Annotated in this window: 53 protein-coding genes (2 of these 53 only partly in view); 22 read left to right on the top strand and 31 right to left on the bottom strand. The window is 72.0% G+C overall.

Going from position 1 to position 56,621, the window contains the following annotated elements; all coding sequences use genetic code 11:
* Positions 1 to 284, top strand: the 3' portion of a protein-coding gene (locus ACYVC6_RS05220) for a hypothetical protein (RefSeq protein ID WP_460711674.1). The gene continues 235 nt to the left of window position 1, outside the view; the window shows 284 of its 519 coding nt (coding positions 236-519); its start codon lies off the left edge, out of view; the stop codon is at positions 282 to 284.
* Between the two features lie 183 nt (positions 285 to 467).
* A complete protein-coding gene (locus tag ACYVC6_RS05215; RefSeq protein WP_460711672.1) occupies positions 468 to 980 on the top strand; it encodes a hypothetical protein in 513 nt (170 codons plus the stop codon).
* A gap of 18 nt (positions 981 to 998) precedes the next feature.
* On the opposite strand, the gene ACYVC6_RS05210 is transcribed toward ACYVC6_RS05215, so the two are convergent.
* Both ACYVC6_RS05210 and ACYVC6_RS05205 read right to left on the bottom strand, forming a co-directional pair.
* The gene (locus tag ACYVC6_RS05210; protein ID WP_460711670.1) at positions 999 to 1,484 is read right to left on the bottom strand and encodes a nitroreductase family deazaflavin-dependent oxidoreductase; all 486 of its coding nucleotides are present in this window, start codon (positions 1,482 to 1,484) and stop codon (positions 999 to 1,001) included.
* A complete protein-coding gene (locus ACYVC6_RS05205; protein WP_460711668.1) occupies positions 1,484 to 1,921 on the bottom strand; it encodes a nuclear transport factor 2 family protein in 438 nt (145 codons plus the stop codon). Before ACYVC6_RS05205 ends, ACYVC6_RS05210 begins: the two co-directional genes overlap by 1 nt.
* Before the next feature lie 90 nt (positions 1,922 to 2,011).
* Here ACYVC6_RS05205 and ACYVC6_RS05200 point away from each other — a divergent pair, with 90 nt between their 5' ends.
* Genes ACYVC6_RS05200 through ACYVC6_RS05185 form a run of 4 tightly spaced genes read left to right on the top strand, consistent with a single transcriptional unit; the run spans position 2,012 to position 6,067 of the window.
* A complete protein-coding gene (locus tag ACYVC6_RS05200; protein WP_460711666.1) occupies positions 2,012 to 2,890 on the top strand; it encodes a TIGR03619 family F420-dependent LLM class oxidoreductase in 879 nt (292 codons plus the stop codon).
* Positions 2,887 to 4,047 carry a hypothetical protein gene (locus tag ACYVC6_RS05195; RefSeq protein ID WP_460711664.1) on the top strand — a complete coding sequence of 387 codons (1,161 nt, stop codon included), beginning with the start codon at positions 2,887 to 2,889 and terminating at the stop codon, positions 4,045 to 4,047. Before ACYVC6_RS05200 ends, ACYVC6_RS05195 begins: the two co-directional genes overlap by 4 nt.
* Positions 4,048 to 4,060: 13 nt before the next feature.
* Positions 4,061 to 4,906 (top strand): SDR family oxidoreductase, encoded by an 846-nt coding sequence (locus ACYVC6_RS05190; protein ID WP_460711662.1) that lies wholly within the window; start codon positions 4,061 to 4,063, stop codon positions 4,904 to 4,906.
* 3 nt (positions 4,907 to 4,909) lie between these two features.
* Positions 4,910 to 6,067, top strand: coding sequence for a sulfotransferase family protein (locus tag ACYVC6_RS05185; protein ID WP_460711660.1), 1,158 nt, complete (start codon positions 4,910 to 4,912; stop codon positions 6,065 to 6,067).
* A gap of 19 nt (positions 6,068 to 6,086) precedes the next feature.
* On the opposite strand, the gene ACYVC6_RS05180 is transcribed toward ACYVC6_RS05185, so the two are convergent.
* On the bottom strand, positions 6,087 to 6,563 hold the full coding sequence (locus ACYVC6_RS05180) for an RrF2 family transcriptional regulator (RefSeq protein ID WP_460711658.1): 477 nt from the start codon (positions 6,561 to 6,563) through the stop codon (positions 6,087 to 6,089).
* 87 nt (positions 6,564 to 6,650) lie between these two features.
* Between ACYVC6_RS05180 and ACYVC6_RS05175 the strand changes: the two genes are divergently transcribed.
* A complete protein-coding gene (locus ACYVC6_RS05175; RefSeq protein WP_460711656.1) occupies positions 6,651 to 7,406 on the top strand; it encodes an SDR family oxidoreductase in 756 nt (251 codons plus the stop codon).
* 9 nt (positions 7,407 to 7,415) lie between these two features.
* Here the strand turns inward: ACYVC6_RS05175 and ACYVC6_RS05170 are convergent, their stop codons facing one another.
* Positions 7,416 to 8,351 (bottom strand): AraC family transcriptional regulator, encoded by a 936-nt coding sequence (locus ACYVC6_RS05170; protein WP_460711654.1) that lies wholly within the window; start codon positions 8,349 to 8,351, stop codon positions 7,416 to 7,418.
* 80 nt (positions 8,352 to 8,431) lie between these two features.
* On the opposite strand from ACYVC6_RS05170, the gene ACYVC6_RS05165 reads away from it, so the two are divergent.
* Entirely contained in the window at positions 8,432 to 8,905 is a 474-nt protein-coding gene (locus tag ACYVC6_RS05165) for an anthrone oxygenase family protein (RefSeq protein ID WP_460711652.1), read from the top strand.
* 113 nt (positions 8,906 to 9,018) lie between these two features.
* Here the strand turns inward: ACYVC6_RS05165 and ACYVC6_RS05160 are convergent, their stop codons facing one another.
* The 6 genes from ACYVC6_RS05160 to ACYVC6_RS05135 form a co-directional block, all read right to left on the bottom strand.
* Positions 9,019 to 10,437, bottom strand: coding sequence for a cytochrome P450 (locus ACYVC6_RS05160; RefSeq protein WP_460711650.1), 1,419 nt, complete (start codon positions 10,435 to 10,437; stop codon positions 9,019 to 9,021).
* A gap of 9 nt (positions 10,438 to 10,446) precedes the next feature.
* The gene (locus ACYVC6_RS05155) at positions 10,447 to 11,385 is read right to left on the bottom strand and encodes an alpha/beta hydrolase (RefSeq protein ID WP_460711648.1); all 939 of its coding nucleotides are present in this window, start codon (positions 11,383 to 11,385) and stop codon (positions 10,447 to 10,449) included.
* A complete protein-coding gene (locus ACYVC6_RS05150) occupies positions 11,385 to 11,996 on the bottom strand; it encodes a TetR/AcrR family transcriptional regulator (RefSeq protein WP_460711646.1) in 612 nt (203 codons plus the stop codon). The genes ACYVC6_RS05155 and ACYVC6_RS05150 overlap by 1 nt, the downstream gene beginning before the upstream one ends.
* Positions 11,993 to 13,333 carry a flavin-containing monooxygenase gene (locus ACYVC6_RS05145; RefSeq protein WP_460711644.1) on the bottom strand — a complete coding sequence of 447 codons (1,341 nt, stop codon included), beginning with the start codon at positions 13,331 to 13,333 and terminating at the stop codon, positions 11,993 to 11,995. The genes ACYVC6_RS05150 and ACYVC6_RS05145 overlap by 4 nt, the downstream gene beginning before the upstream one ends.
* Positions 13,334 to 13,365: 32 nt before the next feature.
* Positions 13,366 to 14,028, bottom strand: a complete 663-nt coding sequence (locus tag ACYVC6_RS05140) for a dihydrofolate reductase family protein (RefSeq protein ID WP_460711642.1) — start codon at positions 14,026 to 14,028, stop codon at positions 13,366 to 13,368.
* An 89-nt stretch (positions 14,029 to 14,117) separates the two neighbouring features.
* Positions 14,118 to 15,140, bottom strand: a complete 1,023-nt coding sequence (locus ACYVC6_RS05135; RefSeq protein ID WP_460711640.1) for an alcohol dehydrogenase catalytic domain-containing protein — start codon at positions 15,138 to 15,140, stop codon at positions 14,118 to 14,120.
* A 55-nt stretch (positions 15,141 to 15,195) separates the two neighbouring features.
* Between ACYVC6_RS05135 and ACYVC6_RS05130 the strand changes: the two genes are divergently transcribed.
* The 3 genes from ACYVC6_RS05130 to ACYVC6_RS05120 are packed head-to-tail and all read left to right on the top strand — an operon-like array spanning position 15,196 to position 18,845.
* A complete protein-coding gene (locus tag ACYVC6_RS05130; RefSeq protein WP_460711638.1) occupies positions 15,196 to 17,115 on the top strand; it encodes a flavin-containing monooxygenase in 1,920 nt (639 codons plus the stop codon).
* A gap of 5 nt (positions 17,116 to 17,120) precedes the next feature.
* Positions 17,121 to 18,077, top strand: coding sequence for an alpha/beta hydrolase (locus ACYVC6_RS05125; protein ID WP_460711636.1), 957 nt, complete (start codon positions 17,121 to 17,123; stop codon positions 18,075 to 18,077).
* 15 nt (positions 18,078 to 18,092) lie between these two features.
* Positions 18,093 to 18,845 (top strand): class I SAM-dependent methyltransferase, encoded by a 753-nt coding sequence (locus ACYVC6_RS05120; RefSeq protein ID WP_460711635.1) that lies wholly within the window; start codon positions 18,093 to 18,095, stop codon positions 18,843 to 18,845.
* Here ACYVC6_RS05120 and idi read toward each other — a convergent pair.
* The 14 genes from idi to ACYVC6_RS05050 all read right to left on the bottom strand — a co-directional run bounded on the left by idi (position 18,842) and on the right by ACYVC6_RS05050 (position 33,497).
* Positions 18,842 to 19,420, bottom strand: coding sequence for an isopentenyl-diphosphate Delta-isomerase (gene idi / locus ACYVC6_RS05115; protein WP_460711633.1), 579 nt, complete (start codon positions 19,418 to 19,420; stop codon positions 18,842 to 18,844). The genes ACYVC6_RS05120 and idi overlap by 4 nt on opposite strands.
* A complete protein-coding gene (locus tag ACYVC6_RS05110; protein WP_460711631.1) occupies positions 19,417 to 20,436 on the bottom strand; it encodes an NAD(P)/FAD-dependent oxidoreductase in 1,020 nt (339 codons plus the stop codon). The genes idi and ACYVC6_RS05110 overlap by 4 nt, the downstream gene beginning before the upstream one ends.
* Positions 20,436 to 20,954, bottom strand: a complete 519-nt coding sequence (locus tag ACYVC6_RS05105) for an isoprenylcysteine carboxyl methyltransferase family protein (RefSeq protein WP_460711629.1) — start codon at positions 20,952 to 20,954, stop codon at positions 20,436 to 20,438. Before ACYVC6_RS05105 ends, ACYVC6_RS05110 begins: the two co-directional genes overlap by 1 nt.
* A complete protein-coding gene (locus ACYVC6_RS05100) occupies positions 20,951 to 22,024 on the bottom strand; it encodes a type III polyketide synthase (protein WP_460711627.1) in 1,074 nt (357 codons plus the stop codon). The genes ACYVC6_RS05105 and ACYVC6_RS05100 overlap by 4 nt, the downstream gene beginning before the upstream one ends.
* Before the next feature lies 1 nt (position 22,025).
* Positions 22,026 to 23,219, bottom strand: coding sequence for an NAD(P)/FAD-dependent oxidoreductase (locus ACYVC6_RS05095; protein ID WP_460711625.1), 1,194 nt, complete (start codon positions 23,217 to 23,219; stop codon positions 22,026 to 22,028).
* A 5-nt stretch (positions 23,220 to 23,224) separates the two neighbouring features.
* Positions 23,225 to 24,022: a UbiA family prenyltransferase gene (locus ACYVC6_RS05090; protein ID WP_460711623.1), complete on the bottom strand. Its 798-nt coding sequence runs from the start codon at positions 24,020 to 24,022 to the stop codon at positions 23,225 to 23,227.
* A complete protein-coding gene (locus ACYVC6_RS05085) occupies positions 24,019 to 24,927 on the bottom strand; it encodes a sucrase ferredoxin (RefSeq protein WP_460711621.1) in 909 nt (302 codons plus the stop codon). Before ACYVC6_RS05085 ends, ACYVC6_RS05090 begins: the two co-directional genes overlap by 4 nt.
* A gap of 10 nt (positions 24,928 to 24,937) precedes the next feature.
* Positions 24,938 to 25,939 carry a cupin domain-containing protein gene (locus tag ACYVC6_RS05080; RefSeq protein WP_460711620.1) on the bottom strand — a complete coding sequence of 334 codons (1,002 nt, stop codon included), beginning with the start codon at positions 25,937 to 25,939 and terminating at the stop codon, positions 24,938 to 24,940.
* Positions 25,940 to 26,121: 182 nt separating this feature from the next.
* Positions 26,122 to 26,352: a hypothetical protein gene (locus ACYVC6_RS05075; protein ID WP_460711619.1), complete on the bottom strand. Its 231-nt coding sequence runs from the start codon at positions 26,350 to 26,352 to the stop codon at positions 26,122 to 26,124.
* Between the two features lie 95 nt (positions 26,353 to 26,447).
* Positions 26,448 to 29,417 (bottom strand): helix-turn-helix transcriptional regulator, encoded by a 2,970-nt coding sequence (locus ACYVC6_RS05070; RefSeq protein WP_460711617.1) that lies wholly within the window; start codon positions 29,415 to 29,417, stop codon positions 26,448 to 26,450.
* Positions 29,418 to 29,515: 98 nt separating this feature from the next.
* The gene (locus ACYVC6_RS05065) at positions 29,516 to 29,659 is read right to left on the bottom strand and encodes a hypothetical protein (RefSeq protein WP_460711614.1); all 144 of its coding nucleotides are present in this window, start codon (positions 29,657 to 29,659) and stop codon (positions 29,516 to 29,518) included.
* A 141-nt stretch (positions 29,660 to 29,800) separates the two neighbouring features.
* Positions 29,801 to 30,964 (bottom strand): imidazolonepropionase, encoded by a 1,164-nt coding sequence (gene hutI / locus ACYVC6_RS05060; RefSeq protein ID WP_460711612.1) that lies wholly within the window; start codon positions 30,962 to 30,964, stop codon positions 29,801 to 29,803.
* Positions 30,961 to 32,283 carry a formimidoylglutamate deiminase gene (locus tag ACYVC6_RS05055; RefSeq protein WP_460711610.1) on the bottom strand — a complete coding sequence of 441 codons (1,323 nt, stop codon included), beginning with the start codon at positions 32,281 to 32,283 and terminating at the stop codon, positions 30,961 to 30,963. The genes hutI and ACYVC6_RS05055 overlap by 4 nt, the downstream gene beginning before the upstream one ends.
* Positions 32,280 to 33,497 carry an allantoate amidohydrolase gene (locus ACYVC6_RS05050; protein ID WP_460711608.1) on the bottom strand — a complete coding sequence of 406 codons (1,218 nt, stop codon included), beginning with the start codon at positions 33,495 to 33,497 and terminating at the stop codon, positions 32,280 to 32,282. The genes ACYVC6_RS05055 and ACYVC6_RS05050 overlap by 4 nt, the downstream gene beginning before the upstream one ends.
* Before the next feature lie 10 nt (positions 33,498 to 33,507).
* Here ACYVC6_RS05050 and ACYVC6_RS05045 point away from each other — a divergent pair, with 10 nt between their 5' ends.
* From ACYVC6_RS05045 to ACYVC6_RS05015, 7 genes are all read left to right on the top strand, one after another.
* A complete protein-coding gene (locus tag ACYVC6_RS05045; RefSeq protein ID WP_460711606.1) occupies positions 33,508 to 34,110 on the top strand; it encodes a nitroreductase family protein in 603 nt (200 codons plus the stop codon).
* Between the two features lie 37 nt (positions 34,111 to 34,147).
* A complete protein-coding gene (locus ACYVC6_RS05040) occupies positions 34,148 to 35,485 on the top strand; it encodes a M20/M25/M40 family metallo-hydrolase (RefSeq protein ID WP_460711604.1) in 1,338 nt (445 codons plus the stop codon).
* Complete coding sequence (locus tag ACYVC6_RS05035; protein WP_460711602.1) at positions 35,478 to 36,950, top strand: MFS transporter; 1,473 nt, start codon at positions 35,478 to 35,480, stop codon at positions 36,948 to 36,950. Before ACYVC6_RS05040 ends, ACYVC6_RS05035 begins: the two co-directional genes overlap by 8 nt.
* A 21-nt stretch (positions 36,951 to 36,971) precedes the next feature.
* Positions 36,972 to 37,301 carry a hypothetical protein gene (locus ACYVC6_RS05030; RefSeq protein WP_460711600.1) on the top strand — a complete coding sequence of 110 codons (330 nt, stop codon included), beginning with the start codon at positions 36,972 to 36,974 and terminating at the stop codon, positions 37,299 to 37,301.
* Positions 37,302 to 37,320: 19 nt separating this feature from the next.
* A complete protein-coding gene (locus tag ACYVC6_RS05025; RefSeq protein WP_460711598.1) occupies positions 37,321 to 37,848 on the top strand; it encodes a DnaJ family domain-containing protein in 528 nt (175 codons plus the stop codon).
* An 85-nt stretch (positions 37,849 to 37,933) separates the two neighbouring features.
* Entirely contained in the window at positions 37,934 to 39,031 is a 1,098-nt protein-coding gene (locus tag ACYVC6_RS05020) for an HpcH/HpaI aldolase/citrate lyase family protein (protein WP_460711596.1), read from the top strand.
* Positions 39,028 to 39,915, top strand: a complete 888-nt coding sequence (locus ACYVC6_RS05015; RefSeq protein ID WP_460711594.1) for an HpcH/HpaI aldolase/citrate lyase family protein — start codon at positions 39,028 to 39,030, stop codon at positions 39,913 to 39,915. The genes ACYVC6_RS05020 and ACYVC6_RS05015 overlap by 4 nt, the downstream gene beginning before the upstream one ends.
* Before the next feature lie 3 nt (positions 39,916 to 39,918).
* Here the strand turns inward: ACYVC6_RS05015 and ACYVC6_RS05010 are convergent, their stop codons facing one another.
* From ACYVC6_RS05010 to hutH, 4 genes are all read right to left on the bottom strand, one after another.
* On the bottom strand, positions 39,919 to 40,947 hold the full coding sequence (locus ACYVC6_RS05010) for a M48 family metallopeptidase (RefSeq protein ID WP_460711592.1): 1,029 nt from the start codon (positions 40,945 to 40,947) through the stop codon (positions 39,919 to 39,921).
* Between the two features lie 42 nt (positions 40,948 to 40,989).
* Positions 40,990 to 41,562 carry a TIGR03086 family metal-binding protein gene (locus tag ACYVC6_RS05005; protein ID WP_460711590.1) on the bottom strand — a complete coding sequence of 191 codons (573 nt, stop codon included), beginning with the start codon at positions 41,560 to 41,562 and terminating at the stop codon, positions 40,990 to 40,992.
* 65 nt (positions 41,563 to 41,627) lie between these two features.
* Complete coding sequence (gene hutU / locus ACYVC6_RS05000) at positions 41,628 to 43,295, bottom strand: urocanate hydratase (protein ID WP_460711588.1); 1,668 nt, start codon at positions 43,293 to 43,295, stop codon at positions 41,628 to 41,630.
* Entirely contained in the window at positions 43,292 to 44,908 is a 1,617-nt protein-coding gene (gene hutH, locus ACYVC6_RS04995) for a histidine ammonia-lyase (RefSeq protein WP_460711586.1), read from the bottom strand. The genes hutU and hutH overlap by 4 nt, the downstream gene beginning before the upstream one ends.
* 163 nt (positions 44,909 to 45,071) lie before the next feature.
* On the opposite strand from hutH, the gene ACYVC6_RS04990 reads away from it, so the two are divergent.
* The 4 genes from ACYVC6_RS04990 (at position 45,072) to ACYVC6_RS04975 (ending at position 51,208) form a co-directional block, all read left to right on the top strand.
* Positions 45,072 to 46,352 (top strand): choice-of-anchor P family protein, encoded by a 1,281-nt coding sequence (locus ACYVC6_RS04990; protein ID WP_460711584.1) that lies wholly within the window; start codon positions 45,072 to 45,074, stop codon positions 46,350 to 46,352.
* 67 nt (positions 46,353 to 46,419) lie between these two features.
* Complete coding sequence (locus ACYVC6_RS04985; protein WP_460711582.1) at positions 46,420 to 47,616, top strand: MFS transporter; 1,197 nt, start codon at positions 46,420 to 46,422, stop codon at positions 47,614 to 47,616.
* A 175-nt stretch (positions 47,617 to 47,791) separates the two neighbouring features.
* Positions 47,792 to 48,712 (top strand): DMT family transporter, encoded by a 921-nt coding sequence (locus tag ACYVC6_RS04980; RefSeq protein WP_460711580.1) that lies wholly within the window; start codon positions 47,792 to 47,794, stop codon positions 48,710 to 48,712.
* A gap of 30 nt (positions 48,713 to 48,742) precedes the next feature.
* Positions 48,743 to 51,208, top strand: coding sequence for a hypothetical protein (locus ACYVC6_RS04975; RefSeq protein ID WP_460711578.1), 2,466 nt, complete (start codon positions 48,743 to 48,745; stop codon positions 51,206 to 51,208).
* 1 nt (position 51,209) lies between these two features.
* Here the strand turns inward: ACYVC6_RS04975 and ACYVC6_RS04970 are convergent, their stop codons facing one another.
* The 3 genes from ACYVC6_RS04970 to ACYVC6_RS04960 all read right to left on the bottom strand — a co-directional run.
* A complete protein-coding gene (locus tag ACYVC6_RS04970; protein WP_460711576.1) occupies positions 51,210 to 53,153 on the bottom strand; it encodes a clostripain-related cysteine peptidase in 1,944 nt (647 codons plus the stop codon).
* Positions 53,154 to 53,182: 29 nt separating this feature from the next.
* Positions 53,183 to 55,258 (bottom strand): PrsW family glutamic-type intramembrane protease, encoded by a 2,076-nt coding sequence (locus tag ACYVC6_RS04965; protein WP_460711574.1) that lies wholly within the window; start codon positions 55,256 to 55,258, stop codon positions 53,183 to 53,185.
* A gap of 63 nt (positions 55,259 to 55,321) precedes the next feature.
* A protein-coding gene (locus tag ACYVC6_RS04960) for a clostripain-related cysteine peptidase (RefSeq protein ID WP_460711572.1) crosses the window boundary here: on the bottom strand, positions 55,322 to 56,621 show its 3' portion. 689 nt of this gene lie beyond the right edge of the window; only the last 1,300 of its 1,989 coding nucleotides appear in the window; the start codon falls outside the window, past its right edge — the gene reads right to left on this strand; it ends in the stop codon at positions 55,322 to 55,324.

Below are 56,621 nucleotides of genomic sequence, written 5' to 3'. Positions count from 1 at the left end.
TGCTCCGCCGCTATCCACCGGGAGGACTCGACGAGGACGACCCCCGTCTCACGCCGATCGCCGGGCTGTCGTTCGCGGCCTACGCCACCGCGGCCAGCGCGCTGGGCTGGGCCTCGGAGGACCCGGCGCTGGTCGCCCGGACCATGACCGCCCTCGGGCACACGCCTGAGGACTGGAAGGCGGCCATGGCGGGCTGGACCGCACGGATCGAGGACGACGTGGTGATCGCCACGATGTACGGCCAGCTGTTCTCCCAGGTGGGCGACCTCCCCCTCAAGGCGTGACCCCGTTAGTGGTCACCACCGGAAGTCCGTCGGGGGTGGCCCGTGCCTCGGGTGCGTGCATCGCAAGGCGCCGGAGCGAAGCCGTACTTGGCCGTCCAGCGAGCGACGGCAACGCCGCGAGGTGCGTGCCCGGGGTGCGGGACACACGGCGGACGTCCGGTGGTGACCACTAGTTTGCGGGCCATGCCACAAGACCCGATGGCCATGGCCCGTGCGATGCAGGCGATCATGGCGCAGGCTCCGCAGTGGGTCGCGTCCTACAAGACCGAGCTGGCCGGGCGCGGCCTTGGCTTCAGCGCCGACGACATCGCCGCGATCGAGGCCTCGGCCACAGCGCACCCGCTACCTGCCGGCGGCACCACTCCGTCCGCTGAGGACATGGAGGCGATCCAGCGGACCCAGGCCAAGGTGGCCGAGACCGTCTTCCCGGAGACCGGCCTTGACCCGAACCACCCGTCGGTGGCGCCCATCAACGGCATCTCGCTCGCGGCGTACGCCGTCGCCGCCAAGGCGATCGGCTGGGCCAACGAGGACCGCGCGCTGGTCGAGCGAGTCACCACAGCGCTCGGGTTCGGTGCGGCCGACTGGGAGGCGGCGCAACAGGGCTGGACCCAGCGCTGCACCGACGACATGGTGGTGGCGACGATGTACGGCCAGCTGTTCACCAACGTCGGCGAGCTGCCGCGCAAGCCCTGACCCGCACGATCCCTACGACTAGCGCGGCTCGAGGACGACGACCGGAATGGTCCGCTCGGTCCACTGCTCGTACTTCCTGAAGTCGGCGTAGAGGTCGACCAACCGTGGCCACAGGGCCTCCCGCTCGTCGGGCGTGGCCGTGCGGGCCCGGACCGGGCGGTGCTTCTCGCCCCTGAGGCTGACCCTGGTGTCCGGGTGCGCGGCCAGGTTGGCGTACCACTGCGGGTTCTTCGGCAGCCCGCCCTGCGAGGCCACGACCACGAGGTCCCGGCCATCTTCCAGGTAAAGCAGTGGCGTCTCGAAGGTCCGGCCCGATCTCCGTCCGACATGCTCGAGCAGGAGCGTCGGCACCGGCTTCTTCCAGCCGGCCCCGATCCGCCACTTCGAGCCGACCCGGCCGTTCGTGGCCTTGAACGCCGCGACCTGGGCCTTGGCCATGTACTTGATGACCTTGACTGTGACCGGCGAGTCGAGGCCGTCGGGGCGCTCGTCCGGCAGGCCCATCAGATGTTGTGCTTCCAAACGACCTCTTCGTGGAGCTTGCGGCTCCGCCAGCCGTCCGGGGTCCGGATCATCGTGTGGTGGTAGTAGCCGCCGATCTCGACGATCTTGGTGCCGCCGTTGCCGTCGTCCATGGGCATCGGGTTGTGGAAGTAGGCCGTCACGTCGGCCTCGTCGCCATGTTCGGAGTAGTGCAGGTCGACATCGATCTGGCCCAGCGTGTGCATCCGCTTCGGGAAGAACGCCGGCAGCACCTCGGCCAGCCAGGGCTTGACCTGCGGGTAGGGCGCCGCGATCCCCTCCGACTCGGTGTAGTCGATCTCGGCGTCCTGGGTGAAGACGGTGTCGAGCTTGTCCCAGTCACCGGTGTCGATGGCCCGGGTGTAGCGGGTCAGCACGTCGGTGATCTCTATCCGGTCACTGATCTCCTGCAGGTCCACGTGCGCACTCTGGCAGAAAACTGGAACACGTTCTAGTATCTCGACACGCTCGCTGCGCTCGCTGCTCGATAACCGGAAAGGCTTTGTCCAGTGAGGTTCTCATACGCCGAAGCGATGACCCAGGCGAAGTACTACGCCCCGCTGGCCCAGGCCGCGGAGGCCGCCGGTTACACGTCGATGACCGTCGCCGACTCCCTGATCTACCCCAAGGAGTCGGACTCGAAGTACCCCTACACCGACACCGGGGACCGCGAGTTCCTCGAGGGCAAGGAGTTCATCGAGACGATGGTGCTCTGCGCACACCTCTTCGCGGTGACCACGACGCTGCGCCTGACGCCGTTCGTGCTCAAGCTGCCCGTGCGGCCGCCGGTGCTGGTCGCCAAGCAGGCGTCGTCGCTGGCGTTCCTCTCCGACAACCGCCTCGGCCTGGGCGTCGGCATCTCCCCCTGGCCCGAGGACTTCGCGAACCTCCAGGTCGACTGGGCCAGGCGCGGCAAGCGCATGGACGAGTGCATGGACATCCTCCGCGGCCTGACGACTGGCGAGTTCTTCGGCTACCACGGTGAGTTCTACGAGATCGACGAGCTCAAGCAGTGCCCGGCGCCCACCAAGCCGATCCCGCTGCTCGTCGGGGGCCACGCCGACGCCGCGCTGCGCCGCGCCGTGCTCAAGGGCGACGGCTGGATGCACGCCGGCGGCGACGGCGAGGAGCTCGACCGCTTGCTCGTGCGGCTCGCCGAGATCCGCAAGGAAGAGGGCGACACCCGTGACGACTTCGAGGTGCACGTCATCTCCTACGACGCCTACACCGTCGACGGGGTCAAGCGCCTGGAGGACAAGGGCGTGACCGACTGCATCGTCGGTTTCCGGGTGCCCTACATCAAGGGCCCTGACACCGAGCCGCTGGAGACGAAGATCAAGAACCTCGAGCAGTACGCCGAGTCGATCATCCACAAGGTCACCGCGTGAGGGCGTCCCTCGACCTGACGGCCCCGCTCCAGGCGGCGATCGCAGAGGCCGAGCAGCTGATCGCCAACGCGCCGTTCATCCGGACCGAACAGGACCTGCTCGAGGGCTACGACTACCTGTCCGGGCGGATCCGGATGGCCATGCAGATGGCCTTCGACTACGACCTCGACCGGCCGCTGTTCGTCAACCCGACCCACCAGTTCTCGAGGCAGGGACTGGACAACCCGGACGCGATCTACTTCAACGCGTTCCTGCGCGAGGGGGTCGAGTACGTCATCCGCGGCCGGCGCGGGACCAGCGCCGACCTCTCGTTCCAGGTCATGGGCGGCGCCTACACCGCCGACTCGGCGGCAACCTCGCTGATGGCCTTCGACGACCGCGGCCTGGACATCAAGGACGACGGCTCGTTCGAGTTCCGCTATACCGCCGAGCCCGGTGCCAAGTCGATGATCGTCCGCGAGGTCTTCAACGACTGGGACACCGAGGAGCGCGGCCTCATCACGATCGAGCGCCCGGACACCATCGACAAGCCGGCCCAGCCGCTGTCCGAGCGGACCCTACGCAAGAAGTACGACGTCGCCGCGCGGTCGCTGGTCGGTTCGATCCACACCTGGTTCGCCTTCCCGCAGTTCTTCGAGCGCAAGGAGCCGGTCAACACCCTGACCGCGCCGAAGTCGACGCCCGGCGGCCTGGAGTCGCAGCGGTCCAGCATCGGCCACTACGAGCTCGAGGACGACGAGGCGCTGGTCATCAGCGTCCCGGAGTGCACGGACTGCAGCTACCAGGGCGCCCAGATCGGCTCCGACTGGTACGTCTCCACCGACTACGAGACCCACCAGACCTCGCTCACCAAGGCCCAGGCCGACACCGACCCCGACGGGGTCATGAGGTTCGTGGTCTCGGAGCGCTCGCCTGCAGGAGAGGGGCAGGCGATCGCGAACTGGCTGGAGTGCACCGGCCACCGGACCGGTTCGATGATGCTGCGCTGGCAACGGCTCGAGCGAGACCTCGGACCCGAGGACGGCCCGACCGTCGAGAAGGTCAAGCTCGCCGACGTCCCGTCGTTGCTGCCGCACTTCACCCCCATCACCACCGAGGAGTACGCCGCGCGGATCGCCGCCCGGCAGCGCTCCGTTGCCCGAAGGATGCTGAGTTGAACAGGAGCATGGGTTGAGCGAGCAGACCCTCGGCTACGCCGAGGCCCACGACACCTCCATCGAAGAGCGATACCAGCCGGTGCCGCTGCTGCAGGGCAAGGTCGTCGTCATCTCCGGCATCGGCCCTGGGCTGGGCCGGTCGCTGGCCTTCGAGGCGGCGAAGATGGGCGCCGACCTGGTGATCGCCAGCCGCACCGAGGACCGGCTGCTCGAGCTCCAGGCCGACCTGGCGCCGTACGGCGTGAAGGTCGTGCCGGTCGTCACCGACGTGCGGGACGAGGAGTCCCGCGTCAACCTGCGCGACCAGGCGCTGGAGGCGTTCGGGCGGGTCGACTGCGTGATCAACAACGCCTTCGCGATCCCGCCGATGGACCCGATCACGCAGATCGACCCGGCCAAGCTGGCCAAGGTCAACGAGACCAACGTCTTCGGGCCGCTGCGGCTCGCGGCGCTGTTCGCCGACGCGCTGTCGGAGAGCAAGGGCTCGATCATCATGCTCAACTCCTGCGTCTCCTTCAGCTCGCAGCCGGAGTACGCCGGCTACAAGCTGTCCAAGGGGGCGCTGGAGCACCTGGCGTCGTCGCTGGCGACCGAGCTCGGCCCGCGCGGCATCCGGGTCAACAGCGTCGCGCCGTCCTACATCTACGAGGACGTCAACCGCGGCTACTTCGACTTCCTCGCGGCGGTCGAGAGCAAGACGCACGAGGAGGTGTACGCCGAGAAGGCCGGCCCGACCGACCTCAAGCGCCTCGCGTCGTCGGAGGAGGTCGCCCGGGCCACCCTCTTCCTCGCCTCGGACCTCGCCTCCGCGGTCACCGGCCAGATGCTCACCGTCGACTGCGGCGAGTTCCACAGCTAGCCCATGAGCGACAACATCATGGCGCGCGAGCGTCCGGACGTCGGGTCCTACGAGGACATCGCGGCCGCGGCGGTGCGCACTACCGGCATGTCGGACTTCGGGGGGACCGCGCACGAGGAGGGCCTGCGGGTCCTGGTCGAGGACCTGGCCTCCCCCGATGCGGGCCTGACCCCGCGCGGCAACTACTTCCAGCGCTCGGAGGTCAAGAGCGCGCTGGTCGGTGTGCTGCTCACGCAGGCCCAGTTCGCCGCGCACCCCGAGCACCGCGACGTGGCGATCGAGCGCCCGGTGTTCCTGATGGGCCTGCCCCGCACCGGCACGACCGCGCTGCATCGCTACCTGCACGCCGACCCCGCCACCCAGGGTCTGGAGATGTGGCTGACGCAGTATCCGCAGCCGCGGCCGCCGCGCGAGACCTGGGAGCAGGACCCGATCTTCAACGCCATGCAGCAGGCGTTCACGGCCCACCACGTGGAGAGCCCGGACTACATGGGCATCCACTACATGGACGCCACCACCGTCGAGGAGTGCTGGCGGCTGCTGCGCCAGACCGGCAAGTCCAACTCCTACGAGTCGCTGGCCAACGTCCCGCGCTACAGCCAGTGGCTGCAGGGCCAGGACTGGACCGACGCCTACGCGCGGCACAAGCAGAACCTCCAGCTGGTCGGACTCAATGACACCGACAAGCGCTGGATCCTGAAGAACCCGTCGCACATGACGGCACTGGACGCGCTGATGGCCGTCTATCCGGACGCCTTGGTCGTCTACACCCACCGCGAACCGGTCACCTGCATCGCCTCCTCGTGCTCACTGTCGGCCGAGACGACGGTCGGCCACTCCGAGACCTTCGTCGGGGGCGTCATCGGGCACACCCAGCTCGACCTGTGGTCGCGGTCGTTCCACGCGTTCTGGGACGCGCGCCCGAAGTACGACCAGGCACAGTTCGCCGACGTCGCCTTCAAGGACCTGCGCGACGACCCGATCGGCGTCACCCGCGGGATCTACGAGCAGTTCGGGCTCGACTGGACCCCCGAGGTCCAGGCGGCGATCGAGGAGGTCGACCGCGAGGCGAAGTCCGGCCACGCGGCGCCGAAGCACTCCTACTCGCTGGAGGACTACGGGCTGACCGAGCGGCAGGTGCTGGCGGCGTTCGACCGCTGACCGGGTGCGCTGACCAGTCCTAGGTCGCGGCCAGCCAGCCACGCAGCCGGACGAACGTCTTGGCGCCGGTGTCGCGCTCGACGCCGGCCGCGAGGTCGGCGACGCTGACGCCGGCCAGCGAGGCGCGCCAGGCGTCCTCGGCGGCGTACATCGCCCGGGCGATCCCGCACGGCTTGCGGCACTGCTCCTTGCTGGCGGGGAGCGGCCCGTTCTGCCGGATCTCCGTGCAGCGGAACGCCGACTCGGGCCCCTCGATGGCCAGGACCACGTCGAGGACGCTGATCTCCTCTGCCGGCCGGGTCAGGACGTAGCCGCCCACCCGGCCCTCGGTCGAGCTCACCAGCCCGGCCCGCGAGAGCTGCTGGAGGTGCTTAGCGAGGTAGGTGCGGGAGACACCGTGGAAGTCGGCGAGCCTGGTCGCCGGCACGGGTCCCTCCGCCTGGCTGAGGACCACACAGCAGTGGATGGCCCACTCCACGCCCGCGGACAGCTTCATGTCCTGAGCATACCCGGATGACATTTGTCCGCGTTCATGCTTCACTATTCGCGGATAGGATCTATCCGCGAATCGAAGGAGAGTGTCATGCGCATCGCCATCGCCGGCGCTACCGGCCTGATCGGGTCCCAGCTCACCGCCCTCGCCCGCAAGGAGGGCCACGAGGTCGTCGAGATCGCCCGCGAGACCGGCTACGACCTGCTCGCACCCCGGGCCGGGCAGCTCGAGGCCGCGCTGGCCGGGGCCGACGCCGCGGTCGACGTGACTTCGACAGGCGGCGTCCTCGACGACCAGCAGACCCTCGACTTCTTCACCGGCGTCGCGCGCAACCTCGGCAGGGCCGCGAGCTCGGCCGGGGTCCCGCGCACGGTGACCCTCTCGATCGTCGGCATCCACAAGAGCCCCGACTACGGCTACTACGTCGCCAAGCTGGCGCAGGAGCGTGCCGCCCGCGAGGCGCACGACGGAGCCCTGGTGCTGCGGGCGACCCAGTTCCACGACTTCGCGCGGCAGATGTTCGAGTGGAACCGCGACGGCGACATCACCCGCGTCATGGACGTCCCGACCCAGCCCGTCGACACCCCCGAGATCGTCCGAGTCCTCCTGGACCAGGCCACGGGGGCGATGGGTCACGACGCCGAGCTGGCCGGTCCGCAGCCGGAGCGGCTGGTCGACCTGGTCGGGCGCTACGCCGCATACGTCGGCTCGGACGTGCGGGTCGTCCCATCCGACGGCCCGGCGAGCGTCATGGCCGGCGCGATGCTGCCCGAGGGCGACGGCGTCCTGCTGCGCGGCATCGACTGGGCCGCCTGGCTGGGTCGGCAGCCCGGACAGGCGTCGTAGCGACTGCCCTCAGGCGGTCCGCCGCCGGTGCTCGCGCGGGCTGATGCCGCGTTCTCGCTTGAAGGCGGCGCTGAGGGCGAACGGCGTCGCGTAGCCCACCCGGCGAGCCACCGACGCGAGCGTGGTGTCGGGCTCGAGCAGCAGGTCGGCCGCCAGCGAGAGCCGCCAGTCAGTGAGGAACGCCATCGGCGGCTCACCGACCAGCTCGGTGAAGCGGCGCGCGAACGCCGCCCGCGAGACGCCGGCGGTGCTCGCGAGCTTCGCGACCGTCCAGGCGTGGTCGGGGTGGTGCTGCATCAGCCGCAGGGCCGGACCGATGACGGCGTCCCCCTGGGCGGCGTACCACGCGGGTGGGTCGGAGTCCGGACGGTCGAACCACGAGCGCAGCAACGTGATCAGCAGCAGGTCGAGCAGGCGGTCGAGCACCACGTCCTGCCCAGGGTCGTCCCGGACCACCTCGGTCCCCAGCAGCTCGACGAGCGGGGTGTCCAGCTCCCCCGCCCGGAACACGATCGTGCGCGGCAGGCTGTGGAGGAGCCGCCGGCTGACCTCGCCCTCGAGCAGGTAGACCCCGGTCAGCAGCACCGTCTCCCCCACCGCGCTGTTGCCCCAGCTGCGCACGCCCTGGTGCATCTCCTCCGCGACGCTCCGGCCGTCGAGGGTCGTGCAGACCTGTCCCGGGCCGATCACCACACTCGGTTGTGTGTCGGGGCCATCGGCGATGGTCCAGTGGTCGGCCCCGGTCCACACGACCACGTCGCCCGCGTCGAGACACAGTGCCTCCTCGTCGTCGGGGCGCACCCAGAGCTGGCCGCGGACGACGGCGGTCACCGACAGCGGCGCCTCGTCTGCGAGCCGGATCGCCCAGGGCGCGTCGAGAAGGCAGCGCAGGAGGAAGGCACCCCGGGCGCGGGGACCATCGAGCAGCCCGGCGAGTCCGTCCACGCACCGATCCTAGACGCTTACGCATGTTTCTGTCCTGATCAGCCATGGATCGTCCAGCCGATCGACGATTCAGTGTCCACATGACCACCGCTGCTGACCTCCCCCTCCTGACCGCTGCGACCCTCACCGGGCTGCAGGCCGGCACCTACTACACCTGGGCCTCCGGAGTGATGCCCGGCCTCGCCCGCACCGACGACCGGACCTTCGTGCACGCGATGCAGGAGATGAACACCGCGATCGTGAACCCGGTGTTCCTGGCCAGCTTCCTCGGTGCGCCCGCACTCGCGGGCCTGGCGGTGGCCGTGAGCTCCGTGTCCGCCCGGCCCTGGGTGATCGCCGGAGCGGCGCTGGCCCTCGGCACCGTCGCCATCACGGCGTTCGGCAACATCCCCCTCAACAACGCACTGGACGCCGCCGGGCCGGTCTCGCAGATCACCGACCTCGCGGCCGTGCGGGCCGATTTCGAGGGGCTGTGGGTCAAGCTCAACGTCGCCCGCACCCTGACCGCGACCGGCGCCCTCGCCTGCCTTGTCATGGGGGCGCTGCGGTCGTAGGCCTGGGGGCGCCCTGGGGGCGTCGAGACACACGAAGTGGCTGCTCCCGGGCCCCAGTGACAGCCATTTGGTGTGTCTCGACGCGCTCAGCCCTCGCCCGCGCGGCGAGCCGATTAGCGGGGCAGGACCTTGATCCGCGCGCCCAGGTCCGGGACCGAGGTGATGTTGCGGACCCGTGGGCTGTCGTCGTGCTCGGTGACGACCGACCACGCCCGGAAGACCTCGCGCAGCACGGCGGCGCCCTCCATCAGCGAGAAGCCGGCGCCGATGCAGCGGCGTACGCCGCCGCCGAAGGGGATCCAGGTGTTGGTCGGCGGGTTCTGGCCGAGGAAGCGGGTCGGGTCGAACTCGTCGGCCCGCTCGTAGTTCGCGTCACCGTGGGCGACCACGATCGACGGCCCGACGGTGGTGCCCGCGGGGATGTCGATGCCGGCGATCGTGGCGGGCTTCTGCAGGGTGCGCAGCACGATGGGGATGACCGGGTGCAGCCGCATCGACTCCTTCATCACGGCGTCGAGCCACGCGTCGCCGTCGATGTCGCTGCCAGAGCCGCCGGCGTCCGCGGCTTCCTGGGTCCGGCGCATGAGCACGGGGTTGCGGCCCAGCTCGTAGAGCGCCCAGGACAGCGCGGTCGCCGTGGTCTCGTGCCCGGCCAGCAGCAGGGTCACGAGCTGGTCGCGGAGCTCCATGTCGCTGAGCCGGTCCGACGGATCCACCGAGTCAGCGCCCTCGCGGATCAGCCGGGACAGCACGTCGGTGCGCGAGTCCAGGTCGGTCGCCACCCGGCGTTCCCGGATCTCGGTGTAGATCAGGCGGTCGAGCTCCTCCTGGTTGGCCAAGACCCGCTGGTAGGCCGGCAGCCGCTGCAGGGACCGGTAGGTGCCGATGAGGAAGACACCGGGGTTGACGTCCACCGTGGCGTTGACGCACGGACGCAGTGCCGCCAGCCGCTGCTCGTCGGTGACACCGAAGACGACGCGGAGGATCACCTCGAGGGTCAGGGTGTTCATCCGCTGCAGCGACTCGAAGGTGCGATTCTCAGGCCAGTGGGCGACCTCGTCGCGGGCGAGGTCGGTGATGAGGTCCTGGTAGGAGCGCAGCGCCTGCCCGTTGAACGCGGGCATGAGCAGCTTGCGGGCTCGCTTGTGCTCGGCACCGTCCTGGAGGAGCAGCGAGTGCTCGCCCATCACCGGGCCGAGGACGGAGTTGCCCTTGCCGGCATGGAAGATCTCGGGGTCGCCGGCGAAGATCTCCTTGATGTCCTCGGGCCGCGTGAAGAGCACGAAGGGCCGGCCGCCCGGCAGCATGCGGATGGTGAACGCCGAGCCGTAGGTCTTGTGCAGCCACGGGTGGAACCAGTGGCGGAAGCGGAACAGCGCGATCGTCTGGACCAGGGCCGGCCACGGCGGTCCGGGCGGGAGACCTGTGGTGTCGACCGGCGGCAGCTTCGAGACACCGTCCAGACTCATCCGGTCGAAGCGCTGTGCGGTCAGCGCCCTGGTGTCGGTCGGCTCCTGCTCGAGAATGGCCACGCTTCGACGCTACTGACCGGTGGTGGTCCCGGCATCCGTCCCTGGTCGGAGATGACGCTCGAGGAACCGCACCTGGTGGGCGAGCGCCGGCTCGAACCAGTCGGCGCCCGGCCAGACGTCGAAGTGGTCGCACGGGTAGTGCCGCACCTCGGCGCGACCGTTGAAGGCCGCCTTCGCCGAGGCCTGCGGAGGGGCGCTGCGGTCGAAGTCGGCGATCTGCACGAGCAGCGGGCAGCGCAGGTGCTTGGCCGCCTTGGCCGGGCGGTGTCCGCCCAGCTCCATGCCGACCGAGGCGTCGATCTCGTTGCGCCACGTCGGCCCGGCGATCGCGAGGTAGGACTCGTAGTGGCCGGGCAGGGACAGCGCGGCCACCTCGCCGGGGCGCCCGACGACCGGCATCATCACCGGACCGCGGCCCGCGGCCGACGCCAACCGGCTGCGGAAGCCGGCCACCGTCGACCTGGCGATGCTCGACGGGGCGTGGTGCTTGAGCGCCAGCCGGGCCGCCGCCATGCCGTCGACCAGCGGGGTCAGGGAGACGACCGCGGCCACGTCGTCGCGGTGTGCGCCGGCCGCCAGCACGTGACCGCCGGCCAGCGACACCCCCCACAGCACCAGGCGACGACGGTCCACGCCGGGGAGCGTCCCGGCGGCGGCCATCGCGGCCCGGTAGTCCTCGAGCTGCCCGGCGAGGCTCACCCGCTGGCGGGGCTCGCCATGGCTGGCACCGAAGCCGCGGTAGTCGAAGGCGAGCACGTCCAGCCCGGCCTTGGCCAGCCCCTCGGCGAACGGCGCGAGCCCGGAGTCCTTGGTGCCGCCGAGGCCGTGGGCCATCACCACGACCGGCCGGCCGCGTCCGGCGTCCAGGGTGTCGCCGGCGCCGGTGAAGTGCCAGCCGTGCAGGTCGACCCCGCCGGAGTCGAACACGACCTCGTCGTAGGCGGCCATCACTCCAGCCTCCCGTAGATCGTGTGCACCCAGACGGCGACGACTGCGTCGACGAGCTCGTCGCGGCCCAGGGGGCCGCCGAGGGCGAGCCGCTCCAGCATCCGGTCGTTGAGCTCGAGCAGGACCGAGGCCAGGTGGGTGGCGTCGATGCCGGCCGGCGCCGCACCCGCCGCGCGCTCGGCCTCGATGACCTCGGCGACGACGGGCACGAACGACTCGCGGTCGTTGTCCCACAGCTCGCGAACCGTGCTGCTGGTCGCGCGGGCGTCGTACATCGCGCGGTAGAGATGCTCGTGCCGCTCCCACGCGGCGAACAGCGCGCGGACCATCGCCCCCACCCGCTCGACGGGCGTGCCGTCGCCGTGGAGGAGGGCGGCGGCGTCGCGGGATTCGTCGTACATCTCCTCCATCAGCGCCGCGACCGCGCTCGCCTTGTTGTCGAAGTAGAAGTAGAACGCCGAGCGGGTGACGCCGGCCCGCCGGGAGATGTCGGCGATGTTGATCGAGTCGAGGCTCCCCTGCGCCGGGTCCTGATGGCGCAGGTGGTGGTCGAGCGCCTCCAGGAGGGCGGTGCGCCGCCGGTCTCCGCGGGCGAGCTGTGCCTCGCTCATGGGGCCGCCGCCCGCGCGAGACCCGCAGGGATCTCCTTGGCCCGCAGGTCGTGCTCGTAGATGAAGTAGTCCAGCTGTTGCGTGTGCCGCGGACGGTCGAGGACGTGGCCCATGTATTTCTCGTTGTCGGCGTCGATGGCGGCCTCCATCTCGGCCGGGGTCGGTAGCCGGTAACGGCCGACGGCGTACGCCGCGAGCAGCCGGGCCTGCGCCTCGACGAACGGGAACAGGGTGGGGACCGCCTGGGCGAAGCCCATGAACACCAGGTCGTCGACGCCCGGCTTGAACATCCGCTTGAACAGCCGGATCTGGTTGTCCGGCGCACTGAGGAAGGTCTCGTCGAAGAAGGGGAACGTGATGTTGTAGCCGGTCGCGTAGACGATCACGTCGAAGTCGCTGCTGGTGCCGTCCTCGAAGTGGACGGTCTCGCCGTCGAGCCGGGTGACGTTGGGCTTCGGCACGACGTCGCCCGACCCGAGTCGCAGCGGCAGCTCGACGGACTGGGTCGGGTGGGCCTCGAAGAACTTGTGGTTGGGCTTGGGCAGCCCGTAGAGCTCCGGGTTGGAGCCGGTCATGAACTGCATCTTCTGGACGACCTTGCGCTGCCAGGCCAGCGGGATGTGTGGCGAGGTGGCGAAGTACTTGTCGGCGGGCAGCCCGTACATGTACTTCGGCACGATCCAGGCGCTCGACCGGGTCGAGAGCGTCACGTCGTTCTGCAGGGCCTTGCTGGACAGCTCGACGGCGATGTCCGCGGCGCTGTTGCCGATGCCGACGATCAGGATCCGCTTGCCGAACAGGTCGAGCGGGGTGCGCGGGTCGATGTAGTGATGGGAGTGGATCGAGTCGCCCCTGAACTCGCCGGGGAACTCGGCCATCCGCGGGTCCCAGTGGTGGCCGTTGGCGACCACGAGGAGGTTGAAGTGCCTCGTGGCGCCGGCTTGGTCCGTGATCTCCCAGCCGCCGGCGGGGTCGGGCTCCGCGTGGGCGACGCCGTTCTCGAACTCGATCGGGTCGAGCAGGTCGAACGCCTCGGCGTAGGCGTCGAGGTAGGCCTTGATCTGGGTGTGGTGCGGAAAGTCGGGGTAGTCCTCCGGCATCGGGAAGTCCTTGAAGGACAGCCGGTGCTTGGAGGTGTCGATGTGCAGCGAGCGATAGGCGCTGCTGTGGCCGTTGGGGTTGCCGAAGGCCCAGTTGCCGCCGATCCGGTCGGAGGACTCGAAGCAGGTGTAGGGCACCCCGTAGTCGCCGAGCATCTTGCCGGCGGTCAGCCCGCTGATCCCGGCCCCGATGACTGCGGTCGACGGCCGCTGCGGCGCACTCGACTGGGGTGGCATGCGGGGGACGCTAGACACTAACTTGACACGCGTCAACTGGGCTGGCGATCGGGACGATGGTGCCGCCGCCGGTGAGGCTCAGGGCTTGCTGACCCGGTAGACGACGTGGGTCGCGAACGGCGACGACAGGACCTCGACCACCTCGGCGTCCAGTCCGGCCAGGTCGCGGAAGGGGGACTCCCCGCTGCCGAGCGCACGAGGGCTGTGCGACACCAGGAGCTCGTCGACCACCCCGGCCTCCAGGCCCTGGCGGACGGCACTGGCCCCCCTGCGATGGTGACGGTCTCGCCGCCGGCCGCGTCGACCGCCCGGGACAGCGCCTCGTCGAAGCCGGCGACGAAGTGGAACGTCGTGCCACCCTCCATCTCGATGGGGGCGTGCGGATGGTGGGTGAGCACGAACACCGGCGCGTGGTAGGGCGGATCGTCGCCCCACCACCCGCGCCAGGTCTCGCCGCCGACTGCGTCCTCCCACGGGCCGCGCACCGGACCGAACATGTTGCGGCCCATGATGTAGGCCCCCCGGGGCGCGAGGATGCGCTCCTTGACCGTGACGTCCGCCGGGTGCGAGGCCTCGTCGAACATCCAGCGGTGCAGGTCCTCACCGCCGACGCCGAGGGGTTCGTCCAGGGTCTGGTCCGGCCCGGCCATGTAGCCGTCGAGCGAGATGGTGAAGTGCGCGGTGACGAGAGGCATGCAGGACGGACCACCTTCCCGCCGAAGACTCATCGGCGAGCGCTCTCCTGGACGCTGGTTGAGGTGCGAGCACCTCAACCGCCGCCGCCCTAGAGGACGAATCGCACCTTCACGCAGTCCGCGCTCCGCTCGGCGACCCGGGCGTACGCCGCCGCCGCGTCGTCGAGGTCGTGCACGTGGGTGAAGATGCCCGAGGTGTCGAGGCGGCCGTGCTGCACCAGCGGCACGAGGTCGCGCCAGGTGCGGTGCACGGGCGCGGTCGTCATCCGCAGGGTGATGCTGCGGAACACGCCCATCAGCACCGGCAGCGGCCACGGCTCCAGGTCGTGCACGCCGATGACCGAGACCGTGCCGCCGGACCGGACCGCGGCGAACGCGTCGGCCAGCGACCCGTCGGTCGCCACGGCGTCGATGACGGCGTCCGCGCCCAGGCCGCCGGTGGCCTCCAGCGCGGCCTCGACGGTCGGGCCGTCGAGCGCGACCGCTCCCGAGGCCACCGCCCGCTCGCGGCGCCCGGCGACCGGGTCGACCGCCAGCACCCGGCCGGCACCCTGGAGCAGCGCCGCGCGCACGGCGCAGAGACCGACCGCCCCCAGCCCCAGCACCACGACCGTCCCGCCGGGCGGGATGTCGGCGCGGGCCGCGCCCGCCCAGCCGGTGCCGAGGTTGTCGGTGAGCAGCAGGGCGGCCTCGTCATCGACGCCTTCGGGCACGGCGAGCAGCTGGAAGTCGGCGGCGGGCACGGCCAGCAGGTCGGCCTGGCCGCCCCCGAGCTCCCCTGAGCCGAAGACCTTGGGCCCCAGGACGCAGGTGACCGGGTCGCCCGTGGCACACCCGGCGCAGCGGCCACAGCCGGCGACCGAGGCGACGAGCACCCGGTCCCCCACTGAGTGACGACGTAGGTCGGGGCCCGCCTCGACGACCGTGCCGACGACCTCGTGCCCGACCGCGACCGGGAAGAACGGCAGGTCGCCGTCGTAGAAGTGCAGGTCGGACCCGCAGATCGCGGCGCTGGCCACCTCGACGACCGCGCCGTCCGGGCCGGGCAGCTCCGGGTCGGGGACCTCGTGCACCGCCACCTGACCGGGTCCCTCGACCACCACTGCGCGCATGACAGCGCAACCTAGGCCTGTAGACACTTCGGCACAACTGTGTACTCTCCCGACCGTGCGCAACCCCCACGCGGGACGGCCGATAGACCCCGATGTCACCGATGCCGAGATCGCGGCCGCGCTGGAGGACACCTCCGTGCCGACGCTGCTGATGGCGTGCGTCCACCTCTGCGAGGACGAGGCCCAGCGGCGGGCGATCCTCGACGGGTCGATCCGGCCGGCCGGCCTTTTCCTCAACGAGTACCAGGGCTACATGTCGCCGGAGGACCAGGCGGCGGGCCGGGCGCTGGCGCTCGACGTGATCCGCGGCTGGCGGCGACGCGGCTGCCCCGAGCCGGAGCCGCTGCCGCAGTCCACGCTGCACGAGATGATGACGTGGCTCGCCTGCGACGTCGTCGGCGACGAATACGTCCCGATGATGCTCGAGGAGCTCGCCCTCGACGGCCGCGACAGCCGCGAGCCGGACCCGGTCGCCGGCGCGGCGGCGTACCCGGTCGTGGTCATCGGCTGTGGCATGTCCGGGCTGCTCGCGGCGATCCGGCTGCAGCAGGCCGGCTTCCCGTTCGTGGTGCTCGAGAAGAACGACGGGCCCGGCGGCACCTGGTGGGAGAACTCCTACCCGGGCGCGCGCGTCGACGTCGGCAGCCACTTCTACTCCTACAGCTTCGAGCCCGGCGACCACTGGACCGAGTTCTTCTCCCGGCAGCCCGAGCTCCGGGCCTACTTCGAGCGGGTGGCCGACGAGCGCGGCATCCGCGAGCACGTGCGGTTCGGCACCGAGGCCACGGCGGCGGCGTACGACGAGACGACCCGCACCTGGACGGTCACCCTGGACGACGGCGACACCCTCACCGCCAGGGCGGTCGTCTGCGCGGTCGGCCAGCTCAACCGGCCGTTCGTGCCCGACGTGCCCGGCGAGTTCGACGGCCCGGCGTTCCACACCGCCCGGTGGCGCCACGACGTCGACCTCGAGGGCAAGGACGTCGTCATGGTGGGCGCCGGCGCCACGGGCTTCCAGGTCGCGCCGGCGATCGCCGACCGGGTCCGGTCGCTGACCGTGCTCCAGCGCACCGCGCAGTGGATGTTCCCCAACCCCGGCTACCACGACGCGGTCGGTCCTGGTGTGGGCTGGGCGATCAGGCACCTCCCCTTCTATGGCCGGTGGTTCCGGTTCCTCACCCTGTGGCCCGGGTGCGACGCCGGGCTCGCGGCCGCCAAGGTCGACCCCTCGTGGGCACCGCAGCAGCAGTCGGTCAGCGAGGTCAACGAGATGGTCCGGGTGATGTTCACCGACTGGATCACCAGCCAGGTCGACGGGGACCCCGAGCTGGTGGCCAAGGTCGTGCCGCCCTACCCGCCGACCGCCAAGCGCACCCTGCAGGACAACGGGTCGTGGCTGCGCACGCTGACCCGCGACAACGTGGAGCTGGTGCGTGCCGGCGTCTCTCGGCTCGAGCCGGACGCGGTGATCGACAGCGACGGCGAACGCCACCCGGCCGACGTGCTGGTCTGGGCGACCGGCTTTCGCGCCAATGAGTTCCTGGTGCCGATGACGGTGCGGGGGCGCGACGGCGTTGACCTGCGCGAGCACTGGGGCGCCCGGCCGCGAGCCCACCTCGGCGTGACCGTGCCCGGGTTCCCCAACTTCTTCATGCTCTACGGGCCGGCGACCAACCTGGCCAGCGGCGGCAGCATCATCCTGGCCTCGGAGTGCGAAGTCGCCTACGTCATGGGCTGCCTGCGGATGCTCGTCGAGGCCGGCGGCGACACGATCGAGCCGACCCCGGCGGCGTACGACGACTACTACTCGCGGACCCAGGCCGAGGTGAAGACCATGGTCTGGTCGTCGCCCTACATCGGGCACGGCTACTACCAGGACGACGCCGGTGAGGTCCACGGGCTGAACCCCTGGCGGCTCGTCGACTACTGGGCCTGGACCCGGGACCCCGACCCGGCCGACTTCGAGGTCAGCTGACCTCCGTGGACGCCTCGCTCTTCCCCAGCCTCGACCCGGACCTCGTCGGCATGGTCCGGCTGCTGCCCGACCTGGGCACGAGCCTCGACGACCTCGACGGCGCCCGGGCCGTGCTCGCCGCGATGGCGCCACCGGCCTCCTCGGTGGACACCACCGGGCTGGAGGTGCGCGACCTGCGCCTCGACGAGCTCGGCAGCCCCGCGTCGGTGCGGGTCTACCGGCCGGCGGACGCCGAGGGTCCGCTCCCCGGGCTGCTGTTCCTGCACGGCGGAGGCTTCGTGCTCGGCAGCGTCGACCTCGAGCACCAGGTGTGCGTCGATCTGGCCCGCGACCTCGGGGTCGTGGTGGCGAGCGTGGACTACCGGCTCGCCCCCGAGCACCCCTACCCGGCCGGCCTCGAGGACTGCTACGCCGCGCTCCGGCTGCTGGCCGGGCTGCCCGGCGTGGACCCGGCCCGGGTCGCGGTGCACGGCCAGAGCGCCGGAGGCTGCCTGTCCGCGGCGCTCGCCCTGCTGACGCGCGACCGCGGCGGCCCGGCGCTGTGCTTCCAGTCGCTCGACGTCCCGGTGATCGACGACCGGCTCGAGACTGCGTCGATGCGCTCCGCCGGGCCGTGGCTGATGTGGAGCCCGAGCCAGGCGGCCGCGTCGTGGCGGCTCTACCTGGCCGGCCGGCCCGCGGACCAGTACGCCGCGCCCGGCCGCGCCGAGGACCTCTCCGGCCTGCCGCCGGCGTACGTCGTGACCTGCGAGCTCGACCCGCTGCGCGACGAGGGGATCGACTACGCCACCCGGCTGATGGCCGCCGGCGTCCCCGTCGAGCTGCACTGCTGGCCCGGCGTGTTCCACGGCGTACAAGTCGTGCCGGACGCGGCGATCGTGAAGCGGATGAACGCGGAGCGGCTCGCGGTCCTGGGGAAGGCACTGGGCGTCGCCGGTCCCGCGTCGTCGCAACTGTGCTGAGAGAGACTCCCCCTCATGAGCACCTCGTTCTACTCGCACGCGAGGCTGTACGACCTGATGTTCCCGGGCGGTGGGCCCGCGGTCGACTTCTACCGCGCCGAGGCCGATCGGCAAGGCGGCCGAGTGCTGGAGCTCGGGTGCGGCACCGGGCACAAGCTGATCCCGATCGCGTCCGACGGGCGTCCGTGCGTGGGACTGGACCTCTCGTCGGACATGCTGGCTGAGGCACGCCGCAAGGCGAGCGAGCGCGGGGTAGCGGTGGACTGGGTGCAGGGCGACATGCGGGCCTTCGATCTGGGTCGCACGTTCGACTTCGTGTTCATCACCGCCAACTCCCTTCTCCATCTGCACGAGGCGGCAGATCTGGTGAGCTGCTTCCGGTCGGTCCGCAGGCACCTGGCACCCGAGGCACGGTTCGTCTTCGACGTGTTCAACCCGAGCGTGCGTCTCCTTGCCGAGGCCGATGGCGTGCGGCGCACGCGGGAGTCGTTGTCGTTCACGGATCCTGACCGTGGCCTCGTGAGCGTTGAGGTCGCTGAGACCTATGATCCGCGGTCGCAAGTGACACGCGGGACGTGGCACCTCTCGACTGACTACGAGACCGACTTCGTCGTCGCGCCGCTCGAGATCCGGAGCATCTTCCCGCAGGAGCTGCCGTTGCTCGTCTCGCTCGGCGGCCTTCGGCTCGTCGAGCGCTTCGGCGACTGGTCCCGCGGACCATTCACCGGGGCTGCGCCGCTCCAGCTCTGCATCTGTGAGTCTGCCTAGCGCGCCGCGGCAGGGAGCGCAGCGCGGTCCGCAGCCGTGGCCGTGCGCGGGTCCTCGGGCAGCGCCGTCACCTGCTCGCGGCACCAGACGCTGACGTCGCGGCTGCCGTCGAGGACGCCGGCCCGGAACGACGGCCAGTCGACCCACTCGTGGTCGTCGACCTCCTCGGGGTCGAGCCGCACGGCGTCGCTGGTGGTCGCCACGAAGACCGGGCACATCTCGTTCTCGGTGACGCCGTTGTCCATCACCGCTCTGTAGCGGAACGCCGGCAGCACCAGCCGGAGGTCGTCGAGGGTCACCCCGATCTCCTGCTCGACCCGGCGGCGTACGGCGTCCTCGATGGCCTCCCCGGGCGCGGGGTGGCCGCAGCACGAGTTGGTCCAGACGCCCCCAAATGTCGGCTTGCTGCGGGCCCGCTGGGTGAGCAGGAAGCGCCCGGCCTCGTCGAAGACGTAGCAGGAGAACGCCAGGTGCAGCGGGGTGTCCGCGTGGTGCACCTCGGTCTTGGGCGCGGTGCCGATCGCGCTGCCGTCCTCGCCGAGCAGGACGACCTCCTCGACCGAGCGGCCCGTCACACCGGCCTCGCGAGCTGGTCGACGGCCGCGTCGAAGGCCCAGGGGAGCCGAGCAGCCGCGGGCACGATTCTGCGGCGCACCGCCTCCACCCGGCTCGAGGCCAGCAGGGCATGGGTGAGCAGCTCGTGCCGCCGACCGAGGCGCCGGTAGGCCGCCTCGTAGTCGTCAGGGCTGCCGGCGACGACCGCGGCCACCGCGGCGCGCGCCTGAGCGAGGCCGAGCGCGATGCCCTCGCCGGTGATCGCGTCGACGTAACCGGCCGCGTCCCCCACCAACAGGGTCCGGCCGACGACCCGTCGAGATGCGCGCTGCCGCAAGGGGCCGGCCCCGCGAACCTTGGACCACTCGACGCCGGCGAACCGGTCCGCCAGCTCCGGGTGCTCGGCAAGCAGCACGGGGAACGTCGCGGACCGGTCGGTGAGCATCGCCAGGCCCACCAGGCCGGGGCCGACCGGTGTCACGTACGCCTCGGAGCCCGCGGCCCAGTGCACCTCGACGTACGGCGTCCACGGCGCGACCTCGGCGTGGGCGCGCAGCCCGTGCCGCCGGTGCCGCAGCTGCGGCCGCTCGGCACCAATCATCCGGCGCACCCGGGAGTGCAGCCCGTCGGCCGCCACGAGGTAGGCGGCCGCGTCGCCGTCGACGAGCACGTGGTCGTGCCGGTTGTCGACCCGCTCGACCGAACGGGCCTCGATCTTCACCCCCGCCGCGACGGCGGCGTCCCGGAGCGCGGAGTGCAGGACCGTACGCCGCACGCCCCGGCCGTCACCCCGGCGGAACGCCGTCTCGACGCGGTGCCGCCCGTCGACGTAGGCGATGCCCGCGATCCGGTGTCCGGGCGGGTCGACCCCCAGGTCGGCGAGGTCCGCGACGGCGCCCGGCATCAGGCCCTCGCCGCAGGCCTTGTCGACCGGCCCCGGCCGCGGCTCGCGGACCACGACTTCGAGCCCCTGCCGGGCGGCGTAGAGCGCGGTGGCCAGGCCGATCGGTCCCCCGCCAGCCACGCACAGGTCCATCACGGCAGCGTGGCCAGTGCGGCGTCCTCCGCCCGGATGCGCACCGTGAGAAGGCCGGCGTTGAGGACCGTGAAGACGACCGCGGTGATCCAGCAGGCGTGCATGGCAGGCAGCGCGATCCCTTCGAGGACCACGGCGACGTAGTTGGGGTGCCGGAGGAACCGGTAGGGCCCGGCGGTGACCGGCGCGAGCCCCGGCACCACGATCACCCGGGTGTTCCAGCGCCGGCCCAGGGTGGCGATGCACCACCAGCGCAGCGCCTGGGTGAGCAGGACGACGACAAGCATCGACCAGGCCAGGACGCCAGGCACGTCCGGGCGCCGCGTCCAGGCCTCGACGAGCACGCCGACCAGCAGGCCGGTGTGCAGCACGACCATGAACGGGTAGTGGCCGAGGCCGGTCTCGACGCCGCCCTGCTGCTTGCTCCATGCCGCGTTGCGGGTGGAGACCACGAGCTCGGCGACGCGTTCGAGCGCGACCAGCGCGACGACGACGGTGAACGCGACCAGGCCGGTCATGCGTCCTCAGCCCCAGGTGCGCGGAGGAGGACGAGCTCGGAGCAGAAGCCCGGACCCATGGCCATCAGGATCCCGTGGCTGCCGGGGGCCGGCGGCCGGTCCCGCAGCGTGTCCTCGAGGACGTGGAGCACCGACGCGGAGGAGAGGTTGCCGATCGTGGCAAGCGAGTCCCAGGTGACCTCGACGGCCTCGCGGGGCAGGTCGAGGGCCGCCTGGAGCGCCTCGATGACCTTCGGCCCGCCGGGGTGGCAGACCCACCAGCCGATGTCGTCGCGGGTGAGGCCGTGCGCCTCGAGGAAGCCGTCGACGTCCTCGCGGACGTAGCGCCCGATCACCTCGGGCACGGCCGCGTCGAGCACGATCCGCAGCCCGGTGCTGCCGACGTCGAAGCCCATGGTGCGCTCGGTGTCGGGGTAGAGGCGGCTGCGCGAGTCGAGCACGTGGGCGCCGGGTGTCGCCCCGGCGTACGACGCGCCCACGGCCACCACCGCGGAGGCACCGTCGCCGAAGAGACCGCTGGCCACCAGGTTGGGCACGGAGACGTCGTCCCGCTGGACGGTCAGCGAGCAGAGCTCGACGGCGACGAGCGCTGCGACCTGGTCGCGGTGCCCGGCGAGGTAGTCGGCGAGCCGGGCGATCCCGGCCGCGCCCGCCACGCAGCCCAGCCCGACCAGGGGCATCCGCTTGACGTCCGGGCGCAGCCCGACCACCGCGGCGATCCGCGCCTCTAGCGATGGGACGGCCAGGCCGGTGACGGTGGCGGAGACGACCAGGTCGATGTCGGTGGGGGTGAGGTCGGCGGCCTTGAGCGCGTCCTGGAGTGCCCGGGCGCCGAGCTCGACGGCGTGCTCGATGAAGAGGTCGTTGGCCTGGGTGAACGACTCGATCCGGCCGTAGTCGGCCAGCGGCAACACGGTGTGGCGGAACTCGACCCCGGCGTTGGCATGGAACCGACGCATCAGCCGCTCGTCGAGGCTGCGCTCGGCGATGAACCCGGCGAACGCGTCGGTGATCTCCGCCTGCGGGTGGCGGTGCGGCGGCAGCGCCCCGCGGACGCTCAGGATCTGCATGTCAGGTCCCTTTCACCAACCGGGCCACAGGACTGCGTTGAACCGTACGCCGGGCCACGCCGCCGACCAGGTGGGCCACCAGGTGCCGGGAGATGCGGCCGTCGCCGAGCCCGAGCTCGACCAGCTCGTCGAAGACCCGGCCGTCGCGCTGCGCCGCCCGGATGCCGCCCTCGACGACGGTCGCGCTCTCCGAGAGCCGGGCCGCGGTCCAGGTGTGCTTGAGGTGCCGGCCCAGGAGGGCCCGCACCGCCCGCCGGTGGAGGGCGCCGGCACCGGCCGGTGACGCGGCCCGGAACGCCTGGGCGGTGGCCCGCCCGGCGGTGATCCCGGTGGCCACGGCGTAGTAGATGCCCTCGCCCGTCATCGGGTTGATGAGCCCCGCCGCGTCGCCGGCCAGCAGCACGGGGCCGTCGGGCTGCTCCCAGGTCCACCCGGACAGCGGCAGGTGGTGCGCCTTCCAGTGGTCGCCGGCCTCGACGGCCCCGGGCAGCAGCCGGTCGAGCTGGTCGAGGAGCAGCGCCCGGGTCGGCGAGTCGGTGCGGTCACCGGGCAGCAGCTCGCCGTAGCCGACGTTGGACAGCCCGTCGCCGCGGTCGAAGGCCCAGGCGTAGGACGGCTGGCGGCGGTCGCCGTAGCGGATCACCTGGCTGCCGCGGCGCTCCGGCGGGGTCGGTGCGTAGCCGCGGATCGCCAGCGCCCGGCGTCCGTCGGGCAGTCCGAGGTGGGCGCGCAGGACGCTGTGGGCACCGTCGGCGCCGACGACGACCGGGGCTCGGTAGCGCCCGTCGAGCACGATCCCGTCCTCGGTCGTCCGCACGTCGACCACCCGGTGCCGGACCAGGGTGGCGCCCTTCGCCACTGCCCGCTCGACGAGCCGGGCGTCGAACACCTCGCGCGGGATGACGTAGACCGGGCGGGCCATCGGCCGGGCCACCGACGACGTGCCGCGGGCCAGCTCGAGCCGGGTCAGCGGCGTCCAGCCGTCCTCGATGCCGGTCACGCCGATCTTGCTGAGCCGGTCGAGGACGTGGGGGGCGATGCCGTCGCCGCAGGACTTGTCCCGCGGGAAGTCGGCCCGGTCGAGCAGGAGCACCCGCAGCCGGGGGCCGGCGTGGATCGCGCTGAGCGCGGTCGCGGTGCCTGCCGGTCCCGCCCCGACGACGATGAGGTCCCAGTCGCTGAGGCTCGCGCTCATCCCGCTCATCCCGCGACCACCAGCATCGCGACGTCGACCAGCGCCATCGCGATCGCGGCCCGGAACGGGGTGCGGCCGTCGGTGACGAGCGCGACCACCGCCAGCGCCACCACCGCCACCAGGGCCGCCGTGGCGAGGACGGGGTCGACGGTCGCACCGAGCACGACCACCACTGTCGCACCCACCAGAACCGTCGCGGCGAGCACCGACGAGCGGCGGGCGCCGAGCCGGTGCGGCAGACCGCGGACGCCGGTCGCGGCGTCCGCGGAGAGGTCGGGCAGCACGTTGACGAAGTGGGCGCCCACCCCGAGCAGCGCGCCGGCCACGACCATCCACCACGGCGGGAGGTCGGAGGGGCTGTCGACCAGGGCGACGAACGCCGGCAACGCGCCGAACGCGACGGCGTACGGCGCCCACGACCACGTCGTCGACTTGAGCCCGAGGTTGTAGGCCCAGCCCGAGGCGACCGTCAGCAGGTGCACCGGCCCGGCGACCAGCCCGCAGAGCAGCGACAGCGGGACGGTGGCGAGCACGGCCAGCGCGCAGGCGGCGCGGACCAGGCGCTCGTCCAGGTCGCCGGTCGCCAGGGGCTTGTCGGTGCGCCCGACCGCCCGGTCCCGGTCGGCGTCCACGAGGTCGTTGGACCAGCCGATCGACAGCTGGCCGGTCAGGACCGCGGCCACGACCAGCGCCAGGTCGGCCGGCCCGAGGCCAACCGCGACACCGAGCAGCCCGGCGAGGAGCGTGACCGCGAAGGCGGGGCCGGGGTGGGCGGCGCCGAGCAGCGCGACGGCGCGCCTCAACCGGCGTCCCTGTCGTCCAGGGGTCGAAGGTCGAGCAGCTCGTGCGTCACGAACGCATTGTGGCGGGTGGCCGAGCAGGTCAGTCGATGCTGCTCGGTGGACGAGGTGGAACGCACCTGCACGGCGTAGGACCGGCCGGCCGCGTCGAGGACGGCGGTGACCACGCCACCCTCGGTCGTGCGCGAGACCAGACGCACCCCGCCCAGCGTCGTCTCCTCGAGGTGGCGCCGCAGGGCGAGCTCGGCGTACTGCAGCGTCATGTTCAGGCCGGAGCGGCCCCGGAGGTGGTCGAGCGACACGCGCCCCGCCAGGTGGGCGGCGGCCACCCCGGTCACCGACTCTGCGTCGAGGCGCCCGTAGTAGAGCCCGTGCGGCAGGACGAGTGCGTTGGCCGCGAACCGGTCACCGCCGATGTGCGAGACCTCCCAGGTCTGCTCCGGGTGGCGGGCCGCGAGCGCCGCCGCCACCGGGCGGCCCCGCTCGGCGCAGCAGGTGTCGTGGCGGCCGTGGGTGCAGACCGCGAAGACCGGGTCCAGGTGCGGCGTGAGCCCCGGCGACCGGCCGGCTCCGAGCGCCTCGACGTCCAGGTCGTGCACCTCGTGGATGTCACCGAGCACCGCGGTCTCCAGCCACGGCTCCGCGTGGTGGGCGAACGCCGCGAAGACCCGCAGCCCGCGTGAGGGCGCCCGGCGTCCGGGCCGCCGGATCAGGAGCACCCGCACCCGGGCCGCGGCCGCCCGGGCGGTCAGCTCGTCGCCCAGGCCGTCGGGGAGCCGCGCGTCGCGCAGGGCGTTCTCGCCCCAGGGGCCGGGGTTCTCGAGCAGCAGGAAGGCGCGGACCGTCGAGGCGGTGCCGGCCATCGGCTCGCCGCGGAGCAGGCTCGCCGCCGAGCAGCGGAAGCTCACCTCGGCGTCCTCAGGTTTCGAGGTCGGGTTCCAGGACCTCGAGCAGCCCTTCGCGCACCAGCCTCCGACACAGGACCAGCCTGCTCTGCTCGTCCAGCGGCAGGTCCGCGGGGGTCAGCTCGGCCCGCGACCGGACCTCGGCCAGGGCCGGCCGGAGCCACGCCGGCACGGTGAGCGACCGGTCGCCCAGCAGCACCTCGACCTGCTCGCCATGGTCCAGCAGGACGCAGGGGTGGCCGGGCCGGCGCCGCAGCCGGGTCGAGTCGGTGAGCGTCCCGAGGCCGATCAGGTCGGTCAGCCCGCCCGGCAGGCGCGGCGGACGCTGGGTGAGGAAGCGACGCACCTCGGCCTCGATCGCGGCCGCCGGGTCGACGCCGCGCAGCTCGTCGGCCACGTCGTGCAGGTGCCGGCCGAGCTGGTGGGCGAGCGCCTGGGGATCCTCGAGGTAGCCCGCGGGCAGGTGCTCGTCGGGCACCTTCGCGGCCAGCGCGCTGATCGCCCGGGACACCAGGCCGCGCCAGGTCAGCTGGTTGACGCCGATGGTGATGTGCAGGGAGACCGCGTCCTGGGTGCGCGCCGCGTGGGGGGTGCCGGTGGGCATGTACATCACGTGCCCGGGCTCGAGGAGGACCGACTCCTCCACCCCGTCGCTCTGCTCATCTCCAGGCTCATCTCCAGGCTCATCTCCAGGTGTGTGCACCTCCCACTGCTTGGCGCCCGCGGTCTGCAGCACGAACACGTCGTGGGTGTCCTGGTGGACGTCGAACCCCTGCGCCCCCACCGGGGTCAGGTAGGCGTTGGCCTGACAGGGGTGGCCGAGGTCGAGCTCGAGCTCGGCGACCAGCCGGGTCAGCGGCGGCCAGTAGCGGTGCAGGCCCTGGAGGACGACGGTCGCGCCCTCCTCGAACAGGGCGAGCGCCTTGCGGGCGTCGACCAGGCCGGTCAGCGAGCGGCCGGCCAGCGTCGCGGGGCGGGTGTAGGCCGACTCGGGCAGCACCGTGCCGTCGCGCACCAGGCGCACCGACGGCGTACGGATCGCCGTCGACGTCAGCAGGTGGTCGACGTCGTCGAGGGAGAGGTAGGCCGCGAGCTGGGCCGGGTCGGCGCGGTGGTGGTGGACCCGCGACGCCCAGACCTTCTCGACGAAGGTCTGGGCGTCACCGGTCAGGAGGTCGAGCGCGGCACTGGAACCGCTCAGGACGCGTCGCCGTCCGTGGTGTCGCTGGCGTCGCCGTCGGTGCCGTCGCCGTCGGTGCCGTCGGCGTCGGTGCCGTCCGCGTCGCCGCCGTCGCTCGCGTCGCCGTCGGTGCTGTCCGTGGCGTCACCGTCGGTGCCGTCGGCGTCTCCGCCGCCGAGGCCGGCGTCACCAGCCGGGGTCGTGGTCATGTCGTCGTCGCCGAGCGGCTCTTCAGGCGTGGTGGTCATGATGCCTCCCTGTTGCAGGATGGGTCGCGAATGGGTTTCGCCTCGCGGGTACCCATGGCGATCATGGCGCACACACCCTCACCTCGGCGCCGGGGCTAGTCCAGCAGCCCCCGCCGGCGGGCGATGGCGGCGGCCTCGGTGCGGCCGGCGGCGCCGAGCTTGCCGAGGATGTTGGAGACGTGCACCGAGACGGTCTTGGTGCTGATGAACAGCTGTTTGCCGATCTCGCCGTTGGACCTGCCCTCGGCCACGAGCGCGAGGATCTCGGCCTCGCGCGCGGTCAGCGAGTCCGACGGCCCGTCGGCGCGGGTGGGCGCCGAGCCGATCGCCCGCAGCTCCTCCAGCAACGGCGCCGCGCCCAGCCGGTGGGCGGCCTCGCGGGCCAGGTCGCCGACCTCGCGGGCGCCGGCCGGGTCACCGGTGGCGCGCAGGATGCCGGCCAGGGTCACCCGGACGGCGGCGAGCTCGTGGACGTGGCCGAAGTCGACGAAGAGCTGCTCGGTGTCGCGCCAGGTGTCGACCAGCACGTCCTGGGGCGGCGCGTCGGTGCCGGCCAGCCAGCGCGCCCGCAGCGTCTCCGCGTCGAGCCGCTTCATCCAGGCCCGGCCCTCGGGTCCCCAGTGACCGGACGGGTCGGCGTACTTCTGCAGGACCACGTGGCCCTCCTCGAAGAGCCGCTCGACCTCCTCGAGGTACGTCGCCCGCTCGACCGCGCTGAGCCTCGGCATCCGGTCCGCGATGGCACCCGCGGTGGTGGCGGCGAGCCGGATGCGGGCGCTGAACCACTCGTGCCAGATCCTGCCCAGGACCCCGACCACGTCGCGGTAGACGGCGACCACCGCGTGCGGGTCGTCGGCGCGCCCGGCCTCAGTGAGCTCGGCGGACGCCGAGTGGATGGCCACGCCGCCCTCCTGCTCCCAGAACCTGCGCAGGCGGCGGGCCCGGTCGGCGACCGGCTCGCCCCGAGCGACGAGCACCAGGATCCGCACGCTCTCCAGCAGGGCGGCCGCGATCGGTGGCGCGTGCTCGCCGGTGACGTCGGTGAGGTCGAGGACCTCGTCCCACTCACCGCTGACGAACTTGACCCAGGACAGCTGCCAGCGCCCCTCGAAGCCGTAGGGCGCCCAGGGGATGCCGGCGTCGACCGCGGTCTGCATGGCGCTGCGGAACCAGCGCTCGGCGTCCGCGAGCTCGGCCCAGTCCTGGTAGGAGCGCCCCATGAAGAACCGGGCCCGCAGCTCCGCGTGCACAGCACCGGTCGCGACCGCTCGCTCGACCGCGTCGGCGAGCGCGCTGCGCAGCCCCTCCTTGGGGCCGGCCTTCTTGAGGCCCGAGAGCGTGGTGATGACGTCGGAGGCGAGCTCGTGGAGGTCGAGCCGCTCGGCGACCGACAGGGCGTCCAGGCCGACCGACTGGGCCTCGTCGTAGCGTCCGTAGCCGGACAGGATCCGGGCATGGATCGCCAGAACCTTGGCCCGCAGTCCGCCGGCGTCGGCGGGGAGCAGGTCCACGGCCTGCTGGGAGACGGTGAGCGGGTCCTCGTCGGGCTCGGTCACGAACAGCGCGTCGGCGCGGGCGGCGAGCAGCCGAACCCGGCACGTGGCTGGTGCGTCCGCGGGGAGGTGGGCGAGCTGCTCGGCCAGGAGCTTGGCGGCCCGCTGGGGCTGTCCGGCGTTGGTGACCGCCGCGGCGGCGGCGACCGCCAGCTTGGAGACGTCGCCGGTGAAGCGCTCGCGCCGGGCGGGGTCGGCGAGCAGCTCGAGTGCCTGCTGGTAGTGCTGGGCGGCCTCGTCAGGGCCGCCCACGGCCGCGGCCTCGTCGCCGGCGCGGATCGCGGCGGCCAGGGCGGCGTCCAGGTCGTTGGCCAGGCGGGCGTGGCGGGCCAGCTCGGCCGCGGTGCCCGACGCGCGGCCGTCGGCCAGCGCGGCGGCGTACTCGGCGTGCAGCCGCACCCGCTCTCCTGGGAGCAGGTCGTCGTAGACCGCCTCACCGAGCAGGGCGTGCCGGAACGAGTAGTGGCCCTCGCCGGCAACCAGGACGTTCATCTCGACCGCCTTGCGCAGGGCCTCCTCGAGGTGACGGGCGTCGAGGCCGGACGTGGCGGCGAGCAGCTCGTGAGTGACCTTGCGGCCGGCGACGCTGGCGACCCGGACTGCCTGCCGGGCGTGGTCGTCGAGGCGGTCGAGGCGGACGAGGAGGAGGTCCGCGAGGTCCACGGGGAGATCCGACATCCCGGTGGCGCCGACGAGCTCCTCGACGAAGAACGCGTTGCCCTCGGCGCGGCCCACGATGGTGTCGAGCTCTCGGTCGGTGAGGCCGGCCGGTGCCAGCAGCTCGACCAGGGTGCGGACGTCGTCGTCGGCCAGCGGGCTGAGCTGGAGGCGCTCCACGCCGCGCAGACGCGTCCACTCCGCGACCTGGCGACGCAGGGGGTGGCGACGGTGCAGGTCGTCGGAACGGTAGGACGCCACGACCGCGACCGGGCCCTCGAAGGGCCGGGAGAACAGGAAGCTGAGCAGGTCGCGGGTCGACTGGTCGGCCCAGTGACAGTCCTCGACCACCACCAGGAGCGGCGCGGTCTCGGCCGCCGTCTCGAGCAGGGCGTGCACGGCGGTGAACAGGTCGGCCCGGTCGACCTGGCCGTCGGACTCACCGGGCTCGGCTCGCCCTGAGTCCTGCGGGTCGGCGCTCATGACCCGGCGGCCAGGGCGGAGCCGGCTGAGCGCGGGGTGCTCGTAGGTCACCTTGGCGACGAGCTCGGGCAGCTCGGCCTCGAGGCGGCCCAGCACCTCGGAGAACGGGAGGTAGGGCAGCGCGCTGTCACCGAAGTCGAGACAGTGGCCGGCGACGACCCGCCACTCGGCGGCGACCGCGAGGTCGCGCAGCTCCATCAGCAGGCGGGTCTTGCCGACCCCCGCGTCCCCGGAGAGGACGACGTGCTGGGAGTCGGCGCGTGACGGCTCCGGGAGGTCCGCCAACGACCGGACGCCGAGCAACGAAGCGATCTCCGTCAGCTCGGCGTCTCGGCCGACCAGGGTCCGGTTGGTCTGTGCCACGCCGGCCATGATCCCCCCTAAGTGTTCAGGGGAGCCTGTTGTCTGGTCCGCTGTCATTTCTGCTGCGACTTCGTCAGCGACAGCCAGGGCCGCCGTCACCGGAGGCCTCAGCGGGCGTCGGTGACGGTGTCCGCCGGGCGGCGGACCGCCGGACGGCGGATCAGCTTGCGGCGCCGGGCGGCGCGCACGCTCTCCTTGGCCCGGTTGCTGCGGTACTCGATCTCCGCTGCGAAGTACTCGGGGCTGTACATGATGTGGTCTCCCTCTGGACGGTCCCACCGGGTCTCGGTGGTGAGACGAGAGTCGTCGTCTGAGGTAGGCCCGCACATCGGGAAGGTGCCTTAGTTTCGTCTGAGGTAGCTCTCAGGTGCCTTAGACCGGCCCTGACAGGCTCAGACCGGCCGGCCGGCGACCCAGGTGCCCGCGACCAGCGGGACACCCGGGCGGTAGGCCAGGTGGACGTGGCTCGGCGCGTCCAGCAGCAGGAAGTCGGCGCGCTTCCCCGGGACCAGGACACCGATGTCGTCGCGGTCGAGCGCCTGGGCACCGACGTACGTCGCGGCGTGCACCGCTTCGGCGGTCGTCATGCCCATCTCGCGCACCGCCAGGGCGATGCAGAGCGGGACCGAGCTGGTGTAGCTCGAGCCGGGGTTGCAGTCGCTGGCCAGGGCGACCCTCACGCCGGCGTCGAGGAGCCGGCGGGCGTCGGGGTATGGCTGCCGGGTCGAGAACTCCACGCCGGGCAGGAGGGTGGCGATGGTCCCGGAGTCGCGCAGCGCGTCGACGTCGGCGTCGTCGAGGTAGGTGCAGTGGTCGACGGCCGCGAGCCCCAGCTCGGCGGCCAGCCGGACGCCCGGGCCGGGGCCGAGCTGGTTGGCGTGCAGCCGGCCCGTCAGTCCCTTCGCCGCTCCGGCGGCCAGCACCGCCCGGGCCTGGTCGGCGTCGAAGGCCCCGGTCTCGCAGAACACGTCGACCCAGCGGGCGTGCGGCGCCGCGGCCTCGAGCATCGGTCCGGTGACCAGGTCGACGTAGCCCCCGGGGTCGTCGGCGTACTCGGTGGGCACGACGTGCGCACCGAGGAAGGTCGTCTCCTCGGTGAACTGCCGGGCCACCGCCAGGCTGCGCGCCTCGTCGAGGACGGTCAGCCCGTAGCCGCTCTTGATCTCGACCGTCGTCGTGCCCTGGCGGCGCATCTCGGCGACGTGCCGGGCGACGTGGGCGGTCAGCTGCTCGTCGGTCGCGGCGCGGGTGGCGGCGACCGTGGTGCGGATGCCGCCGGCGGCGTACGGCGTCCCGGCCATCCGGGCCGCGAACTCCGGTGCCCGGTCGCCGGCGAACACGAGGTGGCTGTGGCTGTCGACGAACCCGGGCAGCACGGCCCGGCCCCCGGCGGCGACGTACTCGTCGGCCGGCGGGGCGTCGGCGGCCGACCCGACCCACGCGACCTTGCCGCCCTCGACGACGAGCGCGGCGTTCTCGACGATCCCGAGCAGGCCGCCCCGCTCGGGGTCGTTGGTGACGAGCTCCCCGATGTCGGCGACTACGAGGCTGGTCATGCCAACAGCTCCGCGATCGCGGCGTCGAGCTCGCGGCCGATCTCGGCCTCGTCACCCTTGGCGAACACGACCCGACCGTCGCACACGACCTGGACGACGTCCGCCGCGGTCGCGGCGTACACGGCGGTGTGCTCGTCGGCGCCGGTGCCGGCGGTGCGCGGCGTGGTGGTGTCGAGGGTGACCAGGTCGGCCGGCTCACCGACCGCGATCCTCGCGTCGCCGGTGCCGATGTCGAGGAGCTCGGCGGCGGTCCAGTGGCCGCGCTGCCGGGTGGCGAGGCGCTCGTCCATCTCGAGTGAGCGCAGCTCCTCGAACGGGTCCACGACCGCGTGGCTGTCGCTGCCGATGCTGAGTCGGCACCCCGCCGCGTGCAGCCGCCTGGCCGGGCCGATGCCGTCGGCGAGGTCGCGCTCGGTGGTGGGGGTGATGCAGACGTTGGTGCGGGTCTCGCCGAGCAGCGCGATGTCGTCGTCGGTGAGGTGGGTGGCGTGCACGACCGTGGTGTCCGGGCCGAGCAGGCCCTCCTCGTGGAGCAGCCGGGCCGGGGTGACGCCGTACGCCGCCAGGCAGGCCTCGTTCTCGGCCACCTGCTCGGAGAGATGGACGTGGAGCGGGGCCCGGCCCCGGAGGACGTGGAGCTGGTCGCGGGGCACCGCGCGCACCGAGTGGATGGCGGCCGGGCCGGGCCCGGCGCGCTCGGCCCAGCGTGCGGCGGTGCCGTCGCTGTAGCGCACCTGCACCCCTTCCGGTGGCGCCCCGAACCCGCTGCTGAGGTAGCACGTGTCGAGCAGCATCAGCCGGATCCCGGCCTCCTGGGCGGCCAGGCGCAGCGCGTCGCCCATCGCGTTGGGCGTGTCGTACGGCGTGCCGTCGGGCCGGTGGTGCAGGTAGTGGAACTCGCTCACGCTCGTGTAGCCGGCGGCCACCATCTCCCGGAAGACCGCCCGCGCGAGGGTGAGGTAGCGGTCCGGGTCGAGCCGCTCCGCGACGGCGTACATCTGCTGCCGCCAGGTCCAGAACGTCCCCGTCTCTCGCTGCGTCCGACCCCGCAGTGCCCGGTGGAACGCGTGGCTGTGGTCGTTGACCAGGCCTGGGAGGGTGAGGCCGGGCCGCCGGGTGGGAGTTTCACCGGCTAGCCGGTGAAGCTCACGCTCCGCCGCTGAAGCTTGAGCGGCCAAGCGTGAGTTCCTGCGGCCCAGGCCCACGTGGGTGAAGCGGCCGCCCTCGATCTCCACCAGGACGTCGTCGTGGACCGCGCCGTCGACCCAGGCGCGCTCGAGGAGGTACGCCGTCGCGGGACCGGTCTCCGCCTCGCTCACCGGGCCAACCGCTCGAGGGTCTCGGCCAGCGCATGCACGCCGGCCAGGCAGTCGGGCACCTCGGCGTGCTCGGCGGGCGAGTGGCTGACGCCGGTCGGGTTGCGGACGAACAGCATGGCGGTCGGGATCCCGGCCGCGGAGAGGATGCCGGCGTCGTGGCCGGCCGCCGTCGGGATGACCGGCCAGTCACCCTCGGCGTGGTCGGCGGCGATCCGTGCGGCGAGGTCCGGGTCGAAGGCCACCGCACCCGACACGGACTCGGCCGTGATGTCGACCGACGTGCCGTCCCGCTCGGCCCGCTCGCGGGCCTGCCGCGAGACGACCTCGACCAGGTCGGTCAGGGCGTGCTCGGTGGCGGCCCGCGCGTCGAGCCACGCGGTCACTCTCGACGGCACGGCGTTGGTGCCGTTGGGCTCGACCTCGACCCGCCCGAACGTCGCCCGGTCCCCCAGCAGCCGGGCCTGCTTGTTGGCGGCCAGCGCCGTCATCGCGTAGGTCAGCATCGGGTCGCGCCGGTCCTCCATCCGGGTCGAGCCCGCGTGGTTGGCCTCCCCTGTCATGTCGAACCGGTAGCGCCCGTGCGGCCAGATCCCGCTGGCCACCCCGACCGCCCGGTTGCGGTCCACCAGGTCCCGGCCCTGTTCGACGTGCAGCTCGACGAACGTGCCGACGTCGGCCAGCAACCCCGGTCCGCCACCCTCGGCGACGTCACCGAGCGCGACCCCGTCCCGGTCCCGGAGCTCGCGAGCCTGTTCCCACGACATCGCGCCGGTCGCCAGCCGCGAGCCCAGGCAGGCCAGCCCGAACCGCGACCCCTCCTCCTCGACGAACACCGCCACACCGATCGGCCGGCCCGGCACGAACCCACGCGACCTCAGCTCGTCGATGGCCGCCAGCCCAGAGACCACCCCCAGCGGCCCGTCGTACGCCCCTCCGTCCAGCACCGAGTCGAGGTGGGAGCCGGTGAGGACGCCGGAACGGGGGGATAGTCCAGCCGGCTGCCACCACCCCACCACGTTGCCGAAGACGTCGGTTTCCACAGCCAGGCCGCGGGCGGCGCACTGCTCGGCGAACCAGGCGGCCAGCTCCCGCTCGGCGGCGAGGAACGGCTGGCGGAAGTAGCCGCCGGACGCCGAGGACCTCCCGATGGGGGCGAGGTCGGACCACATCCGCTCGAAGTCGTCGGGCGACTGGGCTGGGCGAGGGCCTTCCATACTGACCATCATGGAGTTCCAGGAGGTCGTACGTCGCCGCCGGATGGTGCGGAGCTACACCGACGAGCCCGTGGACCCCGCGGCCGTCGGCCGGGCGCTGGCCAACGCGACCCGCGCGCCGAGCGCCGGGTTCAGCCAGGGGTGGGGGTTCTTGGTGCTCGACCAGCCGGACGACGTACGCCGCTTCTGGGCCGCCACCACCGACCTCGACCAAGCCCCCGACCGCTGGCTCCAGGGCATGAGCAGGGCGCCGGTCGTGGTGATCCCCTGCAGCAGCAAGGCGGCCTACCTCGACCGCTACGCCGAGCCCGACAAGGGCTGGACGGACCGCGACGAGACGAGGTGGCCGGTCCCCTACTGGGACATCGACACCGGCATGGCCAGCCTGCTCATCCTCCAGACCGCGGTCGACGAGGGCCTGGGCGCCTGCTTCTTCGGCATCCCGCCGGACCGCCTCGACGCCGTCAGGGCGGAGTTCGCCATCCCCGACCGGTTCGCCCCGATCGGCGCGATCACCCTCGGTCACGCAGCGATCGGAGGTGCCGCGGGGTCGCCGAGCAGTCGACCCCGCAGGCCCGTCGACGACGTCGTCCACCGAGGTCACTGGCGGTAGGCCCGTCGGTAAGCCTGGGCGCGAGTAGCGTGCCGCCATGGACCGGGCGGTGAGCAAGCTCCAGACGCTCGTCCGGATCCCGACCGTGTCCTACCGCGACACCGACCAGATCGACACGGACGCCTTCCACGGGTTCGTCGAGGAGCTGCGCGCCCAGTTCCCGCTCCTGCACGAGCACCTCGAGCTGACTCCCCTCCACACGCCCGCCAGCACCCAGGGCCTGTTGTTCCACTGGCGCGGCACCCACGACGCTCGGCCGGTCGTGCTGATGGCGCACTTCGACGTCGTCCCCGTGGAGGGCGACTGGCAGCACGGCGCCTTCAGCGGCGACATCGCCGATGGCGAGATCTGGGGCCGAGGCACCCTCGATGACAAGGGCGCCCTGGTCGCGGTCTGCGAGGCGGTCGAGCGGCTGCTGGAGCAAGGACACCGACCTGCCCAGGACGTCTGGCTGTCGTTCGGCTGCGACGAGGAGGTCTTCGGCAAGGCCGCGCCGATGGCCGTCGAGGAGCTCCGCAGGCGTGGCGTCAATCCGTGGATCGTCGTCGACGAGGGCGGCGCGATCGCCCATGGTGCCTTCCCCGGGGTGAGCACGCCGGTCGGTGTCATCGGCGTGACCGAGAAGGGCGTCACCTCCCTCGAGCTGACCGTCGAGGGCCGCGGCGGCCACGCCTCCACACCCACGCGCCTCGGCCCGACGGCACGGCTGGCCCGGGCCATCACCCGGCTCGACAACGCCCCGATGCCGGCCCGCGTCCCCGCGCCGACCCTCGAGCTGTTCCGCAGGCTCGCCCCGCACGCACCGCTCCCGATGCGCCCACTGATGGCGAACGCCGCCCGGCTCGGCCCGGTCCTGCCGCGCGCACTGGTCCTCGCCGGGCCGGAGACCGCGGCGATGACCCGGACCACGTTCGCCGTGACCACACTGCAGGGCTCGCCCGCGCTCAACGTGATCGCGCAGAAGGCGACCGCCGGCGTCAACATCCGGATCATGGTCGGCGACACCGTCGAGACGGTGCTCGACCACGTGCGCACCGCGATCGACGACAAGGACGTGCGCATCGACGTGGTCGAGGCCAACGAGGCGTGCCAAGTCTCGCCGATGACGAGCGCCGACAACGGGTTCCGGCTGCTCGAGGAGACGATCACCGAGGTCTTCCCGGACGCCGTGGCGGCGCCCTACGTGATGATGGCCGCGACCGACGCCCGCCACTTCACCCGCATCTGCGACCGGGTCTACCGGTTCGCGCCGTTCCGGATGACCAAGGCCCAGCGCCAGGCCATCCACTCCTACGACGAGCATCTCGGGATCGACGCCTTCATCGAGGGCGTCCGCTGGTACCAGCGCCTGATCGAGAGGATCCCCAGTGACTAGCACGACCCAACCGGTCCGGCCGGTCCACGGCCTGGTCGCGATCGTCGGCTTCCTGGTCTGCGTCGAGCTGGCCAGCGGCGTGCTGCAGGGCTACTACACGCCGATCTTCAGCGACATCGCCGACCATCTCGACATCGCCGACGCGGACGTCAACTGGTTCGAGGCGGCCCAGCTGATCGTCTCCGCCCTCGTGGTCCCGCCCTTGGCGCGGCTCGGCGACCTGGTCGGGCACAAGAAGGTCCTGTTGCTCTCGACGGCGGTCACCGCGCTGGGCTCCTGGATCCTGGTGGCGGCGCCCGGCTTCACGACGTTCCTGATCGGCTGGGCCGTCCAGGGCGCGTACGTCGTGTGGCTCCCGCTCGAGGTCGCGATCATCCACCGGCGGACCAAGGACACCGGCCGGCAGGCGCTCCTCACCCGGCGCGCAGCCGCGATCCTGGTCGGCGCCCTCGAGCTGTCGGTCATCATCGGCGCTCTGACCTCGGGCGCCCTGGTCGAGGCGACCTCGATGGGCACCCTGCTCGCGCTGCCGGCGATCGTCGTGACCGTCGTGTTCTTCGTCATCTGGTTCGGCATCGAGGACGTGCCGGGCGACGCGACCGGTGGCTACGACTGGGGCGGCCTGGCGCTGGTCACCCTCGCGATCGGGCTGGTGATGGGCGGGCTCGTCGCCATCCGCGTCCAGTCCCCCGGCAGCGTGCTGCCCTGGCTGCTGATCCTGGCCGGCGCCGCGGCCTGCGTCCCCTTCGTCCGCTACGAGCAGGGCCACCCCGCGCCGATGATCGACGTGCGGCTGCTGGCCACCCGCGGCCAGTGGCCGGTCCAGCTGACGGCGTTCCTGTTCGGCATGTCCGTGCTCGGCGCCCAGATCCCGTTGTCGACCTTCGCCCGCACCGACCCCGACGTCGCGGGCTACGGGCTCGGCGCGAGCCCCGGCTTCGTGTCGACGCTCATCGGCGTCTACGTCGTCTTCCTGGCGATCGGCGCGTTCACCCTGCCCCTCACCTCACGGCTCCTCACGCCCCGCGGCGCGCTGGTCATGTCGTCGGTGCTGGTGGCGCTCGGCTACGCGCTGTGGCTGCCGTTCCACGACTCCACGACCCAGGCGCTGGTCAACATGGCGGTCGCCGGGCTCGGCTCGGGCGCCCTGGTCGCCGCGCTCCCGGCGGCCGCCGCGGCCGCCGCCCCGCCGGCGCGCACCGGCTTCGCCACCGGCATGACCAACGCGACCAAGACCGTCGGCGGCGCCATCGCCTCCGCGGTCTTCGCGATCGCGCTGACCGCCACCGGGTCGATCGAGGGTCCCGACGAGGGACAGGCGCCGCTGTCGGGCTACCTCACCGTGTGGGCGATCTGTGCCGTCGCCGCCCTGCTCGCGGCGGTGGCGCTGCTGATGATGCCCAAGGGTGCACCCGCAGGCGAGCTCACTCTCGACGACGAGCTCGACGCCCTCGACACGACCTGAGCGGCGGACGAGCATCGCGGTATGGCCCGCGACAAGAGGGACGAGCCGCTCTGGGACCCCGAGGACGCGCACGGCATCGCCCCCAACCCCAACGCCTACCGCTGGTCGCACGGCTGGGCCTTCTACGTCGCCGTGATGTGCGGCCTGCTCGGCGCGATCGCCCTGGTCGGCGCGGTCGCGCCGTTCTCGTTCCAGAGGACGGCCGGCGCGCTCGGCGTGCTCGCCGGGGTCGTCACGATCAGGCGCTGCGACAGCACCTCCCGCACCAGCCTCCGGCTCGCCCTCCTCTGGTTCCTGGTCACGGTCGGCGTGGTCGTCGGCGGTGCCGCGCTGTGGTTGTCCACCGCCTGAGCGGCGTTACCGTAGAAGCGTGAGCGAGGAGCCCACCGACGAGAAGCCCCGGTCCCGGGAGGCGGACCGCGCGGCGGCCCGGGCCCGTATCCAGCAGCAACAGACCTGGGTCGACCTCCAGGTGCGCCAGGCCATGGAGCGGGGCGAGTTCGACGACCTGCCCGGTGCCGGCAAGCCGATCCCCGACCTGGGCGAGCACCACGACCCGGACTGGTGGATCAAGAAGCTCGTCGAGCGCGAGAAGGTCGCCGTGCTCCCGATGAGCGTCCAGCTGCGCAAGGAGGACGCCGAGCTCGACGATCGCCTCGACAAGCTGGCCCGCGAGGACGACGTACGCCGCGAGCTCGAGGACTTCAACAAGCGGGTCGTGGCCGCTCGCTACCGGCTCCCCGAGGGCCCGCCGCTGGTCACCATGCCCCGCGACGTCGACGCGACCGTGCGGGCGTGGGCCGAGCGTCGCGCGGCCCGGTTGCGCCGGGCGCGCGCCGAGGCGGCGGTCGCTCCTACGTCGGGGCGGCGGCGCTGGTGGGGTCGCGGCGCCCGGTGAGATTTACCGGCTAGCCGGTGAAACTCACTCCCGCTGTCAGATCGGTCATACCGGCACGACGCGACCGGCTGTTACGTTCGCGCGCATGTCACGCCCAGCCAAGGACTTCTTCCGACCGCTCGCGGTCGGCGCACCCGAGCCGCTCCGCGAGATCCCCGCGAGGCCGAGTCGCGCGATCCACTTCTTCGACCCGAGCAACGAGAAGATGGCCGCCAAGATCCCCGGCATGGTCGGCACCGTCGACGTGCTGCTCGGCAACCTCGAGGACGCGATCAAGGCCGACAACAAGGTGGCCGCCCGCGAGGGCCTGGTGAAGATCGCCCAGGAGACCGCCGACCTGGGAGGGCAGAGCGGCACCACCCAGCTCTGGACCCGCATCAACTCCCTGGACAGCCCCTGGGTGCTCGACGACCTGACCACGCTGGTCCCGGCCATCGGCGACAAGCTCGACGTGATCATGGTGCCGAAGGTGCAGGGCGCCGAGGACATCCACTACGTCGACCGGCTGCTCGCCCAGCTCGAGGCGGCGGCCGGGCTGACCAGGCCGATCCTCGTCCACGCCATCCTCGAGACCGCCCGCGGCGTGGCCAACGTCGAGGAGATCTGCGGCGCCAGCCCCCGGATGCAGGGCCTCTCCCTGGGCCCAGCGGACCTCGCCGCGGACCGGCGCATGAAGACGACGAGGGTCGGCGGGGGCCACCCCGGTTACCTCGTGCGCCAGGACCCGCCCGTCGACAGCCTCGGCGTCGCGCAGATCGAGGCGAGCCGCACGACCTACCAGCAGGACCTCTGGCACTACACGATCGCCCGGATGGTCGACGCATGCGCGATGCACGGGATCTACCCCTACTACGGGCCGTTCGGGGACATCGCAGACGTCGTGGCGTGCGAGGACCAGTTCCGCAACGCGTTCCTGCTCGGCTGCGTCGGCACGTGGAGCCTGCACCCCAAGCAGATCGCCATCGCCAACAGGGTCTTCAGCCCCAGCGTCGAGGACGTCGCGCACGCCCGCCGCGTCGTCGCCGCCATGGGCGACGGCACGGGCGCCGTGATGCTCGACGGCAAGATGGAGGACGACGCCTCGCTCAAGCAGTGCCTGGTCATGGTCGAGCTCGCCGAGCAGCTCGCGGCCATCGACCCCGACCTCAAGGCGGCGTACGACGCCATCGAGGTGCCCGCATGACCGGCAGTTCGGGGTTCACCCCGCTGCGCAGCGTCCTCTACATGCCCAGCTCCAACGAGCGGGCGCTGGAGAAGGCCAAGTCCATCCCGTGCGACGCGCTGATCCTCGATCTCGAGGACGCCGTCGCCCCCGACGCCAAGCCCGCGGCCCGTGAGGCCGCGTGCTCGGCCGCGGCCAGCGGGGAGTACGGCCGGCGCACCCTGACCATCCGCGCCAACGGGATCGGCACCGAGTGGCACGACGCGGACCTGCGCGCCGCGGCACAGGCCGGGCCGGACGCGGTCGTCGTGCCGAAGGTCAACAGCGCCGACGAGGTCGGTCGCCTGGTCGACGCGCTCGAGAGCGCCGGCGCTCCCGACCACACCACGCTCTGGGCCATGATCGAGACGCCGGTGGCGATCCTCGACGTGCTGAGCATCGCGCGTGCCTCGCAGCGGCTCACCTGCCTGGTCATGGGCACCAACGACCTGGTCAAGGAGCTCTACGCCGAGCACGTGCCCGGTCGCGCCCCGATCCTGCCCAGCCTGCACACCGCGCTGCTCGCCGCGCGCGCGGCCGGCATCGCGATCCTCGACGGCGTCTACAACGACGTGAAGAACGCCGAGGGGTTCCTCGCCGAGTGCGAGCAGGGCCGGCAGATGGGCTTCGACGGCAAGACGCTGATCCACCCGGGGCAGGTCGACGGAGCGAACGCCGCGTTCGCGCCGTCCGCGCTGGCCGTCGAGGATGCCCGCGGCCTCATCGAGGCGTTCGAGGCCGGCTCTGCCACATCCGGTGGGAGCTCGGGAGTGGTGACCTACAACGGCCGGATGGTCGAGGCCCTCCACGTCGAGTCCGCACGGCGGACCCTGGCGATCGCCGACGCGATCGCCGCGCTCGGCTAGGAGCTAGACGGGTTCGTCGTCCCCGCCTCGGCGGAGCTTCTCGTCGAGCCACATCTTCGCGCTGCCCGCGACGCCGGCCAGGTCGTGGAAGAGCTTGCCCAGGGCGTCCTGCGACGAGCGGAACACCTCGGTGTAGGAGTCTGCGGCCTGCTTGGCGGCCTCGGACATCTGCGCGCTCGCGTCGTCCTCGCGGCGTGGGTAGTCACCACCGAGGATGGCGGTGTACTCCCCCGAGTCGACCCAGCGCCGCAGCTCTGCCGCACGCACGACGGCATAGGGGTGCGTGCGTCGTTCGACCAGCAGCAGCTTGAGCACCGAGTCGCGGATGTCGCCGGCCTCGAGGTACTCCTGCCCCTGGGCGAAGAACGCCGTCTGGTCGAGGTCGGACAGGTCGCCCGAGCCGCTGGCGAGCTTCATGTGCACGCGGTAGGCGACGGCCGGGTCCTGGGTCGCGAGGAGCCCGGCCCGGTCCGCCGAGAGCTCGGACTTGCGCGACCACTCGGTCAGCGCGGCGACGATCATCCGGATGCCGAGGTTGCCGCCGGGGATGGAGCGCCAGAAGCCGGTCAGGTCCCCGAGCCAGATCAGCAGAGTGCGATAGACCGCATGGCCGCTCTGCGCGTGGCCGAGCTCGTGGGCGAGGACGAAGCGCATCTCCTCCTCGTCGAGCAGGTCGAGCATCGAGGAGTTGACCGCGATGATCGGCTTGTCCATGCCGATCGTGACTGCGTTGGTGAACGGGTAGTTGACGACGTAGACCTCGGGCAGCTCGTCGACGTCGAGCACCCGGCCCACCTCGGCCATGAGGCGGTGCATCCCGGCGAACTGGCGCTCGTCGACCTTGATCCCGGAGCCGAGGTAGTCCAACCGCACCCGGCGCTCGTTGACGAAACCCGAGAGCGCCTTGAGCACGGTGTCGAAACCCTTGAGCTTGCGCAGGGCGACGAGCGCACCGCGGTCCGCCGGGTGCTCCCAGGCCCGGGAGCTGATGTCGGAGAGGGTCGCGCGCGACCTGGCTGGCTGGGTGGTCACCCCGGAACTCTCGCACGAAGCCACCCGAAGCGGGCGGACTCCTCAGAGTCGCGGGTCGCGCCCGATGAACGCGAGCAGCCGGGTCTGCGGATCGGCGTCGGCCGGCGCGTCGTAGACGACGGGCCCGTACTGGCCGCTGGCCCGCATCATCTCCTCGATGGGCTCCATGCCGGCGAGCATCTCGGCGCAGCGCTCCGGGTCGAGGGTCTCGTCCTGACCGGTCGCCCGGGCCAGGTCCCAGGTGTGCATGAAGACGTCGCCGGTGAAGAACCGCGACACCGCCTGGTCGAGGGGGACGTCACCGATGTGCGGGTTGCTCAGGACCCGGGTCGACGTCGCCGGGTCCTCGAGCAGCGTGCGTACGCCGTCGGCCAGCTCGTGCCAGGCCGCGACCGGGTCGTCGTCGACCGACGTCGGCACCGCGAGCCGCACCCCCGAACCCGACTCGAGGAACGACGGGAACCACTCGACCAGGTGCCGCACCACGTCGCGGGCGGTCCAGCCCTGGACCGGCGCGGGGTTGTCCCACGCATCCGGGCTCGCTCCCTCGACGCGCGCCGTGAAGCCGCCGCCGATCTCGCGCCACTCCTCGGCCGGGCTCTGCTGCTCGCTCATGAGGGAGTCGACCTCCTCACCGGCGGGGACTCATCGTTGGGCACTCGTCGACGGCCTCTCGACCGTCACTCACCCTCACGCATCGGCACCCTGACGCCGCGCTCCTCGGCCACCACGACGGCCCGGTCGTAGCCGGCGTCCACGTGCCGGATGACGCCCATGCCCGGGTCGTTGGTCAGCACCCGCTCGATCTTCTGCGCCGCCAGGTCGGTGCCGTCGGCGACGCAGACCTGGCCGGCGTGGATGGAACGCCCGATCCCGACGCCGCCGCCGTGGTGGATGGAGACCCAGGTCGCCCCGGACGCGGTGTTGACCAGTGCGTTGAGCAGCGGCCAGTCCGCGATCGCGTCGGAGCCGTCGAGCATCGACTCGGTCTCCCGGTAGGGCGACGCCACCGAGCCGCAGTCCAGGTGGTCGCGGCCGATCACGATCGGCGCCTTGAGCTCGCCCGAGGCGACCATCTCGTTGAACTTCAGCCCCGCCAGGTGGCGCTCGCCGTAGCCCAGCCAGCAGATCCGGGCCGGCAGGCCTTGGAAGTGCACCCGCTCCCCCGCCATGGTGATCCACTTCCGAAGCCGCCCGTTGTCCGGGAAGAGCTCGAGGATGGCGCGATCGGTCGCCGCGATGTCTGCCGGGTCGCCGCTCAGCGCCGCCCAGCGGAACGGCCCCTTCCCCTCACAGAACAGCGGCCGGATGTACGCCGGCACGAAGCCCGGGAACTCGAAGGCCCGGTCGTAGCCGCCCTTGCGCGCCTCGTCACGGATCGAGTTGCCGTAGTCGAAGACCTCGGCCCCCTGGTCCTGGAACTCCACCATCGCCCGGACGTGGATGGCCATCGACTCCCTGGCCCGCTTGGTGAACCCGACCGGGTCCTCGGTGCGCTCCCTCTCCCAGTCCTCGAAGGCGGTGCCGACCGGCAGGTAGAACAGCGGGTCGTGGGCCGAGGTCTGGTCGGTGACGATGTCGACCGGGGCCTCGCTCTCCAGCAACCGCGGCAGCATGTCGGCGGCGTTGCCCAGCACGCCGACCGACAGCGGACGACGCGCGTCGCGGGCCTCGATCGCCAGCTCCACGGCCTCCTCCAGCGAGGGTGCCTGGACGTCGAGGTAGCCGTGGTCGATCCGGCGCTGGATGCGGGACTGGTCGCACTCGACACAGATCGCGACGCCGTCGTTCATGGTCACCGCGAGCGGCTGGGCGCCGCCCATGCCGCCCAGCCCGGCGGTGACGGTGATCGTGCCGGCCAAGGTCCCGCCGAACCGTTTGTCAGCCACGGCAGCGAACGTCTCGAACGTGCCCTGAAGGATCCCCTGGGTGCCGATGTAGATCCACGAGCCGGCCGTCATCTGGCCGTACATCGTCAGCCCGAGGTCCTCGAGCCGCCGGAACTCCTCCCAGTTGGCCCAGTCCCCCACCAGGTTGGAGTTGGCGATCAGCACCCGCGGTGCCCACTCGTGGGTCCGCATCACCCCGACCGGACGCCCGGACTGCACCAGCATGGTCTCGTCGTCCTTCAGGTCGCGCAGGGTGCGGACCAGCGCGTCGTACGACGCCCAGTCGCGCGCGGCCTTGCCGGTGCCGCCGTAGACGACGAGGTCCTCGGGCCGCTCGGCGTTGTCCGGGTCGAGGTTGTTCATCAGCATCCGCAGCGGCGCCTCGGTCTGCCACGAGCGGGCCGTCAGCTCGGTGCCGGTCGCGGCATGGATGGGCAGGCGGGGGTTGTCACCGGTCACGACAGATCTCCGATCACTTCTTCGGCGGCGGCCAGGACGGCGCCCGACCGGACGAGCTCGACGGCGACCTCGATCTCGGGGGCGAGGTGCCGATCGGGCCCCGGACCCTCGATGCCCGACGAGCGGAGCAGCCGGACGACAGCCCCGGTCGCGGGGGACGGCTCGAGCGGCGCCCGCAGGTCCAAGGCCCGAGCCGCGGTGAGGACCTCGATGGCGACGACCCGGGTGAGCCCGTCGACCGAACGCCGCAGCTTGCGCGCCGCCGACCAGCCCATCGAGACGTGGTCCTCCTGCATGGCGCTGGAGGGGATCGAGTCCACCGAGGCGGGGACCGCGAGACGCTTCATCTCCGAGACGACGGCGGCCTGGGTGTACTGCGCGATCATGTGGCCGCTGTCCACACCGGGGTCGTCGGCCAGGAACGGCGGGAGCCCGTGGTTGCGCGCCTTGTCGAGGAAACGGTCTGTACGCCGCTCGCTGATCGAGGCGACGTCGGCGGCGACGATGGCGAGGAAGTCGAGGACGTAGGCCACCGGCGCCCCGTGGAAGTTGCCGTTGGACTCCACGCGACCACTCTGCCCATCGCCGGGCCCATCGCCGGGCCCATCGCCGGGCCCATCACTGGCGGCGAGCACGACCGGGTTGTCGACGGCCGAGGCCAGCTCCCGCTCCGCGACCACCGCGGCGTGCTCGACCGTGTCGCGAGCGGCGCCGTGCACCTGCGGCGAGCAGCGCAGCGAGTAGGCGTCCTGGACCCGGTTGCAGTCCGGACCCCGGTGTGAGGCGACCACGCCCGAGTCGGCCAGGAGGGCGGCCAGGTTGGCGGCCGACAGCGCCTGCCCGACCTGGGGCCGGAGCGCCTGCAGCTCGGCGGCGAAGACCCGGTCGGTGGCGAGCTGGCCCTCGACCGACATCGCCGCGGCGATGTCCGCGGTCCGCAGGAGCATCCGCAGGTCGGTGATGGCCAGCGCCAGCATGGCCAGCATCCCGTCGGTGCCGTTGATGAGCGCCAGCCCCTCCTTGGCGGCCAGCTCGACGGGCGCCAGCCCCGCGGCGGACAGCGCGTCGGCCGCGGGCATCAGGACGCCGTCTCGGTCGCGCACCGGACCCTCGCCGATCAGGGCGAGCGCGCAATGTGCCAGGGGGGCCAGGTCGCCCGAGCAGCCGAGCGACCCGAACTCGTGGACGACCGGGGTGATGCCGTGGGTGAGCAGGCCGGCCAGCAGCTCGGCGGTCTCGCGGCGTACGCCGGTGTGACCGGTGGCCAGGGTCGAGAGCCGCAGCAGCATCAGGCCGCGGGTCACCTCACGCTCGACCTCGGGGCCGGACCCGGCCGCGTGCGAACGGACCAGCGAGCGCTGGAGCTGGACCCGCTGCTCCACCGGGATGTGCCGGGTGGCCAGGGCTCCGAACCCGGTCGAGATGCCGTAGGCCGGGGTCGGGGCGGCGGCCAGCTCCTCGACCACCGCGCGGGCGCGGTCGATGGCGGCCAGTGCCTCGGGGGTGAGCCGCACGGGCGCGTCGCGCCGGGCGACCGCCACCACGTCCGAAAGGCTGAGCGGGCCGATGTCGACGACGACGCCGGGCGGGTCGGAGGCTGGCAGCGAGGGCACAGGTGGCACATCAGATGGCACGCCAGCGATCCTCGCACCCCCCGGTGTGACCATGGCAACCCAGCCGAATGGCCCACAGACAAGACACCCCCGCCGTAGAGTGAGTCGTTCAGTCCCCCAAGAGCTGAGCGCTTCGGCATACACGCACGCAAGGAGCTCCCCCATGCGTCATCGTTCCCTGGCCGCAGCTGCGGCCACCTTCGCCCTCCTGGGCACGACCCTGGCCGCGGCTCCCCCCGCGGCCTCGTCCGGTGGCTTCGATCCGTCGGTCTTCGCGAAGAAGGGCGACCGCACCCCCTTCGCCTTCAAGTCCGCGACCTACGGCTCACGGGTCCGGGGCGGCCAGATCCCGGCCTCCTCCGGCACGACCAGCTACCAGGCGATCGGGTGCACCAACGTGGTCGGCGTCGACAAGACCAACGTGGTGGCGTCGGTCGAGATCCCCGGTCTCGGCACCGCCAAGGGCGTCTCGACGCGCAACTGGACCGAGCGCAGCAACGGCGTCCACTCGAGCTTCGCGACCCACGACATCACCAAGATCGTCCTGAGCGAGAGCAGCTTCGGCGAGCTCGCCCTCAAGGGCCTGAGCTCGTTCTCCCGCGCCTACCACGACGCGACCGGCTTCCACGCCACCACGAAGACCCAGATCGCGAGCCTGACCTTCACCCCGACCGACGGCTCGCCGCAGGAGCTGGCACTCCCCACCCCGGGTTCGCCGATCATCATCCCTGGGCTCGTGGAGATCCGGTCCGGCAGCGAGAAGACCCGTGTGGACGGCAACGGCGCCAAGGCCCGGGCCGACGTGCTCGACGTGACCCTGATCCCCACCGACACCAGGGTCCGCGTGGCCCACACGGGCGCGAAGCTCAACCGTGGCGTCAAGCGCGGTCTGTTCGCCGGGTTCTCCGCGGCCACGCAGGTCCGGGCGCTCAACGACCTCGTCCAGAGCGGCCCGCAGCCGCACACCCGGATGCCGTGCCAGGGCACGATGGGCAAGGAGAAGGGCAAGGACATCGCGTCCGTCGACCTGTCCCCGCTCCTGCAGGTGGGCGCCGCGTCGACCCGGCAGATGGGCCAGCAGCGCCCCGGCAAGGCCAACGGCTACGAGCTCGCCCGCGTCGCCAGCGTCGACCTCGGCAACGGCCAGCTGGTGATCACCGGCATCCAGGGCAGGGTCAACGTGGCGCGCACGCGTGACGGCGTCACCTTCGACACCGACGGCACCAAGTTCCTCACGGCGACGGCCAACGGGACCGAATACTCGTTCCCCGAGCTCGACGGACTGACGATCCCTGGCCTGGTGCAGATCGAGACCGGCGTGACCAAGGAGTTCAAGAGCGGTGTCGAGGTCATCGCCGTGCGGCTGACGCTGCTGGACGGTTCGGGCGCGGTGGTCGACCTCGGCCACGCCAAGCTCCTGATCGCCGGTAGCGGACTGAAGTAGACAACCTCACAGGCCACTCCACGAGACCCGCCCGGTTCGACGCCCAGCAAGGCGTTGAATCGGGCGGGTGACGTTGGCGGCCACCTCCCCCCGGGTCGGGACGACGCGGCGCTGGGCGATGCTCGGTGCCGGGACCCTGGCGCAGGCCGCATCCGCGGTCATGAACACCGGGCCGGCGTTCCTCATCCCGTCGCTGGTCGCGCGGGAGCACCTGAGCCTGGCGGAGGCCGGACTGGTCTCTGCTGCGCCGGTGGCGGGCGGCGCCTGCACCCTGGTGGTGTGGGGCCTGCTCTGCGACCGCCGGGGTGAGCGCCTGACCCTGCTCGCCGGGCTCGTGGCGACCGCGGTCCTCGGTGTCGCGGCGGTGAACGCCGGCGGGCCGGTCCTCCTCGGCCTCGCCCTCTTCCTCGCGGGGGCTGCCTCGACGAGCACCAGCGCCGCCAGCGGCCGGGTCGTGATCGGCTGGTTCCCGCCGCGCCGTCGCGGGTTGGCGATGGGGATCAGGCAGACCTCGACGCCGCTGGGCATCGGCATCGCTGCGGCCACGATGGCGGTGACGGCCGACCGGTTCGGGCCGTACGTCGCCCTGTGGGTGCCAGTGGTGGCGTGCACGCTGGCGGCAGGCGCGGTGGCAGCGGTCGTCATCGACCCACCTCGGCCGGCGGGTGGCCCGGCGTCCGCCCCCAACCCCTACCGCGGCGATCGGTTCCTCGCCCGCGTCCACGGCGTCTCCGTGCTCCTGGTCGTACCGCAGTTCGCCGTGTGGACGTTCGTCCTGGTCTGGTTGGTCCAGGACCGCGGCTGGTCACCCGCGGCAGCGGGTGGCCTGGTCGCGTTCGCCCAGCTCGCCGGGGCGCTCGGCCGGATCGCGGCCGGGCAGCTGTCCGACGTCGTCGGCGCACGGATGCGTCCGTTGCGATGGGTGACCTGGGCGGCGGCGGCGACGATGCTCGCCCTGGGCACGTCCGCGGCCGCGGGTCTGGTGATCGCCGTCCCGCTCGTCGTGGTGGCCACCGTCGTCACGGTTGCCGACAACGGGTTGGCGTTCACAGCGGTCGCGGAGCGCGCCGGGCCGTTCTGGTCCGGCCGCGCCCTGGGTCTGCAGAACACCGCGCAGTTCGTGGCCGCGTCCGCCGTTCCACCCCTTGCCGGGCTGGCCGCGACCCACCTGGGCTACGGCGCCATGTTCGCGCTGACCGCCCTGTTCCCGCTGGCGGCCGTGGCCCTCGTGCCGGTCCGCGACGAGCACGCGTTCGGCCACTGAAACCACTCGCCTGAGGTCACCGGGTCACGCCATGATGACCGGGTGACCACACCTGTGCTCGGCACCCCGCTGCCGCCTCCGGTCGTCTGACCGGAGCCCCGCCGCACCAGCGGCGTGCTCCAGACGCGTCCACCGGGCCCTTCGGCCCTATCCGACCCTCATCCGGAGCACAGCCATGCATGTCCACTCCCGCCTGGGACTCGCCCAGGTCAGCCTCGCCGGCGTCCTGTGGGGCACCGGCGGCCTCGGCGTCCAGGTCATCCGCCAGCACGAGCCGATGTCCGTCCTCACCATCAGCGCCTGGCGGATGGGGCTGGCGGCCCTCGTCCTCCTGGCCGCGGTCGTCCTGCTCCGCCAGGCGGGCGACATCGCCCAGCTCCTGCGCGAGCGCCCCGGGCCGGCCGTCCTCGCCGGCGTCGCCACCGGGGCCTACCAGGCGCTCTACTTCGGCTCCGTGGTCTCGGTCGGGGTCACCGTGGCGACGGTGGTCAGCCTCGGGCTCGCGCCGGTGCTGGTGACCGCGGTCGAGTGTCTCCGGCAGCGGCGGCGACCCGGCCGGCACGCCCTGGTCGTCCTCCTGCTGGCGGTCACCGGCCTGGTGCTTGTCAGCTCGACCGCCGGGCTCGGCGAGACCGGCCCGCGGCCGGGGCTCGGTGTCCTCCTCGCCGTCCTGAGCGGCGCGACGTACGCCCTGACCACGATGCTCGCGGAGTCGGTCGCTGCCACCACCACGCCACTCGCGCTGACCAGCGTCGCCACCGGCGCAGGCGCCGTGGCCCTGCTGCCGCTCGGCCTGCTCGGCGCTCGGGGCGACGCGCCGCTGCTGACGACGGACCCCGTCGTGTTGGCCACCCTGGCCTATCTGGGTGTGTTCACCATGGCCCTCGCCTACGGCCTTCTGTACGCCGGGCTGCGGACGACGTCCGGCAGCGCGGCGGTCGTGGCCTCGCTGCTCGAGCCGGTCACGGCGGCCGTGGTCGCCGCGATCGTCCTCGATGAGCGCCTGGGTGTCGTGGGGGTCCTCGGCACCCTGCTCATCCTGGCCGCCGTGGCAGGTCTGGGGCGCCAGGAGACCCCGCCGCTCCCTCCTCCGTGACGTCTCGCGGGCCGCGGCGTTGGTCAGCACATGGTGGATCGCAGCAAGTCCGTCCGTCGGCTGGTCGTGGCCGCGCTGGCCTCGTGTGCCCTGGTCGCGGGTGTCATGGCCATCCCGACGCTGGGCGCGTCCGTGGCCCTCGGCCGCCAGGGCAACCTGCCCGGGATCTACGACAAGAGCAAGCGCCCCGCCCAGGCCGCCGCCGACGTGGACCCCGAGTCCCTGCCTCACGACCACGACGACCCCACCACCAAGAACGCCATCTCCCGTGGCGGTCAGGTCGGCGAGGCCGCGCAGGACCCCACCAACGCCGCGGAGCGGGCGATCGCGTCGGCCTACGTCGCCCAGGCGCGACGCACCCCCGACCCGCCGCTGACCTCGGTGCGACCGATCCAGAAGCGGCTGCTCTTCCCCCAGGACCGCTTCGCGATGGCGGGCGGCTGCTACCGGATGGCGGGCAAGCCGACCTACTTCAAGGCGACCGACCTCGGCTCCTACCTGCTCTACACCAAGCGCGGCAAGTTCCGGACGGCCGACGGCCTGGCGGCCGAGGCGAGCGCCGACACCGTGTGGACCGCGACGGCCACGAAGCCTGGGCCGAGGAACAAGAAGCGGCCGCGGTTCACCTTCACCCGAGGCGGGACGACGCTGAAGCTCAAGGGCATCACCGCCTTCCGCTTGCTCCGCACCACGGGATGCGCCGCGTTCCCCGAGGCGGGCATCGACGTCGGCGGGCGTCCGCATGCCGGCGTCACGTCCTACCAGGAGGTGCGTGGCTACGTCGACGCGCACACCCACGGGATGGCCTTCGAGTTCCTGGGCGGCCGCGCGCACTGCGGCAAGCCGTGGGACCCCTTCGGCATCGCAGTCGCCCTGGTGGACTGCCCCGACCACAGCGCGACGGGCGGCTACGGCGGCATCCTCGAGTCCGCGCTCTCCGGCGAGCCCAGCCACGACCCGGTCGGCTGGCCGACGTTCAAGGACTGGCCGGCGCCCAACTCGCTGACCCACGAGGGCACCTACTACCGCTGGCTGGAGCGCGCCTGGCGCGGCGGGCAGCGCATCTTCGTCAACCTGCTGGTCGAGAACAACCAGCTGTGCATGCTCTACCCGCTGAAGAAGAACTCCTGCGACGACATGGACTCCGTCCGGTTGCAGGCCAAGCGCATGTACGAGATGCAGGACTACATCGACGCGCAGTTCGGCGGGCCGGGCAAGGGCTTCTACCGGATCGTGAAGTCACCCTTCGAGGCCCGCGAGGTCATCAACCAGGGCAAGCTGGCCGTCGTCATGGGCATCGAGACGTCGCTGCCCTTCGGCTGCACGATGAAGGCCGACGTGCCGCAGTGCAGCATCGGGGACATCGACCGCCAGCTCGACGAGGTCCACAAGCTCGGCGTGCGCCAGATGGAGCTGGTCAACAAGTTCGACAACGCCCTGGCCGGGGTCGCGGGCGACAACGGCGAGGTCGGCGTCCTGGTCAACAACGCCAACTTCCTCGAGACCGGCTCCTACTGGGACATGCGCCACTGCGAGCCCGCCGACGGTGAGTCGCACGACAAGAACCAGGTGGCGTTCCCGGAGATCTCCGCCGACCAGCAGGATGCGCTGTTCGGCGCCATCGCTGCCCTCGGCCTGCCGGTCTCGGCTCCTGTCTACCCGCCGCCGGACCACTGCAACCGGCGTGGCCTCACGACCCTGGGCGAACACACCGTCAAGGAGCTGGCCGAGCGGCACATCCTCTTCGACCCCGACCATCTCAGCGTCAAGGCGCGCAACGCCGCGCTCGATCAGACCGAGCAGATGGGCTACCAGGGCGTCCTGTCGAGCCACTCGTGGTCGACCCCGGACGCCTACCCGCGGATCTACGAGCAGGGCGGGTTCATCGCGCCCTACGCCGGCGACTCGACCGGCTTCGTGGAGAAGTGGCGCAAGCACGTCGGCTGGGCCGACCCGCGCTACTACTTCGGGCTCGGCTTCGGCGCCGACATCAACGGGCTCGGCGCCCAGGGCGACCCGCGCGGCGCCGATGTCCCCAACAAGGTGACCTACCCCTTCAAAGGCCTCGGCGGGGTCGCGGTCCGCAGGCAGACCGCCGGACAGCGCACCTGGGACATCAATGTCGACGGGGTCGCCCAGTACGGCCTCTACCCGGACTGGGTCGAAGACCTCACCAAGGTGGCCGGCAAGGACGGCGACGCCATCTTCGAGGACATGTCCCGGGGCGCAGAGGCCTACCTGCAGACCTGGGAGCGCGCCATGGGCATCCAGCCCGACTCCTGCCGCAACCCCGAGCTGCGCAGGTCGGTCGTCAAGGTCGGCAAGCTGATCCGCACCGGCATGTCCACCCAGGCGGTCATGGAGGCGGTCGGTCAGCCCTACACCCGCTCGGGCCGGATCTTCGGCTTCTGCGCCAAGACCGCCGGCAAGAAGAAGGTGACGATGGTCATCACCTTCTCCAAGGCCGGGAAGGTCAAGAGCCTCCGCCGGGACTGAGCTACTTCACCGCCTGGGTGGTGAACGCCGCCGCCACGTTGCCCTGCACATCGGCCACCAGCACACCCATCTCGAACTGGGTGCCGACCGGGAGCTTGGTGAACGCGACCTGGAGCGCGTCGGAGACCGCGATGGACTCCGACGACAGCACCTTGGACAGGCTGCCGGACTCGGGGACGAAGACGTACGGCGTCAATCTGCCGCCGTTGACCAGATTCGTTCCGCCGGCGGCGCCTCCGGACACGTCGACGAGCGAGACGCCCTCGATCTGGCCCTCGCTGCTCAGCAGCACCCGCACCCCGACGTCGGAGACGCCGCCCTCGGGCGAGGTGTACTGCATCAGGAACGACCCGACGAAGCCGCCGGACTGCGCCTGGTAGCTGGCGGTCACCGGGATGCTCTTGCCCCCGTCGCTCAGGGTCGTGAGCGCGTAGTTCCAGACACCCTGGACCTGCCCCTCGCCACCCGCGTTGACGTAGGCGGGAAGAGCGACGGCGAGCGCGTTGGCCTGGCCACCGATGGCGGCGTAGACCTGGGTCTCGGAGGCGGTCACGTTGGCGGCCGCGCCGGAGGTCAGCTGTCCGGCGATCTTGATGCCGGTGGCGTCCGCGAGCAGCACCTCCGCCTCGTCGCTCACGAAGCTGACGCCGTCACCGCTCGGCTGGCCGCCCACGCCCTCCTCCAGGAAGGCGCGGACGAACTCGCCCCAGCCCCTCGGGGCCGTGCCGTCCTCGAGATAGGGGCCGACCCGGCGCCGGTCGGTGGGCAGGAAGACGTTGAGACCGGTCGCCTGCTCGGTCGCCCGGCCCAGCACCTGGGCGCTGACCGAGGCCTCGAGGGCCGCGAACGCGGCATCCCGGGCGACCTCGACGTCCGGTGGGAGGTTTTCGAGGTTGCGGAGGAAGTCGCCGAGGTCGATGAGATCGGCCGAGCCCTCGTCATAGCCGACGACGAACTCGAGAGACTTCGCGCGCGCCCGCGCCACCTCCGTGGCGATCTCGTCCATGTGCTCGACAGCAGCGTTGGCGAACGACTCGACCGCCGCGTCGAGGCGCTGCACCTCGTCGCCGCCCACGACCGACATGGCCGCCAGGTCGCGATAGGTCTGGCCGCCCTGGGTGGCGATCTCGTCGAGCAGCTGGCGGTAGCCGTCGATGAGCGCGGCACCCACCTCGTCTGCGGACCCGTTCTGGGCCAGCACCGGGAAGCCCTGCGGTGACAGGGGGTACTGGATCATCAGCTCCTCGGAGCCCGCCATGGTCCTCGCCAGCGGCGCCAGCGCCGAGGCGGTCTCGTAGGACGACATCAGGCAGGCCGCGTGGTAGAGCAGGTCGAACCGGTCGATGCCGGCGCGCGCCATCCCAGCGGCCATCCCTGCCCTGATGTCGGGAATGGTCATCATGGTGGCGCCGGGCGGGCCGGTGTCGAGGTAACCACCCGTGTTGCCGCCCCCGTGGTCGAACAGGGTCAGCCCGTACTTGTCCGCGGGGAATCGGTCGGCGGCCTCCTCGATGAACGCCGCCAGCGCGTCAGGACGCCCCATGGAGACCTCGCCGAGGTCGCGCACTTCGTTGAACTTGTTGTCGTCGAGCACCAGCAGCTTGGCCGTGGTGAACTGGTCGAGCCCGGGAAGCGTGCTGCTGGGGGCACCCGGGTCGTTGCGCTCCGGCAGGTCGAGCATTACGACGACGTTGACGTTGTCGGCGTCCGGCAGCGCCGCGAGCTGGGTGAGGTTCTCCACCATCAGCTGCGACACGTTGGAGGTGTCCCCCACCGCGTAGACCATCATCGTCCAGTCGTCGCCGCCCGCGGGAGCGGCCGCCGGAGCCCCGGCGGCCGAGGCACCCGCGAGCGTCGCGGCGACGACCGAGGCCAGGGCCGCCGCACCCGCCACGGCCCTCGTCGTCGACGAGGTCGTGGCGGTGCGGCGGCTGGGTGATGTCATCTCGACCTCACTTGATCATCGGTTGATGGTCACTGGATGGTGCTGACCAGGTCGTTGAGCATCGCGTTGTAGCCGTCGACCAGCTCGGGCGTGCTGTCGAGCGCACCCTGCTCGTAGAGGCCGAACGCGGTGATGCCCGTGCCGTCCTGGGTGATGAAGTAGTAGCCGAAGCCCTCCACCGGGAACGTGCCGCCCTGCTGGGTGGCCATCAGACCGCGGTAGAACAGGGTCTGCGCCTCGACCACCGCCGACGTCGGCAGCGAGACCGCCTCCGGCTGCGTGTACTCGAGCTCCTGCACCCCGAAGCCCACGAGACCGTTGAGGTGGTCCGTGATCAGCCCCTCCATCTCGGCCGGGGACGGGGTGACGACGGCGATGAAGTAGCCACCTGGGCCCCAGAGCTGGGCGAAGCCGGTCTCGGAGAACTCGACCTCCCAGCCGTCGGGAACCCGGAAGCCGGCCACGCCGAGGTCGACGATGTCCGAGCCGCTGGGGTCGTCCGGCTGCGGGCCGCCACCGATGCCACCGGAACCGTCATCGGTCGCGGTCTCCTCGTCGGTGAGCTCGTCGGTCAGCGCTCCGGAGAACGACGCCAGCTTGGCGCTGGACTCCGTGCTGGACCCGTCCGACTCCTCGGCAGGGTCCGGGTCGGGTCCCGGCGGGTCGGCCGGCTCGGGCGCGTCCTCGGTGGTCGGGCCCGCCCCGAGGTCCGGCTCGAGCACGATGCCGGAGTCGTCGGGCGACAGCGGCGCGTCGTCCGCCCCCGCCGCGGCCACGCCCTGGCCGATAGCGCCACCGAGCACGATGGCCGCCACCACGGCACCGACCACGACCGCGGTCCGGGAGTTGTCCCGGGGAGCCACACCGGCCGGGACCGGCTTGAGCGACGGCTTCGCCGCGACCTCGGCGTCCGGGGTGCGGTTGCGCAGCCGGGTCACCTTGCTGCCGGCGCGGGTCGCGGTGCCGCACACGACGCAGAAGTTCGCGCCGTCGAGCAGCGGCATGTCGCAGGACGGGCAGTACGCCGTGCCCCGGGCCGCGTCCTTGAGCGGCGACCCGCTGTTGGCGCCCTCCAGCGCGGCCTCGAGGACCGCGAAGTGCAGGAGGTAGCGGAGCCGGACGACGAGCACGCCGGCGATGAGCGCGCCCCAGACCAGACCGATGACCGCGCCGGCCGTGCCTTCCACGCGCGAGGCCAGGTAGAGGCCGCCCTGGAACAGGATGTTGGCCAGCAGCGCCTCACCGAGGCCGCGGAGGTAGGCCGGCTTGAAGCCCTCGAAGCCACTGCCCAGACCGGACCAGGCCGCGACCGCGATGCCCGTGGCCGCGCCGTAGACGATGGGCTTGACGATCGCCGCGGACAGGATCAGGGACACCCAGAAGCCCGCGTCGGGGCTGTCGATCGAACCGAAGCTGCTGAACAGCGAGCGGTTGACCACGATCGTCTCGGCGGCGGCGAAGCTCGCGCCGGCGGCGACACCGAAGGTCAGGCCGTCGATCATGTCGTCGAACTGCGGTCGCGAGGCCAGGAACAGCGGCCCCACCTGCTTGAGCAGCTCGCTGACGATGGGGACGAGCAGGACCAGCACCAGCAGGCTGCTCCACCTCACCCCGGCGGCACCCTGCCCGAAGTCGACCGGCGCCACGTCGTCACCTAGCAGCCCCGCGTGCCAGAGGAAGGTGAAGCCCACCCCCAGCGCCGCGGCCGCCCCGATCGTGCCGAGCACGACGGGGACCGGCTGGTCCTCCCACTCGTTGACGTCATACATGTAGACGACGTAGATCGCGGGCACCACCAGCGCCGCGGCCACGAACGCGAACGCGAGGTAGCCGAGCGCGCCGGCGATGACGGGGATCAGCAGGCCGAGGCCCAGCGCCCACCTGTAGGTCTGCGGCGCCGAGCCGCTGGCCAGCGGCATCAGCGACGTCACCATGTTGAACGACATCACCGGCTCGCCGGGCTGCAGGGCGAAGGACTCCCGGCGCTCGGTGCCGCCTGCTCCCAGCTCGGCCCCGGTCACGGGGTCGAAGCGCGCGCCGGGTGGCGCCACGGGCGCGGACGCCGCGGCTGCGCCGCCGTCTGGGCTCTCGGGTGTGGTCGTCATGACTGTCCTCCGGTGTGTGAGGTGGTGCTGGGGATGAGGTGGTCGGTGGGTGTCATCGTTGGGTCACCGCACGGTCTCGGTGACGAAGGCGATGTCGAAGTTGCCGGCCAGGTCGGCGACGCCGACGCCCATGTCGAACGACGTCCCCTTGGCGAGCTGGGGATAGGAGACCTCGGTCTTGTCGTTGACGGGCACGGACTGGCTCGACAGCTCGAGCTGGAAGCCACCGCTCGACGGGACGATGAGGTAGGGCGTGAGCGAGCCGCCGTTCTCGAGGTCGATGCCCGCTTGGGCGCCGCCACCCAGGCTGATGTCGGACACGGTGATGCTCTCGATCTCACCCTCGCTGGAGAGCAGGACCTGGATCTCGACGTCGGTCTGGCTGCCGTCGGGCGCGGTGTAGAGGGCCTGGAACCAGCCGAGCAGGCCGCCGGACTGGGCCTGGTAGACGGCTGAGGCCGGCGCCCGCTTCTTGCCCGACTGGAGCGTGGTGACCGAGAAGTTCCAGACTCCCTGGACCTGGCCACGCCCGCCGGAGTTGAGGTAGGCCGGCAGCGCCACGGCCAGCGCGTCACGGCCGTCGAGCTGGGTGTAGACCTGCGTCTCGGCGGCGGCGACGTTGTCCTCGTCGCCCGACTGCAGCTGGGCCGCGATCCGGATGCCGCCCGGCCCGATCTCCAGGACGTCGGCCGTGTCGCTGGTGAACTCGGCGGACCCGTCGGGCCCACCGCTCTCGGTGGCGAAGTCGGCGTAGGCCTCGACCAGCCGGCCCCAGCCCGGCGGCGCGATGTTCTGCGCGACGTAGCCGCGGGCCTGGCGGGGGGTCTCTGGGAAGAACACGTTGAGACCGGTCGCCTGCTGGGTGGCCCGCCGGGTGACCTGGTGCAGCACCGCGGCGTCGAGGGCGGCGTACGCGGCGTCGCGGGCCACCTCCACCTCCGGAGGCACGTTCTCGAGCTGGCGGAGGAAGTCGCCGAGGTCCACGACGCTGAAGCCCCCACCCTCCTCCTCGCCGAGCAGCCCCGTGACGAACTCCAGGGAGCGACTCCGAGCGCGAGCGATCTCCGGCGCGATCTCCTCCATGTTGGCGACCGCCACCGCAGAGAAGGCCTCGAGTGCCGCGTCCAGACGCTTCATGGCGGCCCCGTCGACGACGGAGAGCACCGAGAACGCGGCGATGTCTCCGTAGTTGTCTGCCGTCTGTGCGTATCCCTCGATGTTGGCCAGGCCCCACTCCTCGCCGGACACGTCCTCGCCGAGGCTGGCGATCGCGTCGGTGTCGAGGGTGAAGTCCCCGAAGGTGACCTCCTCCGAGGCGACGTGCACCTTGGCCAGTGGACCCAGGGCGGATGCGGCTTCGTAG

The organism is Nocardioides dilutus (assembly GCF_054779555.1).
Note: the sequence above shows the minus strand (reverse complement) of the source record. Positions and strands in the feature narration are given on the sequence as shown.

Coding starts and splice junctions, on each gene's coding strand:
- ACYVC6_RS05065 (WP_460711614.1), bottom strand. CDS start 29,659: ATGTACAGCCCCGAGTACTTCGCAGCGGAGATCGAGTACCGCAGCAAC.
- ACYVC6_RS05210 (WP_460711670.1), bottom strand. CDS start 1,484: ATGGGCCTGCCGGACGAGCGCCCCGACGGCCTCGACTCGCCGGTCACA.
- ACYVC6_RS05175 (WP_460711656.1), top strand. CDS start 6,651: ATGCGCATCGCCATCGCCGGCGCTACCGGCCTGATCGGGTCCCAGCTC.
- ACYVC6_RS05120 (WP_460711635.1), top strand. CDS start 18,093: ATGAGCACCTCGTTCTACTCGCACGCGAGGCTGTACGACCTGATGTTC.
- ACYVC6_RS05215 (WP_460711672.1), top strand. CDS start 468: ATGCCACAAGACCCGATGGCCATGGCCCGTGCGATGCAGGCGATCATG.
- ACYVC6_RS04975 (WP_460711578.1), top strand. CDS start 48,743: ATGGTGGATCGCAGCAAGTCCGTCCGTCGGCTGGTCGTGGCCGCGCTG.
- ACYVC6_RS05135 (WP_460711640.1), bottom strand. CDS start 15,140: ATGCGCGCAGTGGTGGTCGAGGGACCCGGTCAGGTGGCGGTGCACGAG.
- ACYVC6_RS05015 (WP_460711594.1), top strand. CDS start 39,028: ATGACCGGCAGTTCGGGGTTCACCCCGCTGCGCAGCGTCCTCTACATG.
- ACYVC6_RS05075 (WP_460711619.1), bottom strand. CDS start 26,352: ATGACCACCACGCCTGAAGAGCCGCTCGGCGACGACGACATGACCACG.
- ACYVC6_RS04990 (WP_460711584.1), top strand. CDS start 45,072: ATGCGTCATCGTTCCCTGGCCGCAGCTGCGGCCACCTTCGCCCTCCTG.
- ACYVC6_RS04980 (WP_460711580.1), top strand. CDS start 47,792: ATGCATGTCCACTCCCGCCTGGGACTCGCCCAGGTCAGCCTCGCCGGC.
- ACYVC6_RS05165 (WP_460711652.1), top strand. CDS start 8,432: ATGACCACCGCTGCTGACCTCCCCCTCCTGACCGCTGCGACCCTCACC.
- ACYVC6_RS05005 (WP_460711590.1), bottom strand. CDS start 41,562: ATGAGCGAGCAGCAGAGCCCGGCCGAGGAGTGGCGCGAGATCGGCGGC.
- ACYVC6_RS05105 (WP_460711629.1), bottom strand. CDS start 20,954: ATGACCGGCCTGGTCGCGTTCACCGTCGTCGTCGCGCTGGTCGCGCTC.
- ACYVC6_RS05110 (WP_460711631.1), bottom strand. CDS start 20,436: ATGGACCTGTGCGTGGCTGGCGGGGGACCGATCGGCCTGGCCACCGCG.
- ACYVC6_RS05070 (WP_460711617.1), bottom strand. CDS start 29,417: ATGGCCGGCGTGGCACAGACCAACCGGACCCTGGTCGGCCGAGACGCC.
- ACYVC6_RS05030 (WP_460711600.1), top strand. CDS start 36,972: ATGGCCCGCGACAAGAGGGACGAGCCGCTCTGGGACCCCGAGGACGCG.
- ACYVC6_RS05050 (WP_460711608.1), bottom strand. CDS start 33,497: ATGGAAGGCCCTCGCCCAGCCCAGTCGCCCGACGACTTCGAGCGGATG.
- ACYVC6_RS05145 (WP_460711644.1), bottom strand. CDS start 13,333: ATGCCACCCCAGTCGAGTGCGCCGCAGCGGCCGTCGACCGCAGTCATC.
- ACYVC6_RS05180 (WP_460711658.1), bottom strand. CDS start 6,563: ATGAAGCTGTCCGCGGGCGTGGAGTGGGCCATCCACTGCTGTGTGGTC.
- ACYVC6_RS04965 (WP_460711574.1), bottom strand. CDS start 55,258: ATGACGACCACACCCGAGAGCCCAGACGGCGGCGCAGCCGCGGCGTCC.
- ACYVC6_RS05185 (WP_460711660.1), top strand. CDS start 4,910: ATGAGCGACAACATCATGGCGCGCGAGCGTCCGGACGTCGGGTCCTAC.
- ACYVC6_RS05100 (WP_460711627.1), bottom strand. CDS start 22,024: ATGCAGATCCTGAGCGTCCGCGGGGCGCTGCCGCCGCACCGCCACCCG.
- ACYVC6_RS04970 (WP_460711576.1), bottom strand. CDS start 53,153: ATGACATCACCCAGCCGCCGCACCGCCACGACCTCGTCGACGACGAGG.
- ACYVC6_RS05150 (WP_460711646.1), bottom strand. CDS start 11,996: ATGAGCGAGGCACAGCTCGCCCGCGGAGACCGGCGGCGCACCGCCCTC.
- ACYVC6_RS05020 (WP_460711596.1), top strand. CDS start 37,934: ATGTCACGCCCAGCCAAGGACTTCTTCCGACCGCTCGCGGTCGGCGCA.
- ACYVC6_RS05095 (WP_460711625.1), bottom strand. CDS start 23,219: ATGAGCGCGAGCCTCAGCGACTGGGACCTCATCGTCGTCGGGGCGGGA.
- hutI (WP_460711612.1), bottom strand. CDS start 30,964: ATGACCAGCCTCGTAGTCGCCGACATCGGGGAGCTCGTCACCAACGAC.
- ACYVC6_RS05045 (WP_460711606.1), top strand. CDS start 33,508: ATGGAGTTCCAGGAGGTCGTACGTCGCCGCCGGATGGTGCGGAGCTAC.
- ACYVC6_RS05155 (WP_460711648.1), bottom strand. CDS start 11,385: ATGGCCGCCTACGACGAGGTCGTGTTCGACTCCGGCGGGGTCGACCTG.
- ACYVC6_RS05140 (WP_460711642.1), bottom strand. CDS start 14,028: ATGCCTCTCGTCACCGCGCACTTCACCATCTCGCTCGACGGCTACATG.
- ACYVC6_RS05040 (WP_460711604.1), top strand. CDS start 34,148: ATGGACCGGGCGGTGAGCAAGCTCCAGACGCTCGTCCGGATCCCGACC.